61 protein-coding genes, 1 tRNA gene and 1 pseudogene (2 of these 63 only partly in view) are annotated in these 55,778 nt (G+C 53.0%); 18 read left to right on the forward strand and 45 right to left on the reverse strand.

The genetic code is table 11. The features are described from left to right. Together ACN0V1_RS06250 and gloB are read right to left on the reverse strand one after the other, a co-directional pair. Positions 1–726, reverse strand: the 5' portion of a protein-coding gene (locus tag ACN0V1_RS06250) for a LysM peptidoglycan-binding domain-containing protein (protein ID WP_417544182.1). Its footprint begins 984 nt before the window's first position; 726 of the gene's 1,710 nt are visible here — the first part of the coding sequence; it begins with the start codon at positions 724–726; its stop codon lies off the left edge, out of view. 154 nt (positions 727–880) lie between these two features. Beyond that, entirely contained in the window at positions 881–1,675 is a 795-nt protein-coding gene (gloB, locus tag ACN0V1_RS06255) for a hydroxyacylglutathione hydrolase (RefSeq protein ID WP_417544183.1), read from the reverse strand. Between the two features lie 123 nt (positions 1,676–1,798). On the opposite strand from gloB, the gene ACN0V1_RS06260 reads away from it, so the two are divergent. The 4 genes from ACN0V1_RS06260 to ACN0V1_RS06275 all read left to right on the forward strand — a co-directional run bounded on the left by ACN0V1_RS06260 (position 1,799) and on the right by ACN0V1_RS06275 (position 5,755). Continuing rightward, complete coding sequence (locus ACN0V1_RS06260; protein ID WP_417544184.1) at positions 1,799–2,590, forward strand: class I SAM-dependent methyltransferase; 792 nt, start codon at positions 1,799–1,801, stop codon at positions 2,588–2,590. 47 nt (positions 2,591–2,637) lie between these two features. Beyond that, positions 2,638–3,081, forward strand: a complete 444-nt coding sequence (rnhA, locus tag ACN0V1_RS06265; RefSeq protein ID WP_291945773.1) for a ribonuclease HI — start codon at positions 2,638–2,640, stop codon at positions 3,079–3,081. A gap of 32 nt (positions 3,082–3,113) precedes the next feature. Then, complete coding sequence (gene dnaQ, locus ACN0V1_RS06270) at positions 3,114–3,824, forward strand: DNA polymerase III subunit epsilon (protein ID WP_417544185.1); 711 nt, start codon at positions 3,114–3,116, stop codon at positions 3,822–3,824. A gap of 224 nt (positions 3,825–4,048) precedes the next feature. After that, positions 4,049–5,755, forward strand: coding sequence for a chemotaxis protein (locus tag ACN0V1_RS06275; protein ID WP_417544186.1), 1,707 nt, complete (start codon positions 4,049–4,051; stop codon positions 5,753–5,755). 87 nt (positions 5,756–5,842) lie between these two features. Here the strand turns inward: ACN0V1_RS06275 and ACN0V1_RS06280 are convergent, their stop codons facing one another. Beyond that, positions 5,843–6,157 carry an SCP2 sterol-binding domain-containing protein gene (locus tag ACN0V1_RS06280; protein ID WP_417544187.1) on the reverse strand — a complete coding sequence of 105 codons (315 nt, stop codon included), beginning with the start codon at positions 6,155–6,157 and terminating at the stop codon, positions 5,843–5,845. A 228-nt stretch (positions 6,158–6,385) separates the two neighbouring features. Here ACN0V1_RS06280 and sohB point away from each other — a divergent pair, with 228 nt between their 5' ends. Together sohB and ACN0V1_RS06290 are read left to right on the forward strand one after the other, a co-directional pair. Next, positions 6,386–7,450, forward strand: coding sequence for a protease SohB (gene sohB, locus ACN0V1_RS06285; protein WP_417544188.1), 1,065 nt, complete (start codon positions 6,386–6,388; stop codon positions 7,448–7,450). A gap of 22 nt (positions 7,451–7,472) precedes the next feature. Continuing rightward, positions 7,473–8,471 (forward strand): YhdH/YhfP family quinone oxidoreductase, encoded by a 999-nt coding sequence (locus ACN0V1_RS06290; protein WP_417544189.1) that lies wholly within the window; start codon positions 7,473–7,475, stop codon positions 8,469–8,471. A 151-nt stretch (positions 8,472–8,622) separates the two neighbouring features. On the opposite strand, the gene ACN0V1_RS06295 is transcribed toward ACN0V1_RS06290, so the two are convergent. From ACN0V1_RS06295 to metH, 4 genes are all read right to left on the reverse strand, one after another. Next, complete coding sequence (locus ACN0V1_RS06295) at positions 8,623–9,129, reverse strand: DUF934 domain-containing protein (RefSeq protein WP_417544190.1); 507 nt, start codon at positions 9,127–9,129, stop codon at positions 8,623–8,625. After that, positions 9,122–10,774: a nitrite/sulfite reductase gene (locus ACN0V1_RS06300; protein ID WP_417544191.1), complete on the reverse strand. Its 1,653-nt coding sequence runs from the start codon at positions 10,772–10,774 to the stop codon at positions 9,122–9,124. The genes ACN0V1_RS06295 and ACN0V1_RS06300 overlap by 8 nt, the downstream gene beginning before the upstream one ends. A gap of 411 nt (positions 10,775–11,185) precedes the next feature. After that, positions 11,186–11,422, reverse strand: a complete 237-nt coding sequence (locus ACN0V1_RS06305; protein ID WP_417544192.1) for a DUF2970 domain-containing protein — start codon at positions 11,420–11,422, stop codon at positions 11,186–11,188. 33 nt (positions 11,423–11,455) lie between these two features. Beyond that, positions 11,456–15,154, reverse strand: a complete 3,699-nt coding sequence (metH, locus tag ACN0V1_RS06310; protein WP_417544193.1) for a methionine synthase — start codon at positions 15,152–15,154, stop codon at positions 11,456–11,458. A gap of 242 nt (positions 15,155–15,396) precedes the next feature. On the opposite strand from metH, the gene nfuA reads away from it, so the two are divergent. Together nfuA and ACN0V1_RS06320 are read left to right on the forward strand one after the other, a co-directional pair. Beyond that, on the forward strand, positions 15,397–15,984 hold the full coding sequence (gene nfuA / locus ACN0V1_RS06315; RefSeq protein WP_417544194.1) for a Fe-S biogenesis protein NfuA: 588 nt from the start codon (positions 15,397–15,399) through the stop codon (positions 15,982–15,984). Between the two features lie 195 nt (positions 15,985–16,179). Next, on the forward strand, positions 16,180–17,379 hold the full coding sequence (locus ACN0V1_RS06320) for a DUF445 domain-containing protein (protein WP_417544195.1): 1,200 nt from the start codon (positions 16,180–16,182) through the stop codon (positions 17,377–17,379). Positions 17,380–17,398: 19 nt separating this feature from the next. On the opposite strand, the gene ACN0V1_RS06325 is transcribed toward ACN0V1_RS06320, so the two are convergent. The 5 genes from ACN0V1_RS06325 to ACN0V1_RS06345 form a co-directional block, all read right to left on the reverse strand. Next, positions 17,399–17,725 carry a TusE/DsrC/DsvC family sulfur relay protein gene (locus ACN0V1_RS06325; RefSeq protein WP_417544196.1) on the reverse strand — a complete coding sequence of 109 codons (327 nt, stop codon included), beginning with the start codon at positions 17,723–17,725 and terminating at the stop codon, positions 17,399–17,401. A gap of 3 nt (positions 17,726–17,728) precedes the next feature. Next, positions 17,729–18,016 (reverse strand): sulfurtransferase complex subunit TusB, encoded by a 288-nt coding sequence (gene tusB, locus ACN0V1_RS06330; RefSeq protein ID WP_417544197.1) that lies wholly within the window; start codon positions 18,014–18,016, stop codon positions 17,729–17,731. 37 nt (positions 18,017–18,053) lie between these two features. Then, entirely contained in the window at positions 18,054–18,404 is a 351-nt protein-coding gene (locus tag ACN0V1_RS06335) for a DsrE family protein (RefSeq protein WP_417544198.1), read from the reverse strand. Positions 18,405–18,406: 2 nt separating this feature from the next. Further along, positions 18,407–18,823, reverse strand: coding sequence for a sulfurtransferase complex subunit TusD (gene tusD, locus ACN0V1_RS06340; RefSeq protein WP_417544199.1), 417 nt, complete (start codon positions 18,821–18,823; stop codon positions 18,407–18,409). 118 nt (positions 18,824–18,941) lie between these two features. Beyond that, positions 18,942–19,661: a Bax inhibitor-1/YccA family protein gene (locus ACN0V1_RS06345; protein WP_144776749.1), complete on the reverse strand. Its 720-nt coding sequence runs from the start codon at positions 19,659–19,661 to the stop codon at positions 18,942–18,944. A 257-nt stretch (positions 19,662–19,918) separates the two neighbouring features. On the opposite strand from ACN0V1_RS06345, the gene ACN0V1_RS06350 reads away from it, so the two are divergent. Continuing rightward, positions 19,919–20,009, forward strand: a tRNA-Ser gene (locus ACN0V1_RS06350). Positions 20,010–20,104: 95 nt separating this feature from the next. Here the strand turns inward: ACN0V1_RS06350 and ACN0V1_RS06355 are convergent. From ACN0V1_RS06355 to ACN0V1_RS06365, 3 genes are all read right to left on the reverse strand, one after another. Next, positions 20,105–20,518, reverse strand: coding sequence for a tyrosine-type recombinase/integrase (locus ACN0V1_RS06355; RefSeq protein WP_417544200.1), 414 nt, complete (start codon positions 20,516–20,518; stop codon positions 20,105–20,107). Then, positions 20,509–20,931 (reverse strand): hypothetical protein, encoded by a 423-nt coding sequence (locus tag ACN0V1_RS06360; RefSeq protein ID WP_417544201.1) that lies wholly within the window; start codon positions 20,929–20,931, stop codon positions 20,509–20,511. Before ACN0V1_RS06360 ends, ACN0V1_RS06355 begins: the two co-directional genes overlap by 10 nt. Positions 20,932–21,131: 200 nt before the next feature. Then, positions 21,132–21,344, reverse strand: a complete 213-nt coding sequence (locus ACN0V1_RS06365; RefSeq protein ID WP_417544202.1) for a DUF4224 domain-containing protein — start codon at positions 21,342–21,344, stop codon at positions 21,132–21,134. A gap of 300 nt (positions 21,345–21,644) precedes the next feature. On the opposite strand from ACN0V1_RS06365, the gene ACN0V1_RS06370 reads away from it, so the two are divergent. After that, on the forward strand, positions 21,645–21,974 hold the full coding sequence (locus tag ACN0V1_RS06370) for a hypothetical protein (RefSeq protein WP_417544203.1): 330 nt from the start codon (positions 21,645–21,647) through the stop codon (positions 21,972–21,974). Positions 21,975–22,005: 31 nt separating this feature from the next. Here the strand turns inward: ACN0V1_RS06370 and ACN0V1_RS06375 are convergent, their stop codons facing one another. The 5 genes from ACN0V1_RS06375 to ACN0V1_RS06395 all read right to left on the reverse strand — a co-directional run bounded on the left by ACN0V1_RS06375 (position 22,006) and on the right by ACN0V1_RS06395 (position 26,421). Then, positions 22,006–22,752 carry a hypothetical protein gene (locus ACN0V1_RS06375; RefSeq protein ID WP_417544204.1) on the reverse strand — a complete coding sequence of 249 codons (747 nt, stop codon included), beginning with the start codon at positions 22,750–22,752 and terminating at the stop codon, positions 22,006–22,008. After that, complete coding sequence (locus ACN0V1_RS06380) at positions 22,749–23,750, reverse strand: sigma-70 family RNA polymerase sigma factor (protein WP_417544205.1); 1,002 nt, start codon at positions 23,748–23,750, stop codon at positions 22,749–22,751. The genes ACN0V1_RS06375 and ACN0V1_RS06380 overlap by 4 nt, the downstream gene beginning before the upstream one ends. A gap of 77 nt (positions 23,751–23,827) precedes the next feature. Then, positions 23,828–25,018: a hypothetical protein gene (locus ACN0V1_RS06385; protein WP_417544206.1), complete on the reverse strand. Its 1,191-nt coding sequence runs from the start codon at positions 25,016–25,018 to the stop codon at positions 23,828–23,830. Positions 25,019–25,021: 3 nt separating this feature from the next. Then, the gene (locus ACN0V1_RS06390; protein WP_417544207.1) at positions 25,022–25,867 is read right to left on the reverse strand and encodes a hypothetical protein; all 846 of its coding nucleotides are present in this window, start codon (positions 25,865–25,867) and stop codon (positions 25,022–25,024) included. Next, positions 25,867–26,421 carry a hypothetical protein gene (locus tag ACN0V1_RS06395; protein WP_417544208.1) on the reverse strand — a complete coding sequence of 185 codons (555 nt, stop codon included), beginning with the start codon at positions 26,419–26,421 and terminating at the stop codon, positions 25,867–25,869. The genes ACN0V1_RS06390 and ACN0V1_RS06395 overlap by 1 nt, the downstream gene beginning before the upstream one ends. A 468-nt stretch (positions 26,422–26,889) precedes the next feature. Between ACN0V1_RS06395 and ACN0V1_RS06400 the strand changes: the two genes are divergently transcribed. From ACN0V1_RS06400 to ACN0V1_RS06425, 6 genes and pseudogenes are all read left to right on the forward strand, one after another. Continuing rightward, positions 26,890–28,052 (forward strand): IS3 family transposase gene (locus ACN0V1_RS06400; protein ID WP_144776824.1). Its coding sequence is split into 2 segments (ribosomal slippage): positions 26,890–27,145 and positions 27,145–28,052, totalling 1,164 coding nucleotides; the frame shifts between segments, so codons are not numbered across the junction. Continuing rightward, positions 28,049–28,582 carry a hypothetical protein gene (locus tag ACN0V1_RS06405; RefSeq protein WP_417544209.1) on the forward strand — a complete coding sequence of 178 codons (534 nt, stop codon included), beginning with the start codon at positions 28,049–28,051 and terminating at the stop codon, positions 28,580–28,582. Before ACN0V1_RS06400 ends, ACN0V1_RS06405 begins: the two co-directional genes overlap by 4 nt. Before the next feature lie 76 nt (positions 28,583–28,658). Beyond that, positions 28,659–28,880: a hypothetical protein gene (locus ACN0V1_RS06410; protein ID WP_417544210.1), complete on the forward strand. Its 222-nt coding sequence runs from the start codon at positions 28,659–28,661 to the stop codon at positions 28,878–28,880. 196 nt (positions 28,881–29,076) lie between these two features. Continuing rightward, a pseudogene (locus ACN0V1_RS06415) lies at positions 29,077–29,499 on the forward strand (integrase core domain-containing protein); the annotation flags it as partial. 880 nt (positions 29,500–30,379) lie between these two features. Further along, positions 30,380–30,586, forward strand: coding sequence for a hypothetical protein (locus ACN0V1_RS06420; protein WP_417544211.1), 207 nt, complete (start codon positions 30,380–30,382; stop codon positions 30,584–30,586). 257 nt (positions 30,587–30,843) lie between these two features. Beyond that, positions 30,844–31,239, forward strand: coding sequence for a glutaredoxin family protein (locus ACN0V1_RS06425; protein WP_417544212.1), 396 nt, complete (start codon positions 30,844–30,846; stop codon positions 31,237–31,239). Between the two features lies 1 nt (position 31,240). Here ACN0V1_RS06425 and ACN0V1_RS06430 read toward each other — a convergent pair whose 3' ends face one another. Genes ACN0V1_RS06430 through dapA form a run of 5 tightly spaced genes read right to left on the reverse strand, consistent with a single transcriptional unit; the run spans position 31,241 to position 35,892 of the window. Continuing rightward, positions 31,241–32,248, reverse strand: coding sequence for an NAD-dependent epimerase (locus ACN0V1_RS06430; RefSeq protein ID WP_417544213.1), 1,008 nt, complete (start codon positions 32,246–32,248; stop codon positions 31,241–31,243). A gap of 35 nt (positions 32,249–32,283) precedes the next feature. Next, positions 32,284–33,033 (reverse strand): TIGR04219 family outer membrane beta-barrel protein, encoded by a 750-nt coding sequence (locus ACN0V1_RS06435; protein ID WP_417544214.1) that lies wholly within the window; start codon positions 33,031–33,033, stop codon positions 32,284–32,286. A 45-nt stretch (positions 33,034–33,078) separates the two neighbouring features. Next, positions 33,079–33,792 carry a phosphoribosylaminoimidazolesuccinocarboxamide synthase gene (gene purC / locus ACN0V1_RS06440; protein ID WP_417544215.1) on the reverse strand — a complete coding sequence of 238 codons (714 nt, stop codon included), beginning with the start codon at positions 33,790–33,792 and terminating at the stop codon, positions 33,079–33,081. Positions 33,793–33,838: 46 nt separating this feature from the next. Continuing rightward, positions 33,839–34,966: an outer membrane protein assembly factor BamC gene (bamC, locus tag ACN0V1_RS06445; RefSeq protein ID WP_417544216.1), complete on the reverse strand. Its 1,128-nt coding sequence runs from the start codon at positions 34,964–34,966 to the stop codon at positions 33,839–33,841. A gap of 47 nt (positions 34,967–35,013) precedes the next feature. Beyond that, on the reverse strand, positions 35,014–35,892 hold the full coding sequence (gene dapA / locus ACN0V1_RS06450) for a 4-hydroxy-tetrahydrodipicolinate synthase (protein ID WP_417544217.1): 879 nt from the start codon (positions 35,890–35,892) through the stop codon (positions 35,014–35,016). A 74-nt stretch (positions 35,893–35,966) separates the two neighbouring features. Between dapA and ACN0V1_RS06455 the strand changes: the two genes are divergently transcribed. Beyond that, positions 35,967–36,434, forward strand: coding sequence for a peroxiredoxin (locus ACN0V1_RS06455; protein ID WP_417544218.1), 468 nt, complete (start codon positions 35,967–35,969; stop codon positions 36,432–36,434). A gap of 16 nt (positions 36,435–36,450) precedes the next feature. On the opposite strand, the gene ACN0V1_RS06460 is transcribed toward ACN0V1_RS06455, so the two are convergent. Beyond that, positions 36,451–37,524: an AI-2E family transporter gene (locus tag ACN0V1_RS06460; protein WP_417544219.1), complete on the reverse strand. Its 1,074-nt coding sequence runs from the start codon at positions 37,522–37,524 to the stop codon at positions 36,451–36,453. A gap of 16 nt (positions 37,525–37,540) precedes the next feature. Then, a complete protein-coding gene (locus ACN0V1_RS06465; RefSeq protein ID WP_417544220.1) occupies positions 37,541–37,768 on the reverse strand; it encodes a sulfurtransferase TusA family protein in 228 nt (75 codons plus the stop codon). Between the two features lie 171 nt (positions 37,769–37,939). Here ACN0V1_RS06465 and ACN0V1_RS06470 point away from each other — a divergent pair, with 171 nt between their 5' ends. After that, on the forward strand, positions 37,940–39,415 hold the full coding sequence (locus tag ACN0V1_RS06470; RefSeq protein ID WP_417544221.1) for a M48 family metalloprotease: 1,476 nt from the start codon (positions 37,940–37,942) through the stop codon (positions 39,413–39,415). A 2-nt stretch (positions 39,416–39,417) separates the two neighbouring features. On the opposite strand, the gene nadA is transcribed toward ACN0V1_RS06470, so the two are convergent. The 18 genes from nadA to ACN0V1_RS06560 form a co-directional block, all read right to left on the reverse strand. Then, positions 39,418–40,479, reverse strand: a complete 1,062-nt coding sequence (gene nadA, locus ACN0V1_RS06475) for a quinolinate synthase NadA (RefSeq protein WP_417544222.1) — start codon at positions 40,477–40,479, stop codon at positions 39,418–39,420. A gap of 68 nt (positions 40,480–40,547) precedes the next feature. Next, on the reverse strand, positions 40,548–41,102 hold the full coding sequence (locus ACN0V1_RS06480) for a BMC domain-containing protein (RefSeq protein WP_417544223.1): 555 nt from the start codon (positions 41,100–41,102) through the stop codon (positions 40,548–40,550). Between the two features lie 24 nt (positions 41,103–41,126). Next, positions 41,127–42,458 carry a 4Fe-4S dicluster domain-containing protein gene (locus tag ACN0V1_RS06485; RefSeq protein ID WP_417544224.1) on the reverse strand — a complete coding sequence of 444 codons (1,332 nt, stop codon included), beginning with the start codon at positions 42,456–42,458 and terminating at the stop codon, positions 41,127–41,129. A gap of 14 nt (positions 42,459–42,472) precedes the next feature. After that, positions 42,473–43,129 (reverse strand): ethanolamine utilization microcompartment protein EutL, encoded by a 657-nt coding sequence (gene eutL, locus ACN0V1_RS06490; RefSeq protein ID WP_144776587.1) that lies wholly within the window; start codon positions 43,127–43,129, stop codon positions 42,473–42,475. Between the two features lie 73 nt (positions 43,130–43,202). After that, a complete protein-coding gene (gene eutC, locus ACN0V1_RS06495) occupies positions 43,203–44,165 on the reverse strand; it encodes an ethanolamine ammonia-lyase subunit EutC (RefSeq protein ID WP_144776586.1) in 963 nt (320 codons plus the stop codon). Between the two features lie 10 nt (positions 44,166–44,175). Further along, a complete protein-coding gene (locus tag ACN0V1_RS06500) occupies positions 44,176–45,540 on the reverse strand; it encodes an ethanolamine ammonia-lyase subunit EutB (protein WP_417544225.1) in 1,365 nt (454 codons plus the stop codon). Between the two features lie 15 nt (positions 45,541–45,555). After that, the gene (locus tag ACN0V1_RS06505) at positions 45,556–46,989 is read right to left on the reverse strand and encodes an ethanolamine ammonia-lyase reactivating factor EutA (protein WP_417544226.1); all 1,434 of its coding nucleotides are present in this window, start codon (positions 46,987–46,989) and stop codon (positions 45,556–45,558) included. After that, on the reverse strand, positions 46,986–48,284 hold the full coding sequence (gene eutH / locus ACN0V1_RS06510; RefSeq protein WP_417544227.1) for an ethanolamine utilization protein EutH: 1,299 nt from the start codon (positions 48,282–48,284) through the stop codon (positions 46,986–46,988). Before eutH ends, ACN0V1_RS06505 begins: the two co-directional genes overlap by 4 nt. 33 nt (positions 48,285–48,317) lie before the next feature. Continuing rightward, positions 48,318–49,565, reverse strand: coding sequence for an iron-containing alcohol dehydrogenase (locus tag ACN0V1_RS06515; RefSeq protein ID WP_417544228.1), 1,248 nt, complete (start codon positions 49,563–49,565; stop codon positions 48,318–48,320). Position 49,566: 1 nt separating this feature from the next. Continuing rightward, on the reverse strand, positions 49,567–50,412 hold the full coding sequence (gene eutJ / locus ACN0V1_RS06520; protein WP_417544229.1) for an ethanolamine utilization protein EutJ: 846 nt from the start codon (positions 50,410–50,412) through the stop codon (positions 49,567–49,569). Between the two features lie 13 nt (positions 50,413–50,425). Beyond that, complete coding sequence (locus ACN0V1_RS06525; protein ID WP_417544230.1) at positions 50,426–51,817, reverse strand: aldehyde dehydrogenase family protein; 1,392 nt, start codon at positions 51,815–51,817, stop codon at positions 50,426–50,428. A 59-nt stretch (positions 51,818–51,876) separates the two neighbouring features. Beyond that, positions 51,877–52,182: a EutN/CcmL family microcompartment protein gene (locus tag ACN0V1_RS06530; protein WP_144776579.1), complete on the reverse strand. Its 306-nt coding sequence runs from the start codon at positions 52,180–52,182 to the stop codon at positions 51,877–51,879. 31 nt (positions 52,183–52,213) lie between these two features. Then, entirely contained in the window at positions 52,214–52,534 is a 321-nt protein-coding gene (gene eutM / locus ACN0V1_RS06535; RefSeq protein WP_417544388.1) for an ethanolamine utilization microcompartment protein EutM, read from the reverse strand. A 91-nt stretch (positions 52,535–52,625) separates the two neighbouring features. Beyond that, positions 52,626–52,928 carry an ethanolamine utilization microcompartment protein EutM gene (eutM, locus tag ACN0V1_RS06540; protein WP_417544389.1) on the reverse strand — a complete coding sequence of 101 codons (303 nt, stop codon included), beginning with the start codon at positions 52,926–52,928 and terminating at the stop codon, positions 52,626–52,628. A gap of 20 nt (positions 52,929–52,948) precedes the next feature. Next, positions 52,949–53,932, reverse strand: coding sequence for a phosphate acetyltransferase (pta, locus tag ACN0V1_RS06545; RefSeq protein WP_417544231.1), 984 nt, complete (start codon positions 53,930–53,932; stop codon positions 52,949–52,951). Then, the gene (eutT, locus tag ACN0V1_RS06550; protein ID WP_417544232.1) at positions 53,929–54,753 is read right to left on the reverse strand and encodes an ethanolamine utilization cob(I)yrinic acid a,c-diamide adenosyltransferase EutT; all 825 of its coding nucleotides are present in this window, start codon (positions 54,751–54,753) and stop codon (positions 53,929–53,931) included. Before eutT ends, pta begins: the two co-directional genes overlap by 4 nt. Positions 54,754–54,767: 14 nt before the next feature. Then, the gene (eutQ, locus tag ACN0V1_RS06555; protein ID WP_417544233.1) at positions 54,768–55,463 is read right to left on the reverse strand and encodes an ethanolamine utilization acetate kinase EutQ; all 696 of its coding nucleotides are present in this window, start codon (positions 55,461–55,463) and stop codon (positions 54,768–54,770) included. A gap of 24 nt (positions 55,464–55,487) precedes the next feature. After that, positions 55,488–55,778, reverse strand: the 3' portion of a protein-coding gene (locus ACN0V1_RS06560; RefSeq protein WP_417544234.1) for a EutP/PduV family microcompartment system protein. Its footprint extends 264 nt past the window's final position; 291 of the gene's 555 nt are visible here — the last part of the coding sequence; the start codon falls outside the window, past its right edge — the gene reads right to left on this strand; its stop codon occupies positions 55,488–55,490.

Below are 55,778 nucleotides of genomic sequence, written 5' to 3' on the forward strand. Positions count from 1 at the left end.
GCCACTGTTATAGGCGGCCAGCGCCAGCGTGTAATCGCCACCAAAGCGGTTAGACAGCCGATCCAGGTAGGTAAGTGCTGCGTCTGTAGCTGCAATCACATCGCGGCGTTCATCGTGCCACCAGCTTTGGGTGAGACCAAAATACTTGCCGGTTGACGGGATAAACTGCCAAAGGCCTGCAGCACGGCCGTGGGAATAAGCAAAGGGATCGAACGCACTTTCAACGATGGGCAGCAATGCAAACTCTGTGGGCAGCCCACGTTTCTCTGTCTCATTGACAATATAGTGCAGGTAGCGGCTTCCGCGTTCGACTACACGGTTCATATAGCCCGGGTGCTTTGCATACCAGTTCAACTGATCTCTGACACGCTTGCTGTCGACGTTATGATCGAGGACGAAGCCCGCTCGCAGGCGTTCCCATAGATATGTCTGTACGAGCTCTTCGCTCGCGATTTTTTGTTCTGGATTATCGAGCTTTTCGCGGGCTTCGCGCGCGGCCGCCTTGAGTTCAGGAGCTATGGCATCATCTAGTGGTTCATCACGAACAGCATCGCTGTCTTCACCTGTTTCTACCGACTCCTTGAGACCTTCATCACCCGTTGCGAGCGTCACCTCTTCCGAGTCAAGAGGGTTTTTCGGCGCTGCGCCTGCTGCCAAATCAAAAGCGCTGCATCCGCCTGTCAATACACCAATAAAGAGCAGAAGGGGCAATCGTTTAACCAGCATAGGCGATGTCCGACTCTGGGTTGTGGCCGGGATCATGTCTGAAAATCCGGCATATTTAATGAGTTACGAGCAAAAAGTTAAATGATTCTATGGGAGCTCGTTTCCAGCGGTCAAGAAACCTCTCGTTACGGCGGTGAGAGGAATTGTTAACCGTTCAGAAATTATCTTTGCTGTGCCTTATCGCTGCAAAGATGCCGCTGTCTGAATCTGTAGGCAGGCCTTGCCCGGCACCGTACTGTTTTGCGGCACTCACAACGGCAGGGTCATCCCAGCGCAGAAACGGGTTTAACCGTTTTTCATCTTCAAGTATCGAGGGTACCGTTGGTTTGCCGGATTCCCTGAGCGTTTTGCAATGGCGCTCGAAGGCTTCGAGTTCGGTGTCATCCGGCAGCCAGCTTCGGGCGAAGCGAAGGTTGGCCAGAGTGTACTCGTGTGCGCAATAGACAGCAGTATTTCCCGGAAGCGCTCGAATGGATTTAAGCGACTCAAGCATCTGGGCAGCCGTGCCTTCAAACAGGCGGCCGCAGCCGCATACAAAAAGGGTGTCGCCACAAAACAGGGCGGGGCGGCCAGCAATCTCAACATCGGTAAAGAACGCTATGTGATCCAGCGTGTGTCCCGGGACACTCATTACCTGAAACGTGACATGCTCCCATACAACCTCATCGCCGGGGTGAACGTTGTTAGTGCTGCCTTTAAACGGCGATTCGGCCGGCCCGGTTACCCGGCAGTCCGGGAAGTCCTGTACCAGAGCCTTGACTCCGCCAACATGATCCGGGTGGTGATGGGTAACCAGAATGGTATCCAGTGTGAGATCGTTTTTTGCCAGGTGATCCTGTACTGGCCTGGCCTGGCCTGGATCGACAATCAGGGCCTTACCCGTGTCTGTGTCTGCAAGGCACCATATATAGTTATCGCTGAACGCCGGGATGGCAGAGATGGTGAGCATCAGATGTCCCCGTTTATGCTTGGCAAGTGTGGCTGCTATGATAGAGCATTAAGCTCATGGCCCCAACAACCTCTGGACCAGTGGTTTGTGCAGGCTCTTTGTTAAAGCGGGAGTACAGGCGGTGTGAAGAAAAGCAAGATTGTTGATTATCCGTCCCGACACGAGAGCTTTGAAGACTGGTTCCAGACGCCTCTTGGCCGCTCGATGCTGGCTGATCAACGTCGCTTTCTGGATCAAAAGCTTGCCCGTCTGACGGGTGCGAGGCAGCTCCAAGTGAGCGTCAGCCATCGTATACCACTTACCAGCGGCACAGATTTTTCGCAGAAAGTGATGACCACGCCAAGGTGGTTTACGAGCATTCCTGATGGAGTTGTTGTTTGCGACGCGGACGAACTGCCGTTTCCTGGCGACTCCATGGATCTGGTTGTGCTACATCATACTGCCGATTTTTCGCCGTACCCTCACCAGGCGCTCCGTGAGGCCGCACGGGTTTTGAGAGGCGAGGGGACGATCGCTCTTGTTGGTTTTAATCCTGTCAGTGCCTGGGGCCTGAGAAGGCTGATATCAAGACATCACGCCGGGCCATGGGGAGGGCGCTTTCTTATGCGCGGGCGTATGGAGGACTGGCTTCACCTGTTGGGCTTTCAGGTTGACGTTTCGGTAACCCGGTTTTTCCGATTGCCTCTACAGCGTAGCGGTCGTAAAGCCTCGGACCGGCTTGGTGAACGCTTGACCGTTAACGGGCTCCTGCCAGTTGGGGCATATTACTGTATCCTTGCGAAAAAAAGGGTGTCTGCCCGCATTCCCAGACGGGCGGCATGGCGTCAGAATAACGTAATGGGTATATCGGGAACCGGAACCGTAAGCGCATCCAGAGGTTGCCCGCCGCAGAGCCTGAACCATCCCGAAGACTGAACCGGCCATTCCGAGCCGGCTATATCTATGCACATGCAGGAGTTTTAATGTCCGAGAAGGTAATTCTGTATACCGATGGAGCCTGCAAAGGCAATCCGGGGCCTGGCGGATGGGGTGTTGTGCTCCGTTATGGCAATGCCCTTAAAACGATGCACGGCGGCGAGCGCCAAACCACCAACAATCGCATGGAGCTGATGGCTGCCATACAGGGTTTGAAGGCCTTGAAGCGAGGCTGCGAAGTTGAGCTGTATACGGATTCCCAGTACGTGCGTAAAGGCATTACGGAGTGGCTTTCAGGCTGGAAGCGCAACGGTTGGAAAACGTCGGCGAAAAAGCCGGTAAAAAACGATGACCTGTGGCGGGAACTTGATATTGAAACTGCAAACCACAAGGTTAACTGGCACTGGGTAAAAGGCCATGCAGGTGTCCCGGATAACGAGCTCGCCGACGAGCTTGCCAACAAGGGCGTTGACGAACTAACCCGCAGCTGAGCACGATTCAACCCCGAACCGGTGTGGAAATTATGAGACAGATTGTACTGGATACAGAAACAACAGGTATTGATCCGGCAGAAGGGCACCGGATCATCGAGATCGGCTGTGTGGAGATGATGGAGCGTCAGCCTACAGGGCGTAATTATCATGTCTATATCAACCCGGAACGAGAAGTTGAAGCAGAAGCCATTACCATTCACGGGATTACCAACGAATTTCTCGTGGATAAGCCAAAATTTGCAGAGATCGCGGATGAGTTTTTTGAATTTATAAAAGGCGCAGAGCTTGTGATTCACAACGCTGCGTTTGATGTGGGCTTCATGGATTCGGAGTTTGGCCGGATCAAGCCGGTACGAAAAACAGCCGATCATTGTGGCATTGTGGATTCCCTTGCAATTGCCCGGGCGAAGCACCCTGGCCAGAAGAACAACCTGAACGCCTTGTGTAAACGCTATGGCGTTGATAACAGTAACCGGGAGCTGCACGGCGCCCTGCTCGATGCGGAGATTCTGGCGGATGTATACCTGTTGCTCACCGGCGGCCAAACCGCCCTGTCCCTGGATGCCGGTTCTGAAAACGGCGGTGGCGCCAGAGGTATTCGCAGGCTGGGTTCAGACAGGCCAGCGCTAGCGGTTGTCAGGCCTACCGAAGCTGAGAACGATGCGCATGAGGCTTTCATGTCCGCTCTTGAAAAGAAGGCTGGCGAAACCGTATGGGGAAAATTTAACGGCACAGAATGAGAAGTGCGTCTGCCTGTACCAATTGTTACATTCCTGCTTTGTTGAGGTACTTGAGTTTTATGTTATAAGTAATGGTTAGTACGCCAGTTTTTCATCAGATGCGTGCTTTAGTCGGAGGGGTAAAACCGACTCATAATAAAAAGGTCTGGCATGGGTCTTTGGCAGGCTATAGCTCACATGGACGACGTGGTAGTAGTTCTCCGCGGTTTAACAGGAAGCGTTGTATGGTTCAATCGTCTCTGGCGACTAAATCGCAGTCGTTTGATCTGGTCAAAAGTGAAATAGAACAGACCATCAAACAGGCTGAATCCAGTCTCGAACGCTTTCAGGAAAACCGGGAGAGTGGGGAAGACCTGCAAAACTGTCTGGATTTTCTGAACCAACTTCGCGGTATTTTCATTCTGGTAGAGCTTCGTGGCGGCACCCTGCTGTGTCAGGAAGCGGTCACCATGGCCAACGATGTGCCTGTTGGTGCGAATGACGATAAAAATATCCTCCTGACGACATTGAGTAACGCGCTATTTATCCTTCGTCGTTACGTCGAGTATTACCATCAGCAGCGAGAAGATCATCCGGAACTCTTACTGCCGGTTATCAATGAACTGCGTGAAGCTCGCCGTGAGAAACCTTACTCGGAATCCCGTTTTTTTGAAGTTGATGTAAAGGAAAGGCCTGATTTTTGTGGCGGCTTGTCGGTTCCTGCTTTTGAAGGCAATGAAGCAGACTATGAAATTGTTGCCCGGCGTATGCGCATGACCTTTCAGGTTGCGCTGCTGGGTTTGCTTCGGGATCGGAGTCCTGTGGTTAGTCAGAAACTTTTTGGCAGGTCAGCGCGGGGTTTTGTCCGCTTGTGCCAGGGAGCTCCGATGGGGCAGATGTGGTGCCTCGTTGCAATAGCAGCGGATACGATGCTGGACCGTGCCATGACCTTCACCAAAGCCCGCAAGCGATTGTTCATGCGAATCGAAAAATACGCGCGGGAAGTGGTTTATGTCGGCAAGGTGGCAACGACCAAAGATGCGCCAGACTCCCTCATTCGCGATCTGGTTTACCTGCTTTACCGTAGTGGCTCTGCAAACCCGGAAGTTACTGGGGTTCTTTCTGCATTTCATCTGACGCCTGCTGAGTTTCCGGACTCCATTCTGGAAGCTCATTCACGCCGCCTTTATGGCCCGGGCGCAGATGTCTTGAAATCCCTCTCTGAAGCCTTGCAGGACGAGTTGAACCAGCTCAAAGACAAGCTTGATATTATCGAGCGCGGTATTGAGCCGGATCTGGCTGAGCTGTCTTCCATTGCTGATACCCTGGAACGTCTGGGCAATACCCTGGTAATGCTCGACCTCAATCGGTTAGCAACCATCGCCCGCGAAGAAGCTGTAAGACTGCGGGCATGGGAAGCAGAATCCCGTCTGCCCGGTGAAGAAGAGCTGTTCCGCCTTGCGGACTCTGTGTTGGGCATTGAAGACGCGGTCATGCAGATCGTCAGTCGTGGCATCACGTCAGAAACCGATGCGCTGGCGGGCAGTAAACGGAGCCGGGAAGAGTCCATTTATTTCAGGGAAGCGGTTTACGTGGTGGCCGACGAAGCACGGGGTGCTTTAACGCTCGCCAAGCGCGCCATTACAGCGTTTGTGGAATCGGATTATGACAAGCTTCATCTCGCCAATTTGCCCGCAACCTTGCACAGCATTTGGGGCGGGTTGCAGATGGTGAATGATCCTGGTGCAGCACGCGTGCTTGAGCGTGTTGCAGCATCCATACAGGAGCGCTTACTGGATGCACGTGAAGCACCTGAAACCCAGGTTCTGGAAGCATTGGCGGATGCTCTGACATCGCTTGAGTACTATATTGAAAGTATTGGCAAGCGTGAGGAGAGCAACGAAGACCTGCTCAGATTGGCAGAGTCATCGCTGGGTGATGTCGGTCTGTAGTGTGTCGACTTGACGGTAAAGGCCAGATAACAAAAAACCCGCGTATATATTTTAACGCGGGTTTTTTTATGAGCTCGGCGGGGCTAATCAGCCCATGTTGAACAGCTCACCCAGCTTGGTAGCCAGCATCATGTCGCCTTCGGCGCGCAGTTGCCCAGCCATGAAAGCCTGCATACCGTCAGTTTCACCGGAAACAATACCCTGCAGGGTTTCGGAGTTCATGATCAGTGTTACGGAAGGGTCGTTGTGAGGGCCTTCGTGCAGTGTGCATGTTCCGTCTTTGATGACCAAGTGATGGGTCTTGTCATCTTCGATGTCAAATTGGAAAACCAGATCGAGGCCCTGAGCTGCGTCTGCGTTGAAGTTCTGCTCGAGTTTTTGAAAGATTTGATCTACAGACATTATTTTACCCTTTGTGGTGGTTGTCTTGTCATGGTGGCGGCTTTATGCGCCTGGCTTTTAAAGCCTTGGCGGCAGCCGGGTAGAGCCGACTTCGCCTTTCGACTTTATGGTGAGACTGAATCACTGTCAAGCTCGATCGAACGCTTGTTTTAATTTTTTTGCTCCGCTTATCACTAGAGTTTCGGTAAGTTACACTCTCGTGCTTGCTTAACTGGCTGGAGAAGCGATTTGGAGTTTCTGACGGATTACGGTTTGTTTTTGGCTAAAGTGGTCACCTTTGTTATTGCGGCAATTGTGGTCGTGTCTATTATTGTCTCCGCGACTCATAAAGAAAGGGATGACCACGAAGACGACGGAGAGCTGCAAATCCGCAAGCTCAATGAGAAATACCGCAAGCTGCGTGAGTCCATCCAGGCGCGACTCATGTCAGAGCATGAGCAGAAAGCCTGGAACAAAGCAAAAAAGAAGAAAGACAAAGCCGAAAAGAAAGCCGGTAAAGCAAAGAAAACCGATGCGGACGCCCCTGAAGATGCTCCGAAACGCATCTATGTACTGGATTTCGACGGCGACATTAAAGCCAGCGACACAGATCCTCTTCGCCGCGCCATCTCTGCCGTGCTCAGCGTCGCTGAGCCAGGCAAAGATGAGGTCGTGATTCGTCTCGAAAGTGGTGGAGGCCTGGTGCACGCTTATGGCCTGGCCGCTGCACAACTCGACAGGATCCGCAGCAAAGGCATTCACCTTACGGCCTGTGTCGATAAAGTGGCTGCAAGCGGCGGTTATATGATGGCTTGCGTTGCCGACAAAATTATCGCTTCGCCATTCGCTGTACTAGGCTCTATTGGTGTTGTGGCGCAATTGCCCAATTTTCACCGGCTGCTCAAGAAGAACAACGTCGACTTTGAAATACTGACGGCCGGCGAGCACAAGCGCACCATGACCATCTTTGGCGAAAACACTGATAAAGGTCGACAGAAATTTCTCAACGACCTGGAAGACACACATGGCCTGTTCAAGGATTACGTCAGCGAGCGCAGGCCTGATCTCGATATAGCCGCTGTGGCCACCGGAGACATCTGGTTCGGAAAGCGGGCGCTGGAGGTGAAACTGATCGACGAGATCAAAACCTCCGACGAATATCTCATTGAAGCCTGCGACAGGGCAGACGTAGTCTCTGTCTCATTCCAGCGCAAACGGACTCTGCCGGAGAAACTCGGGCTGGCAACCAGTGCAGCGCTCGAGCACACGGTATGGAGAGTCCTGAGTGCGTTTCGCAACCAGAAAATACAGTAACTAACAGCAAGCGGGGGAAATCATGACGAACGATATCCAATATAAAGCCTGGCGCGTTGAAGAACAGGATGGCGACTATAGGGGCGCCGAACAGACCCTTAGCACCAAAGATCTCCCTGAGGGTGAGGTGCTGATAAAAGTCAGCCATTCTTCTCTCAACTATAAAGACGCACTCTCGGCCTCAGGCAACAAAGGCGTAACACGCACGTTCCCGCACACGCCGGGCATTGACGCCGCCGGTGAAGTTGTCGAATCCGCAACCGGAACACCTGCTGTTGGCAGCCCGGTTATTGTGACCGGCTACGACCTGGGGATGGGCACCGCTGGTGGTTTTGGTGAATACATCCGTGTTCCCTCTGCCTGGTGCGTGCCCATGCCAAGCGGCTGGAGCGCCAGCACGGCAATGATCTACGGCACCGCCGGTCTCACCGCAGGATTGTGCGTACAAAAGCTTCTCACCATGGGTGCCAGGCCAGAGCAGGGCAAAGTAGCCGTTTCCGGCGCCTCAGGCGCGGTTGGCAGCGTTGCCGTAGAGCTGCTCGCAAAGCTCGGCTTCGACGTCGTCGCGATCAGTGGCAAAGCCGATCACGAAGCCAGCCTGAAAGAACTCGGTGCTATAGACGTTGTTGGACGCGATGCACTGGATGAAGATAAGAAACCGATGCTGAAACCAGTATTTGCCAACGCTGTAGATACCGTTGGAGGGTCACCTCTGGCAGAACTACTGAAGCAGATCAAGCCTGGCGGTTCAGTTTCCTGCTGCGGCCTGGTTGCGGGCCCCCAGCTTCAGACCACGGTTCTCCCGTTCATCCTGCGCGGTGTGAACCTGTTGGGTGTGGATTCGGTGGAAATTCCGCTGGCAGAAAAAGAAGCCGTATGGAAAAAGTTTGCGGGTGACTGGAAATGCCCGAAGGCCGAAGCTTCCGCGAAGCGGATTGGCCGTGCTGATCTCGATGGCGCGCTGAAAGCGTTCCTGAAAGGTGAGTCAGCGGGAAAAATCGTCCTGGATCACGCGATCTGAAACGCCTAAGCTGAAGCTGCCAGAACGGGGCCAGTAGTCAAAACTGTGCGTAGCCATGGATGGCGGAGCCAAGCGTACACGGACGTATTCACAGCGTGTTTTGACTACTGGCCCCGTTCTGGTAGCAGACTCCGGGTTCCGGGTCAGAAACCTAAGAAGCCCGACGCCGAAACAAAGGCAAATCTGTATCCGTAGCGGCTTGATACCCCTGACTGAAGAAGTTCAGAGATCGCGCCGCCTTGCGGATATCCTTATCGGGCCGCAGCTCATAAGTATCAAAGCCGCAACGCTTCATAAACTGAAGTTGATCCAATAGCACATCTCCAATCGCCCGTAGCTCATTTTTAAACCCGAACCGCTCCCTCAGCAAACGACCAATGCTGTAACCCCGACCATCACTGAACTTCGGGAAATTCACCGCAATCAAGGGTAACTCATTAACATGATCGGCTAAAATCTCCGGCTCATCATGGCTGTCAAACCACACTCCGATATCCTCTCTGCCAACAAAGTGCTCTCGACCCGCAAGCCACAGATCGGCCGGGATCAGTGCGCGCTGATTGTCAGGAATATTCAATGATTCCCCGGCATCAGGGCGAGGAACCACAACCCAATGGTTCTGACGGATGCTGCCATCCCGGAAAATAATATCAGGCATAAACCCGCTCCTTGAAAGGATCGATTCCAACACGGCGATAAGTATCCAGGAAAGATTCCTCATCCGTGCGCTTGTTTACGTACACATCAATGATCTTGGCAATCACATCGGGCATGTCATCCTGAGCAAAGGATGGCCCCAGTATTTTCCCGATAGATGCATCGTGCTGCGAAGAGCCACCGAGGCTGACCTGATAGAATTCCTGGCCTTTCTTGTCGACACCCAAAACGCCGATGTTGCCAACGTGGTGATGGCCACAGGCGTTCATGCAGCCTGAAATGTTCAAATCGATCTCGCCAAGGTCGTACAGGTAATCGAGATTATCGAAACGACGCTGAATCGCGTCAGCCACAGGAATGGACTTGGCATTGGCCAAAGCGCAGAAGTCACCACCCGGGCAGCAAATAATGTCCGTCAGCGTATTCAGGTTAGCTGTGCCGAAACCCATTGGGCCAAGCTGCTGCCAGAGCTCCAGCAGGCGATCCTGTCGCACATCTGCCAGCACCACGTTCTGTTGGTGCGTTACCCGTACTTCACCGAAGCTGTACTCATCCGCCAGATCTGCAATTTGCTCAAGCTGCCGGTCGGTAACGTCTCCCGGTGGCGTACCGGTTTTTTTCATGGTCAGTGAAACAATGGCGTAGCCGGGCTTCTTGTGGGTGTCCACGTTGTGCTGTAGCCACTGATCAAAACCACGGTTTTCGAACCGTTGCTGTGCAAGCACGTCAGTTGCATTATCCAGAGCCGCATAATCAGGCTCAGTGAAGTAGCCCTGAATGCGTTGAATGGCCTCAGGTATCAGCCGGCTCGGCGAATCCTTGATATGCGCCCACTCGGCTTCGACTTTCTCCGCAAACCCTTCCGGTGTCAGAGCCTTTACCAGAATCTTGATACGGGCCTTGAACTTGTTGTCGCGGCGACCGTAGCGGTTGTAGACCCGGAGAACGGCCTCAAGGTAGGTGAGAAGGTCCAGCTCCGGAAGAAACTCACGGATAACAGGGGCCACCATAGGGGTGCGCCCAAGCCCGCCACCGACGTGCACACGGAATCCGAGTTCGCCAGCTTCATTGCGTACTATTTGAAGCCCTATATCGTGCACCCGGATAGCGGCTCTGTCGGTCTGGTCTGAAGCATTTACGGCAACCTTGAACTTTCTGGGCAGAAACGCGAATTCCGGATGAAAGGTCGACCACTGTCGAATGACTTCACAGTAGGGACGGGGGTCCACCAATTCGTCCGACTGAACAGCTGCAAACTGGTCTGTCGTTGTGTTCCTGATGCAGTTTCCGCTGGTCTGGTTTGCGTGCATTTCAACTTCAGCCAATTCTGCCAGAATGTCAGGCACGTCTTCCAGGTCAGGCCAGTTGAGCTGTACGTTCTGGCGTGTTGTGAAGTGAGCGTAGCCTTTGTCGTAATCCCGCGTAATCCGGGCCAGACGGCGCAATTGAACAGAACGCAGCATGCCGTAGGGCACACAGATGCGCAGCATGGGTGCAAGCCGTTGAATGTAAAGACCATTCTGGAGGCGCAAAGGAAGAAACTCGTCCTCTGCCAGCTCTCCGGCCAGTGCCCGCGTGGTCTGGTCCCGGAATTGTGCAACCCGTTCGGCCATCATTTGCCGATCGTGCTCATCGTATACGTACATAAAGGAAAGTCCTGGGTAAAATCGTCGTAGCGGCATGCACCTGAAAGATTCCAGCTCAGGAACGTCAGGTGCGCCCGAAAATCGGGGCCTTATATCTGAAAGGTAGGATAACAGCGGCTTCTTATTCTAGAAACGATTATTTCAAGATATGTTTATCGATTCAGGCGATAAGGCGATGTCATCGGCGCTGGACGAATATCAATTTGATGCTTTAATGAGATGGGAGAAAACACCGATTACGAGTTTCATTCAAATTCGAATAGCAGGCACCGGCAACCCGGGCCTCTGGACAAGGAGCAGGTAATGAAGAAGCTAATGCGATCAGACAGTCAGGTCGATGCCATAGCGTCAGTGCTACTGGTAGCACTCGTAGTCTTATCCGCTGTGGTTTGGATTTCCGGGCAGTAGCGATTACTGCCCGGACAACACTATATTTACAACCAGAACGAGCGTGCCAATAAAGAGCGCCGTGAACAGTAAGCCACCAATAATGTAGGGCAACGGGCTGTGGCTCTCGAAATCCTCTTCGTGGCGCCTGTTGGATTGAACCCCCAAGGCGCCCGCAGCTACGCTCTGCATCACCTTTAAAACGCTTGGGCCTTTGGTTTTTTTGTTTTTAGCCTTCTCCGTATCTGGCGCATTTGCCATATAACCCATCCTCTTTGCGTGTAAGAGTGGCCATTACTCCGCCGGATCATATGCGAGGCTGGGTGCCAGCCATCGCTCTGCTTCCGCTTTGGAAAGACCTTTACGCTCAGCATAGTCTTCAACCTGATCTACGCCAATTTTACCGACTGCGAAAAATTTTGAATCCGGGTGCGAAAAGTACCAGCCTGAAACGGCTGCCGTAGGGAACATGGCAAAGTGTTCAGTGAGTTCAATGCCGGTTTTTGCAGTCGCGTCCAACAGTTGGAACAGTGTTGCTTTCTCGGTATGGTCGGGGCATGCAGGGTAACCGGGAGCAGGGCGGATACCGCGGTAACGTTCCTTGATCAGGTCTTCGCTCTCAAGCTGTTCACCAGTATCATAACTCCAGAATTCCTTGCGTACGCGTTCGTGCATACGCTCTGCAAAGGCTTCGGCCAGGCGATCCGCCAGGGCTTTCACCATGATCGCGTTGTAGTCATCGTTGGCGTTTTTATATTCAAGGGACATTTCTTCCGCACCGATACCGGTGGTAACCGCAAAACCACCTACATAGTCGCAATACTCTGAGCCTTCTTCGGCCACAAAATCAGACAGGGCCATCATTGCTTTACCTGGCGCTTTCTCATCCTGCTGGCGTAAGTGATGCAGGGTGGTCAGCTCTTTGCTGCGGGTATCGTCGGTGTACACCACAATGTCGTCGCCGCGGCGGTTCGCAGGCCAGAAACCTATTATACCTGAAGCGGTTACACGCTTTTCATCAACCATTTTACGAAGAATTATCTGGGCGTCGTCAAACAGGTTTCGGGCGGCTTCACCACGCTTGGGGTCATCGAAAACCTGCGGGTATTTCCCGGCGATATCCCAGGAGATGAAAAACGGTGTCCAGTCTATGTAGGGCACCAGTTCATTGAGATCATACTCTTCAAACACCCGAGTGCCGGTGAAGGCCGGCTTGGGCGGCACATAGTTTTCAAAACTGATTTCCGGGGCTCTTGCCCGTGCCTGTTTAAGGCTGACCAGCTTGGTGCGGTCACCGCGTTGTTTCCGCCGCTCCCGGACTTCATCGTATTCAGTTCTGGCCGCTTCCACGAGCGCTGGCTTGGCCGTTTTACTCAGCAGTTGCGAGGCTACGTTAACGCATCTGGACGCATCCGATACGTAAAGAGCAATGTCGTTCTTGTAGTGAGGCTCAATTTTTACCGCGGTGTGTGCCTTTGAGGTTGTGGCGCCGCCGATCATCAGAGGCAGGTGGAAGTCCAGACGTTGCATCTCCCGGGCGACATGCACCATTTCGTCCAGAGATGGCGTGATAAGTCCGCTCAGGCCGATAATATCCACGTTGTGTTCTTTGGCTGCCGCCAGAATCTTGTCACAGGGCACCATCACGCCCAAATCAATAACCTCGTAGTTATTGCACTGCAACACCACACCAACAATGTTCTTGCCAATGTCGTGCACATCGCCCTTTACCGTAGCCATCAGGATTTTCCCTTTGGCTTGCTGGTCTTCGGATTTTTCCGCCTCGATAAACGGAATCAGGTGGGCCACCGCCTGCTTCATGACGCGGGCGCTTTTAACGACCTGGGGCAGGAACATCTTGCCGTCGCTAAACAGGTCACCGACCACGTTCATGCCGTCCATGAGTGGACCTTCAATGACATGGATAGGGCGTTCGGCCTGTTGCCGGCACTCTTCAGTATCTTCGATAATAAAGTTGGTAATGCCCTTGACCAGAGAATGTTCAAGCCGTTTTGTTACTGGCCACTCACGCCACGCGAGATCCTCTTCCTGGGTTTTCCCGCCTTTGCCTTTAAAGCGTTCGGCGATTTCCAGCAGGCGATCTGTGGAATCATCCCGGCGGTTGAGCACGACGTCTTCAACCAGCTCCTTCAGTTCCGGTTCGATCTCATCGTAAATCACCAGTTGGCCCGGGTTTACAATACCCATGTTCATGCCGGCCTTGATGGCGTGATAGAGAAACACGGAGTGAATGGCTTCACGCACCACGTCGTTACCGCGAAAGGAGAAAGACACGTTGCTCACACCGCCGGAAATCGACGCATGGGGCAGGTTCTTCCGAATCCAGCGTGAGGCGTTGATAAAATCGACGGCGTAGTTGTTGTGTTCTTCAATACCTGTGGCAATGGCGAAAACGTTGGGGTCAAAAATAATGTCGCCGGGATTGAAGCCGATGCTGGTCAGAACATCGTAAGAGCGCTTGCAGATTTCAGTTTTGCGCTCATAGGTATCCGCCTGGCCCTGTTCATCAAAGGCCATAACAACAACAGCAGCGCCATAACGCATGCAGTCACGTGCCCGTTTGATGAACGCTTCTTCGCCTTCTTTCAGGCTGATGGAGTTAACCACCGCCTTGCCCTGAATACAGCGCAGCCCCGCTTCAATCACTTCCCATTTGGAGGAGTCGATCATGATGGGGACTCTTGAGATATCCGGCTCTGAACCAATGAGATTAAGGAAGGTAACCATCACTTCCTTTGAGTCCAGCATGCCCTCGTCCATATTGATGTCGATAATCTGGGCACCATTTTCAACCTGATCCCGCGCCACGCTCAAGGCTTCTTCGTATTGTTCCTCTTTGATCAGCCGCAGAAAGCGCTTGGAGCCAGTTACGTTGGTGCGCTCACCCACATTAATAAACAGGCTGCTCTCGTCGGCGGTGAAGGGCTCAAGGCCGGACAGACGCAGCGCTTTCGGGCGCGTCGGTACTTTCCGCGGGGGGTACTTGGACACAGCTTTGGCAACGGCCTCAATGTGCTCCGGGCGAGAACCACAGCAGCCACCGATAATGTTGAGGAAACCGTCGCGAGCGAAACCTTCGATGATGTCGGCCATTTCTTCGGGCGTTTGATCATATTCGCCCAGTTCGTTCGGCAGACCGGCGTTGGGGTGTGCGCTTACATAGGTGTCAGCTTTGCCGGACAGTTCTTCTACGTAAGGACGCAGGGCATCGGCACCCAAAGCGCAGTTCAATCCAACAGAGATAGGCCGGGAATGGGCGACAGAGTTCCAGAAGGCTTCGGTAGTCTGGCCGGACAGGGTACGGCCTGAGGCGTCGGTGATGGTGCCGGAAATCATGATTGGCAGCTCGATACCGCTATCTTCAAAATACTGTTGAGTCGCGTAAATGGCTGCTTTTGCGTTCAGGGTATCGAAGATGGTTTCGATCAGGATGATGTCGCAGCCGCCCTCGACCAGGCCCTCAACTGACTCGTAATAGTTATCGACCAGGGTCTGGAAATCGACGTTCCGAAACCCCGGGTTGTTTACGTCCGGGGAAAGAGACGCCGTACGGGACGTAGGCCCTACAGCACCCGCCACAAACCGGGGTTTGTCCGGGTTTTTTGCGGTAAACTCGTCCGCGACCCGGCGTGCCAGCTTCGCGGCAGCTACGTTCAGTTCTTTGGCGATCTCTTCGAGGCCATAGTCCGCCTGAGACACACGGGTTGAATTAAATGTATTGGTCTCAATAATATCTGCACCGGCATCCAGATACTCTGCGTGAATGTTTCGCAGCAGGGCAGGTTGGGTCAGGTTCAGCAGGTCATTGTTGCCCTGAACCTCCCGATCATAGTTGGCAAACCGGTCGCCGCGGAACGCTTGCTCATCCAGTTTCTGGTTCTGGATCATGGTTCCCATACCGCCGTCGAGAATCACAATGCGTTCCTGCAGGGCTTTGTGAAGTTGTTCCAGGCGAGTGTTGCGATCGGTCATAGTCTGTATTCCGGATGTCGTTATTAACGGCGTGTTTGGTTCTGTGGCGCGGGATGATAGCAAAATGCCGGTGCCAGTCGTAGTTCCGCGCGCAGTTGTTCTTTACTTACGTCAAGCGTCGAGTGCGGAGGGTATAGTACGTGAAAGTGATTACCCTGATAAAGACCCACCAAATTACTTGGTCTTTCATGTTGCCGCAAACTCCCTTAAAATGAATTTAAACTTACCAACGGGTTTAAAACATGGCTTTGGTTACTGTGACAGATCCCGCACGGGATTATCTTGCACAACTTATCGAAAAGCAGGATGTGGAGGGCATGGGCGTTCGAATTTTTGTAACCCAGCCAGGCACCAAGAACGCTGAAACCTGTCTGGCTTATTGCCCGCCTAACGAGATCGTACCTACGGATGAGCAGGTAGACCTCGAAAAGTTCACGTTGTATCTGGATCACAACTCCGTGCCGTTCCTTGAGGAAGCCTACGTAGACTACTCCAAGGACCAGATGGGTGGACAACTCACGATCAAGGCGCCGAACGCCAAAGTTCCAAGCGTTGATGAAAACGCGCCTTTGCCTGACCGTGTAAATTACGTTCTGGCGTCGGAAATCAATCCGAATCTTGCTTCCCACGGCGGTGATGTTTCATTGGTTGAAATCGTTGACGGATCTGTCGCCGTTCTGAGGTTTGGTGGTGGTTGCCAGGGTTGCTCAGCGGTCAGTCTTACGCTGAAGCAGGGCGTTGAATCGACCCTCAAAGAGCGCGTTCCCGAAATCACGGCTGTTCGTGATGTAACGGATCACACGCAAACCGAGAACGCCTACTACCAGTAACGGATATCATTAAGATACTTTGCCCGATGCGGGCAGCCGCACTTGCCCCTTCGCGATGGCTGCTCGGCCAATGTCACACTGGCCGAGCTTTCGCATAATCTGGCCCCTGAACTCAGGCGGCAGGTCCTTCCCGCCCGACCACAAATAATATGACCTGCAGACTCACCGTCTACACTTGTACAATCGGGGTTCCCTTTGCTTGACGCTGCACTTCTGTCCGTGCCTGTAATAGCCGCCCTGGTAGGCTGGTTTACCAACTGGCTTGCCATACAGATGTCTTTCTACCCGGTTCAGTTTATCGGCGTTGGTCTCGTCGGATGGCAGGGCGTTATTCCGCGCAAGGCGGAGAAAATGGCGCACATCTGCATTGACCGGACGCTGCGGCAGTTTGGCGATCTGAACGCCGTATATCAGAAACTTGAACCTCAACACATTATTGAACAGGTGATCTCCCAGGTAACGCCACGGCTGGATGAGTACATTGATGAAATGATGTACGAAACCCAACCTGTGCTTTGGGATAACTTGCCCCTGTTTTTGCGCCGCCGGATTTATCAGTGGGCACGGGAGCAGTTGCCTGCCCGAATCGAAAACCTCGTTGAGGATTTCGGCGATGACCTTGATGAATTGGTCGATCTCAAAGCATTGCTAAGCCGTGAACTGAAGCAACACCCCGATTTAATGAATCGCATATTCCAGCAGGCAGGCTCGGTTGAGCTCCGATCGGTTATCAATCGCGGGGCGATTATTGGCGGCGTTCTGGGCTGCTTTCTTGCGGCTGCCTGGTCGATCTATCCCGCGCCCTGGCTTTTGCCGGTTGGCGGGTTCGTGATCGGTTTTATCACCAACTGGCTCGCCATTACTTTGCTCTTTGCACCGCTGGCGCCGCGTCGGTTTCTGTTTTGGAAAATCCAGGGCCTGTTATTGCGTCGCCAGCCTGAAATCAGCGACATCTGGGCAAGGCTGGTTGCTGAAGAACTGATAACCGTAGAGAAGGTGGCTGACGCAATGATCAACGGTAATCAGGGCGACCGCACTCGCGCCATTATGCAGAAGCACCTGAGGCCTTTACTGGACAACTCACTGCTGATGAAGCTTGGTGCGCAGGTAACTGTTGGTTTGAGCGGTTATACCGAGCTGAAAAAAGCCATGAACCAGCAGGCATTGCTGGCGACCAGCGACGTGTTTAGTAACCCCGGTTTCAATAAAGAGCGGGCGCCAGTTGTCGCGGGAGTATTGGCCGGGCAAATGAAAGCGTTACGGCCAGCGGAGTTCCAGGACATACTCCGCCCGGCATTCCGCGAGGAAGAGATTCAATTGATGTTTATAGGCGGAGTGTTTGGTGCTCTGGCCGGCGTCGTTCAGTTTATTGTACTGGGGTATTCTGTATGGTGAGGATAAAGGACGGTAATCGCTAAAGGCAGTTTGTCGGCCGGGGCAGGCCGGCAATACGGCATGCCGTTTTCGCAGGCGTGCCCGGGAACAGTTGCATGAGATAAATACTGTTGCCCCTTTCTTCACCCAAGGCCTCTTTCACCGATTTGACGAACAGTCGATTCGAGGGCGGAGACATGTCATGTTCTTTGTAAAATATGCGCAAAAACTCAATGATTTCCCAATGCTTTTCATTGAGCTCAATGCCGTCGTCTGCAGCAATCACAGTCGCAGTTTCAGGTGTCCAATCGTTGGCGTTTTCGAGAAAACCTTCATTGTTCCGGGCGGGCATCACGGAGCCTGTCATGGGTCACCAACTGATTACGTTTTGAGCCTGAGCTGTCAGATCAACCATCGCAGGAAAATCCACCAAAGCAGCAATCCCGCCGGGGCATTGGCCGAGCCCACGAGCCGCGACATCCGGCGCCAGAGCATAAACGCTAATACTTGCCGCAGTATTGTCTTGCAGGGCAAGGGCCAATACAGCGTTCTCAGTGAGAAGTAACGCGTCTCCGGGCCTGAGCGCACCCATACACGCTACCGATCGCGGATGCTCGGGTGACTTGTTCAGAATGTGGAGGGTATGAATGGGTGTCATAACAGGTCCTGGCTCTTTGCTGAAGGGTACGTGGGAATCAGCCGGCAAAGGCAGTATGTGCGTATTGATGAAGCAATTCCGAATTGCTCCCGGACATTGTGACGCCTGCCACCATATCTTCCAGCGTAAGCCCATAGCGAGTACAGGCGTCTGCGTCTGCATACAGTGCTTCAACGCCAAAAATGGGTGCCGCAGAAAGGTTCCTCTCCACGGATTTTTGTTCAATTTCGCTTGTTTGCTGGAGCTTGCGCAACCAGCTAACGCCCGCACCTGTAAACAGCAGCGATACAGGCTGGTCGAATGCGGCGAGGGAAAACGCCATGTCGAGGGCTTCACGTCCCGCCCAGGTTCCGTAAGGGGGCTGGTCAATCACAATCAAGGTGCTCACGCTCAACCTCCTGCATGGAAATAGATAACGCGCGACGACGCCATAGTGCCTTCAACCCACTCGCCAAGCCCGGCTATCACGAAGGGTTCGAGAAGATTGCTGGCCGGCAGTTCATAACGCTTTTGTTCAGGCTCGTTTACGACCCCACGCCTTAAGGCGGATGCGATACAGGCGACACCCGGGATGGCATTATCTTTCAGAAACCCCGCCCACTCATCTGGCCAATGGGTTTCGTCTGAAGGCGGCGCAGAGAGCGCTGAGGCGAGATGAACCCCGTCGCCATAGAGAAATACTCTATCCAGCGTATGTCCTGCCGTGATCGCAGCCCGGGCGAACGATAAGGCTGTTTGCGGAGCCTGGGAAGAGTAGGGCGCTCCGGTAATAACCAGCGTGTAGTTTTGCAGTTGGATAGCCGCCATGGTTTCAGTTCTTGCCTGAGTGCAGTTTCAGCCTTAGATGGGCCAAGTGTACCAATAGCAAAAACCCCGGCAAAGGCCGGGGTTTCCGCAAACTTATTGGCGCAAGCTGCGCCGGATCTTAATCGTTGCCGGAGAAGGCACCGATAAGGTGCAGCAAGCTCACGAACAGGTTGTAGATGTTCAGGTACAGGCCAGTGGTAGCCATGATGTAGTTGGTCTCGCCACCGTTCACAATGCGGCTGGTGTCATACAGGATGAAACCCGACATCAGGAACACGATCGCAGCGCTGATCGCCAGGCTGATTGCTGTGATCTCAACTCCAAACATACCCGCAACGATGGAGCCCAGAGCTGCAACCAGTACAACAACCAGGCCGGCAACCAGCATGCCACGCATGAAGCTGAAGTCTTTTTTCGTGGTCAGCACGTAGCCGGACAGGGCGAAAAACACCAGGCCCGTTCCACCCAGGGCCTGCATGATGATTTGCCCGCCATTAGAGAACTGCAGGTAATACGTCAGAATCGGGCCAAGAGAAAGGCCAAGCAGGCCGGTAAAGGCGAACACAACAGCAATACCGGCAGAGCTATTGGCAGTGCGTGGTAGCACCAGCCAAATCAGAGCAAGTGCGCCCAGACTGCTCACAAGGCTTGCGCCTTGGCTCAGGCCAATGGACATTGAAACGCCCGCCATGACAGCACTGAATATCAGCGTCATTGCAAGCAGCGTGTAAGTGTTTCGCAGAACCTTGGTCGCTGAAGCACTGATCGGTGCGGTAGCGGATCCGCGGGCAATCATGCCTTTGCGGTTCTGCTGAACATTGTACTGTCTGTTTTGCATTCTGATCTCCGGTTTAATCCAGCTTGTTGGGTTGCTGGCGTCAGGCCGCGGAGCCTGATGAACGCCAATCACCTGGAATTACACTCCATAGTAATGTCGAATTCTGAACTTTCAATCATTTACGACACAAAAATCGCCTCCGAATTCCATTAAAAGCAGTTAATGTTGGGATGTGCCATCGGTTTTGTGCAGGGCGTTGACAGCACAGGCAATTCCGGTATCATGCACACCGCTGTCGCTCGACAGCAATGGAAAACGGTGGGCTGGCAGAGTGGCTTAATGCAGCGGTCTTGAAAACCGCCGAAGGTTTGTAGCCTTCCCGGGGTTCGAATCCCTGGCCCACCGCCATTTTCCCTTTGAATCCAAGTGGTTAGAGTTGAGCGTTTAGGCTCCAAGCACTTCCCGAATATTTACGAGTATCCCCTATAATATACAGTTGTATATTATCCTTCCGATTTTCTCCGATTCCACGCCTTAATAGTTACGGCTTTCTTGGCTCTCAAATAACCATCTGTAGTGCGCTTATCATCGTGCAAAAGGTTCGCTGTGGCATCGCCGCCTGCAGCATCTACGTCAGTTGCGTGTTTAGCTCTCAAGTCGTGTTCGGTAAACCGCTCAACCAGATCTGTGTTTTTAAGCGCATCGGTCATCACCGTTCGCCAACGATTTTGAAAAGCGCTGTCGCTCATCGGCTTACCGCTGCGATCACAGACAACCGTCAACCCTTGTTTTTGATTACAAGTCTTCAATGCTGTCACTGCTGCTTTGAGCTCTGGTGTCCAAGGTATGAAGCCCTTGCGCCCAGTTTTTCTGCTTTTAAAATGTATGCCGTCATTCCGCAATGCATTTAGAGGCATGGCCAGCATATCGCCTTGGCTAAACCCGTCATCAGCTTCACTTCTACCCAGGCCCGAATGAAAGGCGTTGCAACTGAAAGGAATTCGTCTAACTCCCAATCTTCGACGTATCTATCTCGTGCAACGATTTTGTGCTTTTCCACGCCCTTAACAGGATTGCGATCAACAATTCCCCATTGCATCGCTTTTCTAAAAATGTGCGAGAGTAGGGCAATTTCGTGATTTGCTTGGGTTTTGGATGAACGACCACGAACATCAAGATACTGCTGGCAATGCATGGTTGAAAGCTCGCTGGGGTGCATTTCACCAAACACGCTTCGTAGTTTTTTCAATTCTTTTGTATTGTCCTTCTGAGTGCGAGGTGCCTTTGAGGGAATCACCTCTGCAGCGTATCGATTAAACAGTTTGCTCATACCGGATTCTGCAGACAGGTTGCCAACCAGTTCTGCATACTTTCTTAGCGCCTCCTTCTTGTCAGAATCTAGGGTGATCCACGTCTTTCGCCCTGGAACGTAGTTTCGTAGGTGCGCGGGTGTTTTGAATCTCCATTTGCCGTTCTTCCAGTGTACATAAGTCGGCATGTCATGATCACGGGATCGCCGCCTCGGGCTCATTAAACACTCCTTAGCGCATTAAAATTCGGACCGGTTTCGATGCCGCGCTGGGTATTATCCGACAAAACGCGTTCAACATGAGTCTTTGAAATCACCAGTTCATCGATGCCATTTTCGATGTATACAATCCCAAGGGCCTCAAGAACCTGTTTTTGTTGAGTTCGCCGGTGCCTTCCGGTTAGCCTCACTACTTCGTTATTGGTCAAGAACATGACAATCTCCCGTACTTCTTAATCGGAACTAGCTGGGCGTTTGGAGACGCCTCGCCGGAGGCCGCAACGACCGAGCCTTTAAACTACTGTAAGACTTTTTTTCTAGGTGCAAGCGCCGAACGACCGCATAAAACTGCCGCCGTTCTGCAGGGGAGTGCAAAACTTAGTTATTGGGAGCACGCAGGCATGGTGGTGTGAATCCATACACGGTAGGAACCAGCAATGCGGCACACAGCGCCTGAAACTCACGTATCAATAACCCTTAGCAACCTGCTTGCAGGCCACGGTAATTGCATTTCGGTGGATAGATTTAAAATTATTCTGGAAATGTTCACTGAGGCGATTGTTCAGGTAGATCATTCTGACGACTGCGCTCCAGGTAATGCACATTTGGTCAATGCCAGGAATATCATCATCGAATTTTACGAGTACCAAGACAGCAATATCACCTCAGTCGCCATTGAAATGTTCAATGACCGGTTGGTAGGGAATCTCCGGAACGACACACACGGGTTGTTACGTCATTCTCAGTACCAGCCCAAAAAGCTGATTCATTACGCCATTGAGGTTATGAGCTGGGGATTGGTCGTCGGACTTGTCTCTATTTCCGAAAATACAGTGCTCCACTAGTGTCGAGGAGAATGCTCGAAAATAGATGCGGCTATCGCAACACGGTCGTCGCTTTGCGGGTGTTTATTTCATAGTTGTACGGTGCTATCGGCAAAATCACCGTTGCGTTACGCAAGGGAGACCTAAAACACCCAGTCCCTTCCATTGAGAATGCACTTGTTGAGCCGCGAGTATTTCGCTCGATGAAAGCAAGGTAATCGGCGGCCATGCCCGACGCGGGCATGCGGCGCAACATCGATGCGATCTTACTGCCAGAATTCTGTCGAGGTGTATCTCCATTGCACACCATTGCTGCAACCATGCCGGCCCGGGCGTCTTGCGTGACAGCGTTAATTTCAGGGTGCATGCCTCCGTTAAGCAATTTGTGCCCAATGGTTGCCGCCATGCTGTAGTAATTGGCAGCCATCCAATAACTCTGACCGGTCAGGGCGAACGACCCCATCAGCGAATAGGCCATCATGCTTTCCTTGGTGACGCTCTGACGACCAAGCATTAGGTTTTCATAGATGCGATCGGGATGGAGGTGTTGGATGTGCCGCCGGCTTTCGTCAGTAACGATGGGCAGGCGAAACTGGTAATTGTCGAAATTAGTCTTAATTCGATCGTCCAAGGCGAAAGCCAGGAGAAGTTGTGCGGTCTGATCGCCGTCGTTGGACGCGCGATCCATGATGTCCGCAGCCCGTGTTCGGTCGAAGTCCCAGGCTGACGCTGAACTGAGGCCTGCAATGGCAAGCAGAAGGCCAAAGAAAATTTGACCAAACATTTGTTTTACATTCATAGGGCTAACCTTTGCCGTAACTTTGAGAAGGCCGTTGCTTTGATCTGATAGACTCTTGCTCTCGTTACTCCAATATCTAGAGATACCTGCTGCGCCGTTGAGGTCAGCTCTTCCTCATTTAATCCATAGAGTCGACGTATGACGAATTGCTCACGCGCGGTGAGCAGGTTGATTGCTGAACAAATCTCCTTCGCTCGATTGAGAGCCACAAACTGTTGATCGGGGTTCGCCAATAAGCCTACAAGATCTTTCTCGTCTCCGTTTAAGATGTGTTTGGCTTCACTGTGCGTGTCCAGTGTGAATGATGTAAGTCTATTGTTTTCATATTCGCGCTCAGACGCCTTCTTTAATTCAAACTTGATCCACCGGTATGCAAAAGTCATGAATTCCGCTTTGGTTGGGTTGTCGTACATCTCTGCGGCCCTGATCAGCGCAAAGAATGCGTGTGATACCCAGTCCCCATCTCCTCCAGTTCTTTGGTGTTGCTGACTAGCTAACTTGAAGGCCAGCCGCTGATACCTGGTCACGAGCTTGTTGACGGCTTTGCGCCACCGGTTGTAAGGCTCGCTGATGGCGTCGCGCTCGGACGCAGGCCAACAGGAGAAAAGTGCATGGGCTAAGGCCGGGGACAATTGGCATTCACTGATCACGTCCTGGAGCCGCTTCCCTTGATCTTCAGTTGCCCAGTCGATAGCGCTCTCAAGCGCGAACATCGTTTGGTCTCGCTGGTCGTCACCCCAAGACATAAATTCCCGGAACGCTCGGCGAGCTTGTGTAGGTCTGTGAGGCGCCATTCGTTTTAGTGCTGCGTTCCAGATGTCTGGCCGCCGTCCAGTGGCCCGAAATAGACTCGTCAGTGACCAACCAATTTCTCTAGCTATTTGATGCTCAACGGGTTGCCCGCCCAATAGGTAGCTGGGTGCCGTCTCTTTAAGGTCTGGCGTGTTTTCCGGCGTTAATAGAGTGGCTCGATTTCCTTCAGAAAAATTTATGCCCACTGATCACTCCAGTAATTTTAGGGTTAGCTAGAGATTCTCATGGGGCATCGAAACTGCAAGCGCGGACCATCCCGCCTTTAGTATCTGCGGTGATTGCCATGGCGGGAGCGAGCACTCTGAATTGCTTCTATTATCAGCTCAGCATCACTCACGTCATGAAATGTTTTCTCTTTGAAAATGTCACAGTCTTTCTCGCAAGCCGAGCCGAATAGATTGAGCTCCGCATTCAACCCTTGATGCATCATCTCAACCACTTCTGACTCGTTTCGAGCGTCAAAGGGGATTTTAATAGTGAACCTTTCGCCGCAATAGACGGCAGATTTGCCACTCACTACCGTCCCGCACGAAAGAGCCGATTTGTAGCGATCTATTTCTGCGGTGCCAGCTGCGACGTTACCCTTCAACATCGATATTTCTCCAAGTCGTGCCTGCTGTTTTTGGTATGCGTTAGTCGCAGTATCCATCGTCATTGGCTGAGCGGAAACGAGTAGGGCATTCTTATACAAAATGAACTGAGAGGTGAGCGCGCCAACTGATAAACGCACGGGTAGCGGGTGAGCCAAGTCATACTGTAGGGATCTATCCACCGGCCCACCTTTCTCATAACTCACCCGGGCAACTTTTTGATAAACATCCAGCTCCCCTTCCTGTAATACTTGGTTGCCTTGCGGTGCCAGTACACTCACAAGGTGATAGTAGGTGTTCCACCAGGATTGATTGACCGTGACATCGATATAGATGTTGCCGCTTATAGAGCCAGAATCAACAGAGCGAACGTCGTAGGATCTCAGGACGAAGGCATACCCTGCATTCAACTGATTTCGTGGGCCAACCAGAAACTCATCAAGCACCCGGCGGTAATCACCAACGGTTCGCTGAGCCATTCCCAAAGAGTGCGTCTCATCGATGCGTTGCTCCCATGTTTTGATTTCTTTCGGGGCAATGCGCGACAAATTCTGATCTGTCAGGTTCACAGATAAGCGCACATGCACGCCGTCGAAAGTCTCGTATTCTTCTAGCACCTCGAAGTCATCAACGCGCCCCGAGGTAACCGATGTAGACATCGACTTGAACGTGTCTCCGGTCTTTGTTGAAACAGAAAACACATGGCTGCCAAGAGCCTCAACCAGGGCGTCGCCCAGGGCCAGCTCGATAGCGGCATCGCGATTGGACGCAGTAGCCCCAACGGTTACCTGCGTGCTCGCTAGTGCTGCCTGGGCCGTCATTGCAGCTAAAGCGAAAGTAATAGTTCGGCACATAGTGTTCATATATTACTCCTTGTTTTTCCAGCCAAGCACATAGCTCTCTGCAACAGCGGTGCTGCCTTCCCACCAGACCCGCTCTGCAATGATCTCAGAGCGCACGGAGCCGGAAGATGTTGTGAAACTCCAATTAGAGCGGCTACCAGATTGAACGGCCGCTGACTTCACACTCAGCCCGTGAATTTGTTCTGTCGCTGAAATCCGAGCAATATGCCGGGCGTTTTCTCGAGCCTTGCGTTCAACTGAAATCATGGACATGCCTGACTGCCGTTCGGAGGATGATTTCTCGACGACAAACGCATAAACGGTGCCGCCCGCATCGCCCTGGCGGGACTCTTTGGCAAGCTTGTACGCCTCCAGCTTCCGCATGATGGCCTGTTCGTGACTCCGCTTAACTTCCTCTCTGGCATTCTCCAAAACATCGACCGGAACACTCATGCGGACATAGGCGGTTACAGGCCCCTCTCCTCGGTAAATCGCATGCTCCGATTGCGTGCTGTGGAGCAGGGCAGAGGAGGTAGAGCCCGTGTACCGTTCGCTAGAAACGGATCTTTGTGAGATCCCGCCCGGGTCAGTCTTTTCGGTCGCCTGTGTTCTTTGGCTGGTTACAACAATTCCACCCACTGCTCGAATGTACTGGGCCTGCGCGTCGCTTCTTGCCCGACGCATAGCCTCAGACTCAGTGGATGCCTCACCAATACCGACAAAGACGTGGCGGGCCACCGTGTTATCAATAAACTGGGTTTTTGTTGTCCAGACTGGTAGCTCACCACGATCGTGAGCTACCGGGCCTGATGCGCAACCTGCTAACGAAAGAAGGGTTGTGACGATTGCCAGTGAGCGCAGAATGAACATCACTCCACCTCCAGAGCGCTCACGATTTCGTTTTCCTGAACGACAAAGGTGCTCTCAGGGACAGACGTACGAACAAAGGCCTGAAAAAAGGTTTTCCCCCTTTTTTTGTCTCCCCATTGCTCGAAGCGCCAATCGACCGGCTTCATCTTGCTTAGTGCGTGGACTGAAACTTGGGTTGTGACACGCTCCAGTTTTTGCATCGGATCTTGAATGTCGCTCTGAAGACTTCCCCCTTTATCCATTCGCGTCACGACATCCTCAACCTCAGTTGTCGCGTAATTGGCGACCTGCCGGCGAGCATCATCCATAGCCGCATCTCGCGCACCTTTCTGGGTACTATGCCGATTGCTCATTCCAACGAATCGAATTACCTGCTCGCCGGCGTCTTCTTCAATCTCGCCGGTCAACGTCCACATGGGGCGCTCTTTCTCTGAGTCGGATGTCCAGATCAGAGTGTCTGCCACTTGAGGTGGTTTGTAAGTCGAAGAGCAGCCGGAGCCGACTGCGCCAACGGCCAAAACTATTGCGATTAATGTCATTCTTTTTTGCTGCATAATGCACCTGGATGTTGTTTGTTTAACTACCAGTGTCCATGCATTCTGCAATCTGCAACCCTAGAAGCCGGAATTTTTAAATCCGCTCAGCCTTGCCGTAGCGATTCTTGAGCGCTTAATGCAGCTCTGGATGCCGGGAAGGATTCAACTTCACAACAATTCTTATGGTTTCATCCTCGGCCATACTCGAAGAACCCCTTAGCGATAGTGGTCACGGGATCACGTACGGTTAGAACCTGGCTACCTTCCATAATCGTTGATGCAGGTTCCTTGTATAAATCGGCACCACCGCCCGAAAGAATGGTGAAATCCACTCCCTTTGCTATAGAGGGGCGAAGCTTTTGCAGGATTTTACTCAAGACAGGTTCAGCAACATTTGTCGCTGCTAATGAGAGGTAGGGTGTAGTGGTTCAATGATTCCGGACACCAACGTAGGTGGTAATATCGCCACCATAAGTGAGGTGTCTGATGACCAGGAAACGACGATCTTTTACGCCAGAATTCAAACAGGAAGCCGCCTGTCTGGTGCTTGACCAGGGCTACAGTGTTGCCGAAGCCAGCCGCTCTTTGAATGTCGGTGAGAACGCCCTAAGGCGATGGGTAAAACAGCTTTCTGAGGAACGTGGTGGTGTTACACCCAAGTCGAAAGCGTTGACGCCGGAGCAGCAGCGGATCCAAGAACTGGAAGCTCGTTGCGAGCGTCTAGAGCGGGAGAAATCGATATTAAAAAAGGCTACCGCTCTCTTGATGTCGGACGAGATGAATCGTACGCGCTGATAGACCAGTTGAGTGAGCAGGAGCCTGTAGAGATGGTCTGTAAAGCGTTTGAAGTCTCGCGGTCCAGTTATTACGACTATCGCCGCAGGCGGTCCGTGGTGGACGCCGAGCGAGTGGTTCTGCGAGCCGATGTAAACCGGATCTTTCGCAAGAGCCGAAGTTCAGCAGGAAGCCGTATGATCACCACCATGCTTAATGAGGAAGGCGTTGTGATCGGACGCTTCAAGGTTCGCCGCCTGATGAGTGAGCTGGGGCTGATCTGCAAACAACCTGGTCCACACGCTTACAAGCAGGCCTCCGTGGAAAGGCCAGACATTCCAAACCGGCTGAATCGTGAGTTCAGCGTCAGTCGCCCAGACCAGGTGTGGTGCGGTGACATCACCTACGTGTGGGCTGGTCAGCGATGGAGCTATCTGGCGGTTGTTCTGGATCTCTATGCCCGCCGGGTCGTTGGCTGGGCGCTATCAGACCGGCCTGATGCCGAGTTGGTGGTGAAGGCATTGGATCATGCGTATGAGCAGCGAGGAAAGCCGACTGGGGTTCTGTTCCACTCCGACCAGGGCAGTCAGTACGCCAGTCGATTATTCCGTCAGAGGCTCTGGCGTTACCGCATGGAGCAAAGCATGAGTCGCCGGGGAAATTGCTGGGACAATTCTCCGATGGAACGGGTCTTTCGCAGCTTGAAGAGCGAATGGATTCCGTCACTCGGTTACCGATCAATTCCGGATGCACGAAAGGATATCGGCGACTACCTGATGGACTACTACAACCGGCAGCGCCCTCATACATTCAATGACGGCATGCCACCTGTGGTCGCGGAAGAAAAACTTAAAATACTGTCCGGGATTAGTTGACCACTACATTCTACAGCGATCGCTTTTACCTCAGTGAGAATAACGATCTGGCTCCGCAGGACTATCAATGTGACGAGCTATGCTTACCGGTGCCTGACTATAAAAGAATCGAATCCGCCAAAAATACTGCGGAGTGGGATGGAAACCTATCGATTCCCGTGGCGCCCTTAGCGTGGGAATGGGGTGAGTACTACGTCGACGACCTAACTGTGCTCACTAAACGTAAGTTTGTGGCTAAGTTTTGTAATATCAACAACACAGTGAAGAGTGAGCTCATCGCAGATTTTAAGAGGCGCTCGGCGAACGGTGTGAAGTCCATGTACGCCTACAGACTGGTGGCTGGCGCGGATCCCGACGATGACACCGAGGGGTTCCCGGTTGCAGTCCTTACCATTCAAGCATCAGAAACTACATCTCTTGACCAAGCGACTCTGGATGCCTATATAAACCATCTGCGACCATTGTTAGAGCTATTGAAGGACATGCTGGCCCTTCGAACGCAGTGGAAAAATAGTCTGAACCAATATTAATTGCAAAGACCATTCTGAACCGGTAAAAATCACGAGCACTGTTCACATGCTATAATAAGGGCCCTAGGAGGCAACTATGAACACGGAAATCTATAGTCCTACTGACCTTTTGTCGCGGTTTGAGCAGGTAGACGAGCAGAGCGCAGAAGCAGCAGAGCGCGCAGCGAAAGGCTTCTTCCAAGTGCTCCGAGACGGGCATGGTGTTGAGGCAGAAACTTCAGAGTCTTCAGCAGTGCGTAAAAACAAGCGATTTATCTTGCGTGCCGACGGCTCGATAGAAACCAGTAGTCCTGCTTAATATTCGGAGTCGAGTTGAAGGTGTTTTATACACCTTCAACTTTCTCCCATATGTCATTACATACAGTCATTCTTCCTTTTTCGCATCACTGATTAGAGTTTTCCGCCCGTTGGCGTTGAGCCATATGTTTTCATTGACCTGCTCCTCTCTGGCTTATCGTTATGCCCTTATCTCATGGCTCGGAAAACGCGGTCCAGCACCGATGAAGGCCCAGACCATGAAGGCGAAAATGGAATAGCTCGGCGTAATACCCTCGTATAGCCGGCCAAGGGTCAGCAACGACAACGCCTTCTCAGAGTCGCTATTCAAGACGCTGAAATACCGTCCAGAATGGCCTTCATACGGCTTTAAAAGCCTCAGTGATGCGCGGCGCTGGGTAGGTCACTTCGTGACTTTGTACAACACCGAGCACAAGCACAGCAAGCTGCGCTTCGTCACACCCCAAGAGCGGCATACTGGCGAGGATGTTGCCATTCTGGCTCAGCGTCAGCGTGTGCTGGAGCAAGCCAAACAGCGGACACCGAGCCGCTGGGGAAGTCGCCAGATCAGAAATTGCGAGCCCGTTGGGCCAACGACACTGAATCCGGAAAAATGCGTTGTAGAAAAAGACGCGGCTTAAACACAGAAACAGTGCCAACTATCTTGAAATACACCGCTGCCCCGGTAAGCATAACACCCCCGAGCTTGAGGCCTTGGAAAAGCTGAAATTCCGTCAAGAAATTAGAGCGGCCGTAGACCCCGCTGCTGTCCCAGAAGACTGGGATGCATGGTTCGACTGAGAACTCACAGTCCGGGAATACAGCTTTCGGTACATCAAGAGCCCCGTACATAGAGAGGTAGGCACATGACCAACCACGCACCCACGCTAGACCAATTACGTTCAGAGGCAGTTGCTGCAACGCAGAGGCTATTTGAGAGTGACGAAATACCTTTGGATCCCATGGATTCTGCAGAAAAAATCGTATCGTCCGCGATATCATTGACAGACTCGAACACGGTGTTTGGACATAACCACAGTTTATGGAAGTCATGGAAGAGCGCTTGAGGCTTCTAAATATACAGTTTCTAAGTGCTTGATTTCGCGTAGCGACAAGCCATTCGTTAAATTCGTGACAATTACGCGATTTTACCAACACTTTTGCGCAATTACGCATCCAAAACCACAATTTTGACATGGTAGAGGTCCCCAGTTCGAATCTGGGTGGTCCTACCAATTCTGCAGAGAAAGTCAGTTACTTGCGCAAGCCGTAAGAACTGGCTTTTTTTATGCCCACGCAATGCTCGAAAATGAATTATTGAAATAACCCGCCCGCCACTCCCTTCTCAAAACCGATTTCATCAAGAGCTTTTTTCGATGCGGAGATAGTGTGTACTCAAGACCTGATTCCACAGGTTTACGCGAACTTTACGGTTCGCCGGTGTTAACCCGGCGGTATTTATCGAACCATTCTCCTGAAAGGATAACCTTGATTATGTCCATAGTTCAGAGAGGAATAACCATGCGTAGATCGGGATTTTTTGTGGCCTTGGCATTAAGCGCTGCTGTAGCGACACCTGTTATGGCTCAGATGGACGTCGAGGATCAGATCAACACTCGCCAGAGCGCGTTTACCTTTGCTGGATGGAATATGGGCAAAATCATGGACAAGAACGACAACACGAAGCTTAAGCCCGAGTTTTTCGATAAGCAGGAAACCGAAAACTGATCAGGCCAACGACGGCAAGCCCAAAACGTTTATGCCATAGCATCCAGGTACCACCCAGATTTACCGTTGCCAGTGAACCTGTAACAGTATGTACCAGTAACCAGTGAAACAACCGTGCGGGTATATCCCACAGGGAAATCGATTTCATTTTCAGTTCCTTGAAAACCCCTTATAAACGCGAGCAGATTACCCGAACGATACCGGTTTTGCTTTATACTGCCCACCGGAATTCATGTACCAAATTAAAGGTTTATTCAATGCGAGTGGTTATCCGTTATTTTTTCCGGACGTTACGTCTTATTCTGACGCCCTTTGTGCTGTTGAGCGAAAAGCTTGGTGGGGGCAAACCTTTGGAACGCAGTGGCGAGGAACAACAAAAGGTGAACTCGGCCTGCGAGAACCTCGCGCTGTATCAGTTCAAAACCTGCCCTTTCTGCGTCAAAGTACGCAAACAGATCGCGCGGCTAAACCTGAATATTGAAAAGCGGGATGCCCAACATAATGCGACCCACCGGGCCGAGCTGGAGCAAGGCGGCGGAAATGTGAAAGTGCCTTGCTTGTGGATTAAAAACGAGGATGGCAGCGTACAATGGATGTACGAATCCAGCCATATCAATGCCTGGCTGGACCAGCGATTTGGGAAAGTTGGCTAAATCAGACTTGGTAAAATTCGCGGTACCAGTCCACAAAGTTGCCTATACCCTCTTCCACGCCCGTGGCCGGTTTGTACCCTACGTCGCTGATCAGGTCATCGACATCGGCGTAGGTGGCTACTACATCACCTGGTTGCATAGGTAGCAGGTTCTTCTGAGCTTTTTTACCCGTTCGCTCTTCAATTATTTCGATGAAGCGAGACAGCTCGACCGGGTTGTTACTGCCAATGTTGTAGATGCGGTACGGGGCCTTGCTGGTACCAGAATCAGGGGCATGCCCGCTCCAGTCGTTGTTGGGCTGGGCAACTTGGTCAAGCGTGCGAACAACGCCCTCCACAATATCGTCGATGTAGGTGAAATCACGCTTGTGGTGGCCATGGTTGAACACATCGATTGGCTCACCCGCAAGAATCTTTTTGGTAAAGATAAACGGTGCCATGTCCGGGCGGCCCCAAGGGCCATATACCGTAAAGAACCGCAGGCCAGTGGTAGGCAAGCCATACAGGTGGCTGTATGAGTGGGCCATCAGCTCGTTGGCTTTTTTAGAGGCAGCGTACAAGCTCAGGGGATGGTCCACGTTATCATGGACAGAAAACGGCATGGCCTCGTTCGCCCCATAAACAGAACTGCTTGAAGCGAAAACCAGATGCTTCACATCGTTATGGCGGCAACCTTCCAGTATGTTCATAAAGCCAACAAGGTTCGCATCCACATACGCGTTAGGGTTTTCCAGTGAGTATCGCACACCCGCCTGAGCGGCAAGGTGTACGACTCGTTCAGGGCGATGCATTGCGAAAATATCTGCCATCACAGAACGATCTGCGATGTCCTGGCGCACTTCGGCGAAACCGGGGTAACCGGTCAGGCGTGCTAAACGGGCTTCCTTGAGACTGACATCGTAATAATCGTTGACGTTGTCAACGCCGATGACTTCGTTTCCCCGCTCCAGTAACCGATGCGCAAGTTGCGCGCCGATGAACCCGGCGGTGCCCGTTACCAGAATCTTCAAGTCTTTCGCTCCCTTTTAAACCGCGTTTACCAGCTTTAGAACGTGACGCCGGCACTGATGAAAGGTCCGTCGATTTTCACATCGAAAACGTCGTCACCGTCTTCATAATCTATCGCGATCTGGCGGTAGCCTGCACGCAGTTGCAGCAATGAAATGCTGTACTGGCCGTATACGTTGAAGTCGCGCATTGAGTCGCCATCAAAGCTGATGAAGTTGCCTTCAGCACCAACGGCTGCACCGGTCAGCGGCAGATCGAAGCGGGCTGAGAGATAGCCCATGGGCAACACACCGTCGGCCTCGGTGCGGCTTACCTGGGCGGTGTTCGCAATGTTCTGTACCAGCAGCTCACCCGAGAAGTCCCGCACGGTCAAGCCCAGATCAAGATTTACCCAGTTGTCGAGAATCTCGTAGTACAAAGTGAGATCCAGTTGCTCCAGATCCAGATCTGACCGCACTGATGCACCCGCACCAATGTTAATATAGGAATTGGTAAGCGTCCCTCTACCGCTTTGTTGAACCAGCGTATAAGCCAGGCGTACATTAGGCAACACAGGTACCGGGTGCTCCAGGTAGATGCTGGCATTTGCGTTGCCGTCTTCTTTCATTTGCAGTTCATTGTCTACATCAACCAGGCTGTTGCCAGACGATACAGTCCCGGATAAATCAGAATCCCAGTAGCTCACGCTGGCACCCAAGCCCACCACGTCGGCTTGCGCCAGAGGTACTACCAGAAAAGGGGCGGCCAGAACAAGAGAACTGCCTACCGCAAGTGTCAGTTTACGCATAGTGCACCTGTATCGTTATTGTCTGTTTGGATTTATCGTCAGGAATCAGTCGAAGTTGATACCAAGGCGGCGGCCAACTTCCTCGTAGGTTTCGATAACGTCGCCCAGTCCTTGGCGGAAGCGATCCTTGTCCATCTTTTTGCGGGTCTCTTTATCCCATATACGGCAGCCGTCCGGGCTGAATTCATCGCCCAGCACAATATCCGTGCCGCTGCGACCGAACTCCAGTTTGTAATCCACCAGCAACATTCCGGCGTCATCAAACAGGTTTTTCAGTACACCATTGACTGTGTAAGTGAGCTCTTTCATCTGCGCAAGCTCGGTCTCGCTTGCCCAATTAAAAGTAACGGCCAGAGACTCATTCACCATTGGGTCGTGCAGAGCATCGTTTTTCAGAAACAGCTCATAGGTTGGCGGAGTCAGCTCCTGCCCCTCTTCCACACCAAGGCGGCGGCAGAGGCTGCCCGCAGAGACATTTCGCACCACGCACTCTACGGGAATCATATCCAGCTTTTTCACCAAGGTTTCAGTGTCGGACAGCAAGCCTTCAAAATGTGTTGGCACACCGGCGGCTTCAAGCTTCTCCATGATGAATGCGTTAAAGCGATTGTTAACCATGCCCTTGCGGCTGAGTTGCTCTTTCTTTTCACCATCAAACGCTGAGGTATCGTCCCGGAAGACCAGAACAAAGCGATCCGGATCGTCGGTACGGAACACGGATTTGGCCTTGCCTGCGTAGAGTTCTTCGCGTTTTTCCATTATAAGTCTCCGAAACGGAGGCCCGCACCGCGGGCACCCCGTTAAATCAGTATAGGTAATCGAACAGCTGTGCCAGCAGGTCTCCAGCACTCTGTGTGCCGTTGTAATCCTGAACCGTATCAGCAGTGACACTTACGTAGCCATCATGCCTGGTAAGATTAACCGTGTGAGTGTGGCGAGCTGCTTCTTTATCGCTGAACCAGCTAAACCAGCCAGGGTCGCGCTCATCGGCGGTGCGGAAATCAACGAAGAGCCAGCCTTCACTACGGTTGAGATCAACGATGGCAATATCCGACTCGGTAAACGCCCGATTAACCTCAGCCCAGGAACGGCCATAATCAAGTTCCATGCGGATGGCTTTTGCCGTGTCATCCTCGGACACAAGTTTAACCAGCGGCTTGGAAACCATCCCTGACGCCGCCCGGGAGAACGATTTGCTTTCTTCTCGGGCTTTCAGAAATTCGCCAAGATCGGCAAGCACGCGCTTTTGCAGCGAAAGCTCTTCTGCTGAAGGATCAGTGATTCCTCGCCAGGAAATAAGCTCCGAAGGCCAGGACGCACCTTCTTCTGAGAGATTGTCCGAGGAGAGTTTGCGTACCTGGATTTCGGTGGTTTTCCGACGCACGCCTGGGGCTACACGAACCTGCAATACGACTTTGGGCTCTGCAGTGGTTACTTCGGAGGGCGCACTCGATAGCTCCAGAAGCTCGCGGGCCCGCATGCTGAAGTTTGCCAACTCACTTTGCAGCAGGCCCAATTGCGGGTTGTCGTGGGCGACGCCCAGGCCCTGCTCATTCATGTACGCTGTTACCGCTGGCCAAATACGGCCTGGAACATCGTTTACCAACAGCCAGGCGCGGCCATCCAGCTCTTCAACCACATAGTTTTCTTCGAGAATTTCCGAAGTCATATCCGGGGGCCGGGGGATATCAGACGGATACATTTCGCTGGCATCCGCCGGATCTATTTCACGAACGGGCATGACCTGGTTGAAGCGTGAGGAATCTGCCGTTTCGGGCAGAGACAGCGCATCACCTTCCTTTGCATTTACATAATGTGTGGAGCGATCTTCAACAAAGCTGCAACCGGACGTCGCGACGGCCAGTAACAGCGCGGATGCAATCGCTATGGGTCGGAATGCATCAAACTTACGGGTTCCTGAAAGAACCGGCATCGGCCTACTCTCTGTGGGGGACTGTTTCCGGGGAGGCATCTGCAAACTCAGAGCACACCCGATGCTTTCATCGCCTCTTCAAGCTCGGCGTGGAATTTCTCGCTAAACGGGGTCAGCGGCAGTCGGATACCCTCGCCAATCATGCCCATACGCTGCAGAGCCCACTTCACCGGTATGGGATTCGCCTCAAGGAACAGCTTTCGGTTCAGTGGCATCAGAAGCTCGTTCAGACGCTCCGTCTCTTCGCGATTGCCGGCGATGGCTGCTGCACATAGCTCAGACATACCTTTGGGCGCTACGTTCGCAGTGACAGAAACGTTACCTTTCGCACCCGCCAACATCAGTTCGGCCGCAGTTGCGTCGTCACCTGAGTAAACCGCCAGGCGCCCGTCAAGAGCTGCAATCAATTCTGCGCCACGGGGAATATTGCCAGTGGCGTCCTTGATGGCAACGATATTCGGGATATCAGCCAGTCGCAGAACGGTCTCATTAAGCATATCGCAGGCGGTACGTCCGGGGACGTTGTAGAGCATCTGACTGATACCCGGCACCGCTTCAGAAATGGCTTTAAAGTGCTGATACAAGCCCTCCTGAGTAGGCTTGTTGTAGTAAGGCACAACGAGCAGGCAAGCGTCGGCACCGAGCTTGTGGGCTTCGGACGTAAGATAAATGGCTTCCCGCGTGCTGTTGCCACCGGAACCGGCTATAACAGGGATTCGACCATTTACACGTTTGATGACGTGACCAATTACCCGGCAGTGCTCTTTCTGATCGAGCGTTGCGGATTCCCCGGTGGTCCCCACAGCCACGATACCGTCTGTACCGTTCTCCAGATGAAAGTCTACCAGCTTATCCAGATCCTCCCAGTGAATGTCACCGTTTGGATGCATGGGCGTGACCAGTGCGACAAGGCTACCCGTAATCATAAAAACTCCGTCCGAATAAAACGGTTATGTTAATGTTGGGCACGAACTGACACAAGGGAATTAAAGGAGATGTCATGTCATCTGTTGAACTGAACAAGCCGGTACCGGACTTTGAAGCGGCAGCCACGGGCGACCAGACCGTTCGTCTGGCGGATTTGCGCGGCAAGAATGTGGTTATTTATTTCTACCCGAAAGACAATACGCCGGGCTGTACAACCGAAGGGCAAGACTTCCGGGATCAGATGAAAACGTTTGCTGAGCTGGATACAGAGATTTTCGGGGTCTCACGAGACGGGCTAAAGGCCCACGAGAATTTCCGAAAAAAGTTCGAATTTCCATTTCACCTGATTTCCGATAAAGACGAAGCGCTGTGCAAGCTGTTCGACGTCATCAAGCTTAAGAAGTTATACGGCAAAGAGTATATGGGCATTGATCGCAGCACGTTCCTGATTGATCAGGATGGCGTGCTGCGTAAAGAATGGCGTGGAGTGAAGGTTCCGGGGCACGTGGATGAAGTGCTCGCGGCCGTAAAAGCGCTCTGAGGCCCGGCAGCTACATCTATTCTGGCGCGGTTGAGGAGAACGGTTCCTTGACCGGCCAGGCCGAAAATACAGCTTTCAGCATGGTTGCCAGCGGAATGGCAAAGAAAACGCCCCACAACCCCCAAATACCGCCAAAAAACAGCACTGAAATAATGATGACAACCGGGTGCAGGTTATTTACTTCCGAAAACAGCACCGGCACCAATACGTTTCCGTCCAGGGCCTGAATGATTCCGTATATCACCATTACCCAGATAAAATGGGTGCCCCAGCCGAAGGCGAACAGCGCAATCACCGCAACCGGAATGGTCACAACGGCAGCGCCGATGTAGGGAATCACAACACTCAGGCCTACCAGAAGTGAAAGCAGCGCCGCATAAGGCACACCCAGGAATTTGAACGCGATGTAGGTTGCGCTGCCAACGATCAGAATTTCAAGAGCTTTCCCCCGAACGTAATTAGCACACTGAAGGTTCACTTCGTGCCAGATTTGCAACATCATCGGTCGCTGGGGCGGGAGCAACCGGGAAATGGAGCCAAGCAGGACTTCACGATCTTTCAGGAAGAAAAACACCAGGATAGGCACCAACACCATGTAAATCAGGAGTGCCACCAAATCCGGGATACTTGATAACGAGAAGGACACCAGCCACTGAGTCATGTGCCCTACTTCGGTGCTCACCTGCTGGTAAAGACTGCGCACCGCCTCGGCCGAAATCATGTGAGGGTATTCTTCCGGCAGCACCTCAAGATAGGACTGAAGCTCGCCGATGATTCGGGGCGCCTCGCCGGCCAGATTACTGAGCTGAGTCCATATAAGTGGCAGCAGGCCAAAAATGAAGCCCACCAGTACGCCGAGAAACACCAGGAATACGCTCAGTATTGCTATACCCTCGGGAACGCCGAGAGTGTTCAGCCGGGTAACAAGGCCCTGCAAAATGAACGCGACAATGAGGGATCCGATCACTGGTGCAAGCATGGCACCAAACCAGATAATGAAAACTGTGCCTGTCACCAGAATCAGGAAAAGAATGACAGCTTCTTCATCTGAAAAGTATTTGTGCGCAAGACCGCGTAAAATTCTGAACATCAAGGACTCCGGAAAATTAACCGCCGCACTCTATCACAAACCGGTAATGGCCTTCAGTTTCTGATGAGTCGACCAAGCGGTGGCGGGACAACTCCAGAAAGGCCGGGATATCGCGAGCGGAGCCCGCATCTGTGGCAATGACCTCAAGCTTTTCGCCGGGCGCCATGCCGTTGAGTTCCAGCTTTGTTTTCAGCAGAGGCATCGGGCAGCGCAGCCCGGACGTATCCAGTGTACGATCGACCATAAAGAGGGTGCACCATCACAAGACATGGAATTCGCAAGCCGGCATTATGCCCCCAGTGATACTGTATTGCATCACAATACCTGTTAATCAGCGGATCCGGACTTTATGCCGGAATCTCAGCAGTATTGTGCTGTCACAGGTGCAGGTCGAACCAGGAGCTCGCAGCATTACATGAATAACGTCCTTATAAAGTGCCGCTATTATCGAAAGCTTTTAGTCGCCGTGGCTTGCGCTTATGCGCTGGTATCCGGTTCCGCGGCTAGCGCACAGGAAACCCGGCTGCCGAATATCGGAGGAACCGGTGGCGGACTTATTTCCGGACAACAGGAAAGCGAAATCGGGCAGCAGGTTATGGTATCAATCCGCCGCTCGGCACCACGCATAACAGACCCTCTGGTTTACGATTATCTGAGTGCCATTATTTATAAACTCGTGCCTTCAGCGCCACTGGATAACCGCAACCTTACCTTTGCACTCATTGATAGCCCAGCCATAAACGCCTTCGCGGTACCCGGCGGTATTGTCGGCGTAAACGGAGGCTTGTTCCTCAACGCAGCCACGGAGCAACAGTTTGCATCGGTGCTCGCACACGAGCTTGCCCACCTCAGCCAGCGACACTTTGCCCGCCGGTTGGAGCAGCAGGAAACCAGTACACCCCTTACCATTGCAGGGATGATCGCCGGTATTGTGCTGTCTGCGGTCACGCAATCCGATATAGGGATTGCCGCCATTGTCGGCACTCAGGCTTTGGCCATCCAGAACATGCTGGCGTATAGCCGGTCACACGAACAGGAAGCCGACCGGGTGGGGCTGGATATCCTGGCAACCGCAGGAATGGACCCCCGCGGCATGCCGGAAATGTTCGAGATCATGATGCGACAGAACCGGCTACAGGGGAACAACATGCCGGAGTATCTCTCAACGCACCCGCTGACCCAGAACCGGGTGGCGGATACCCGCAACCGTGCGGAACAATTTCCGGAAAGACCCATCAGTGACGGCCAGGAGTACCATCTGGTGCGCAGCCGCCTGCAGGTGCATTATGCGCAGTCGCCCGAATTGGCCGTAGAGACCTTCGAAAACCACCTGAATAAACCTGGCACTCAAAGCAATGACGCAATCCGTTACGGGCTGGCTGTTGCTTACCTGAGCAACGACCAGTTCGAGAAGGCCGCCAAGGGTATTAAGGAGTTACTGGTCAGCAATCCGGGCCGGATAACCTTTCAGGTGACGCTTGCAGAAATCTTGATGCAACAGAACAAACTGGACGAGGCGAGAGCTCTGCTCAAAGACGCTCTGAGTAGAAACCCCGGCAACTATCCGATCACATCCACTCTTGCCGATGTGGAAATTGCAACGGGGAACGGTACTCAGGCAGCCGAATATCTGAAACAGCTGACGCGCAGGATGCCCCAGCAGGAGTATCTGTGGCTGAGACTGGCAGAAGCCGAAGGCATGGCCAGGAACATTGTTGGCGTGCACCGCGCCCGGGCGGAATACGATGCCCTCATGGGAGATTTGGAGTCTGCCCAGAGGCAACTCAGGCAGGCTCAGGAGAAGTTGCCCGCAGGCTCTGCCCAGAGACAGGTGGTGAGTGAGCGGCTGAGTGAGATCACCAGCCGCCTTCAGGCGCACAGAAACAGCTAAGCTCAGGCGTTACCAGCCGCTTTCAGGTTCATCCCTGCGGTGAAATCCAGCATGCGGCGCAGGGGCCTTAGGGCGTCCTCCCGGGTTTCCTCCTCCACCAGCACTTCCTGATCACCGTTCTCAATCACATGGAGAAGGTTTTCCAAGCCGTTCATCGCCATCCAGGGGCATTGGGCACAGCTGCGGCACGTGGCACCGTTGCCGGCCGTAGGCGCTTCAATAAGCGTTTTATTGGGTGCCAGTTGCTGCATTTTGTAGAAAATGCCATTGTCTGTCGCGACAATGAATTCCTGATTCGGCAAGGTCTGTACCGCGTGGATCAGTTGCGAGGTTGAGCCAACGACATCCGCCATCTCCACAACGGCATCGGGAGACTCCGGGTGAACCAGAACAGCAGCGTCGGGATACAGCGCCTTAAGATCTTCCAGCCCGCGATGTTTGAATTCCTCATGCACAATGCACGAGCCATCCCACAGCAGCATGTCAGCCCCAGTGGTTTTCTGTACATAGTGGCCAAGGTGCTTATCGGGAGCCCAGAGTATCTTCTCCCCCCGGGCATCCAGGTCTTCCACAATTGCCTGGGCACAGCTGGACGTTACAACCCAGTCGGCGCGGGCTTTAACAGCAGCAGACGTATTGGCATACACCACTACAGTGCGATCACTGTGCTGATTGCAGAAGGCTTCAAACTCATCCGCCGGGCACCCGACATCCAGGGAGCAGGTCGCTTCCAGCGTAGGCATTAACACGCGCTTTTCAGGGTTCAGTATCTTGGCCGTTTCACCCATGAAGCGAACGCCCGCAACAACCACCGTCGAGGCCGAATGCTGATTCCCGAAACGGGCCATTTCCAATGAATCTGCCACACAGCCGCCGCTTTCCTCAGCAAGGCGCTGGATGTCGGGATCTGTGTAATAGTGAGCCACAAGTACGGCGTCCTTTTCCTTGAGGACAGCCTTGATACGGGCTTCAAGCCGCGCCTTCTCATCAGCGCTGAGCGGCTTCGGCTCCGCAGCGTGGGCCAAGTGTTCCTGAACAAGGATTCGGTCTTCCGCTTTAGTCATGAGCAGCTTCCCTCAGTTACTTTCTATGCCTGAGTATATCATTTCAGACAGCAGTAGCACTGTACGGACTATAACTTGTCTCGCAAGATCTCTTTCCGGGGCTGTGGGATGACGACTTTATCAACCAGAAGCCCTTTTGCCTTGATGTAGTCTGTCCCCGCATCCACGGCAGCAGTCACAGCAGCTACGTCGCCGGTCAGGGTCAGAAAACCCTTGCCACCGATTGCCATGGCCAGATGGATATCGATCAACTCGACGTTCGCTGCTTTTACTGCAGCGTCTGCTGCTTCGATGATGGTGGCAACCGAGAAGGTCTCAATAATACCCAGGGCCGACGTTTCCTCGATTACGCGTGTACCGCTAATGGCGGAGAAGACAGACGGATGAACATTGGGGATGATCAGTTCGTCCACAATAGTTTCGCTGCCCATATCCAGCCCCGCCGACATGGCGGACTCAACGGCGGCCACATCGCCGGCTACCATGACCATGAATTTGCCCGGGCAGATGGTCCGGTTAAACACAATTTCGACGTTCGCCGCCTTCAACATGGCGTCGCCTACCGCGTAGCCTTTTGCGATTGAATTCATTTCAATCATTCCGATCGCGCTTTTGTTGCTCATGATCAATTCCTGTCAGAACCCGGGTCAGTTAACGGCGTTAATTTCGATAAATCCGTCTATCAATGTAACCTTGCCGCTGATGCTGGCATGAAGTGGAATGCCCATCCCATCGCCCGGCGTTGTTGCGATAACCGCACCTTCATCCACTATGCCTCCGGTTTTCACGACCGGCTCAGGCTGCTGGCCCATGCGCTGATGCAATGGAATAATGACCCGGGAAGGCACCGTATCAATATCTTTCCAGCGCGCCGTTTTACTGTCGTATTTTGCCAGTCCCAGTTTTCGGGCCAACCGTTGTGATGGCACACCCCGGTATTCGCGCATGCTGTGCACCTCACGAGTCTGGCCCTGCAACTGTTCGGGTGTCAGCCACAGATCATTGGCTTTGAGATCACGCTTGGTTGAAACACAGATATCTCGCGGGTTCAGTTGCTCCGGGCACGCCCACAGCGTGCAGATATTACATTCGCAACAGGCCTGGGCATGTACCGACAAGGTTTCGCTGACCTCACCGGTCGTGAGCAGTGATCGCATAACCAGATGCGGCTGTATCGGATAGCCTAGCAGGTATCTGGGGCACATCTCGGTGCACAGAGTGCACTGGTCACAACCAGATTTTCCGATGCGTTTGTATTGCTGCTCGGTTTCCGAGCGTCGCTTCACGAGATTGGCATCCCTTGGCAGCACCAGCAATCCGCTGCTCACAGCGGAAATCGGCGTATCCAGGTTGTCGACCACCTGCCCCATCATGGCGCCGCCATCAATTACTACCGGGTCATCACAAGTGATGGCGCCGGCCAGGCTGATAACTTCCACAAAGCGCATACCTATGGGCAACCAGGCAGTGAACGGGTGCTCGACCTCTCCGTGCACAGTAATCATGGTTCGGGTCACAGGTCTGCCCTCTGCCGCCCGGGCAATGTTTACCAGCGTCTCGACATTCTGAACCAGTACGCCGATGTCCTTGGGCAACCCGCCTGCAGGAATGCGATTCCCGGTTATCTCATAGACCAATTCGTATTCATCGCCCGCCGGATAGACGTTGGGCATACGTTTGAGTTCAATGTTCCCGGGCAAGAGTGGTTCGATGTGCGATATCGAGTCCTGGTGTTTTTCCTTGATGGCGATTACACCCCGGCTGGCGCCGGTTTGTTCCATCAGAAGCGCCATGCCTTGAAGCAGCTCGGCTGAGAACCTCTGAATAATCGTCTGATCCTTGTACAGCAAGGGCTCACATTCGGCGCCGTTAGCAATCAAAACGTCCGCCGATACCTGGATCTTCACATACGACGGAAAACCCGCCCCTCCGGCACCCACAACACCCGCGCTTCTGACTTTTTCAACAAGGGAGTTCATGTCACCTGCGCCGCTCATATATCAATAGGATTTCTGGCAACGGCCAGAACTGCCTCCTCAAAGGCTTCGCACGCAGCTTTACACGCTGCCTGAGTGCCAGTGAGATACCCACCACCGTAGTTCGTTTCAGAAGGTGGAGCAAAGAAGTTGGAAACCTTCACGCTGGCCGCTTTAAGTGCTGCGTCCATACCGAACATGGCTTCCAGTGGCGGTGCAATCAGATACGCCATTGAGTCGCCTCGTTTTAACCCGCCTTCTTTCGACAAATAGCTCCCCGTGGCGGATACCAGATGGGCAAAATAAGCAATGCTGCCCTCTTCATTAGCCGAGTAAAAGCAGGCCTCATTTTCGATCACTTCCTGCGCTCTCTGAAGCCCGGCAATCACATCAGCCGGCCCCGGCCCGGCGATAATACCGATCACCTCACCGGATAACAGGCCGGATGAATGCGCAGCTCCGGCATAGAATGATCGGGCGTATACCACATCAACCTGTGCGGCTTTTGTTGCCTCATCCAGGGCTACGTAGGTAACGTCATCACTGTCGGCGGTAATCATGCCGATGCAACGCTGCTCCTTCTTCAGGTTAAATTGTTTCATCATCCCGTCATCGACCGACGCGATAACACGGGTTGCAAGTACCGATGCTCTGATTTCGTCCCGAATTGCCATGATGGTGCTCCTTCAATATCTTGCCGGGAGCCTCTTTTCGAGGACTCCGAACCATGAGTCTGAGCCCTTGGCTTCAGCGTTTAAGGTTTAGCCCACTCGCTTTTTGCTCAAGCATTTTGCGCGTCAGATCGACGATAACAGCCGCTGCCTCTATGGGTGGTGTACCGCCTTTATGGATATTGGAAATAACCATACGGTCGGATTCCACCGTCTTCTCCGTGGGTTTGTAGACACAATAACAACTCAGGCTTTCAGACTGCCCCAACCCGGGCCTTTCGCCAATGAGCAGAAGATTGGCGTCGGCCTGCAACAAGTTGCCGATTTCGTCCTGGGCCTTCACGCGCCCGTAACGCAGGAAGAAAGGGGTGCCAACAGTAAAGCCAGCGCTTTCCAGGCCCTTCATAAGAGGTGGTATTATTTCGTCCAGATTATTGGTAACCGCGTCTGTACTCAGGCCGTCAGAAATAACCACTTGCACCTGAGGCGATTTCTTACAGCGCTCACTGATGGTTTTCTTTGCCTCATCGGAGAGCTTACGACCAAGGTCCGGGCGCCGGAGGTACTCGCTTTTATCATTAACACACGTCTGCACTTCCCAGAGGTTCTTTTTTTCCAACCATTCCGGAGACACTTCCTTGACTACGGTGTCCTTGGAGCGGGAATGGTCTGCAAGAAAACGCAGAAGTGAGCGGGTGCGAGGCCTTGGTCCCGCGCGGCCCTGGCAGACGCGGGCCGCAGTTTGTTTGACCATATCGCTGTTTACTGAATCGTTATGCGCATTTTCAATGCCGTTCCAGTGAATAAACTTATCCAGACTCAGATCTTCAAGGCCGTCACCTTTATCGACCGACTCTGCCTGCCTTTGCCCACTGCCTTGCCTGCCCGCCGTCTCCGATGGCTTGTAGGCCGGAGGATTATTTTGCTGTGTACTTTTACCTTCGGGCTGAACACGAGTCACCTGGCCGGCGGGAAGGTCCTTTTCTCCCAGCTCACGCAACACCGAATTGACGATACTCTGAATTGTTTGCTCGTCCATGGTTGTCACCTCAATCAAAGAAGATGGATGGGTCGCCCGCACGGGCGGTGAGCTTGCCGTTTTCCATCAAACCCATGGTTTCCATCCAGGCCTCAAACTCGGGAGCGGGACGGTAACTCAGGAGCTGCCGGGCAGTGACAACGTCATGAAAACCAGTGGTCTGGTAATTCAGCATAATGTCGTCCCCCAGTGGCAGGGACATCACATAGTTACAGCCAGCCGCTGCGAGCAACGTGGTCAGGTTTTCATTTGAGTTCTGATCAGTATCGGCGTGGTTCGTATAGCAGGCATCACACCCCATGGAGATGCCGGTCAGCTTGCCCATAAAATGGTCTTCCAATGCAGCACGCGTGATCTGCTGATGGTTGAACAGATATTCCGGGCCAATGAATCCGACAACCGTGTTCAGCAGATGCGGTTTATAGCGTTTTGCCAAGCCGTAGTTCCGGGCTTCGATGGTCACCTGATCCGCACCGTGGTGGGCATTGGCAGAAAGCGCCGTGCCCTGGCCGGTTTCAAAGTACATCATGTTCGAACCCGCTAGCTTGCAGTAATGCTTACCCATCTCATAGGCTTCATCCAACAGCTCTACGGTGACGCCAAACTCATTGAGACCTTTTTCTGTGCCCGACAGGCTCTGGAACAGCAAGCCACCGGGTGCACCTTTCTCAAGCGCCGCCATCTGGTTGGATATGTGAGCAAGCACACAACCCTGGGTCGGAATATTCCACTTATCAGTGACTTCCTTGACCGCACTCAGTATGCGAATGGTGTTTTCAACTGATTCAGTAACCGGATTGATACCAATAACCGCGTCACCACAGCCATAACTTAGCCCTTCGTAGACCTGAACCATGATGCTATCGATATCATCTCGGGTATCATTGGGCTGCAAACGGGAAGAAAACCGGCCAGGAATACCCACGGTGCAGTTGGCCTTGGAAATCACGTATAACTTCTTGGCACCCACCATGAGGTCGCCGTTCGAACATATCTTGCATACTGCGGCAACCATTTCAGACGTAAGGCCTCTGCGCATCCGCTCATAGTCTTCACGGGTGGGTACATCCGACAGGATGTATTCCCTCAACTCACTGACGGTCCAATGCCGGATATCTTCATAAACCGCTTTGTTTACCGCGTCCTGAATAACCCGGGTTATCGCATCCTCTTCGTACGGGACTATAGGATTTTCCCGCAAGGTTTCGAGACGCATTTCGCCCAATACCTGTTTGGCAGCTACTCGCTCCTGGGCCGACTCTGCCGCTACTCCTGCCAGCACGTCCCCCGAACGGAGTTCGTTCGCCTTTGCGAGCACGTCCTTTACATCACGAAACTGATAAACCTTTCCGAACAATGTTGTCTTCAAGTTCATGAAAAACCTCCCCCTCTAGGCAGGAAATGCCAGAGATTTGATGGTTAATGGCACAACTTCCCCGCCAAAAAAACTTTCACCAATATCGATGTAATCACCGGTAACGGCGCGCACTTCGTCAATCACCAGCAGTTTCTGTGGGTCGATTCGGGGCTGCAGCTCCATCCCCAGCACCTTACCCAGATCATTTTCAGTAACGATGATTGCAGGTGACTGGCGGTTACCATGCTGTTGGTAATAGTCTGCAATCTCTTTTGCTGTGTGGCTCACAGCCTGATAACTCATGGGCATTTCCCTGCCCAGCGCGATGGCGTAGTTATCCTCTCGCAGGCGCAGATCCATGCGCTCCGCGGCTTCGACAATCTGTTGGCAAACCGGTGGCTGATCGCCCTCCTCCCAGTCGATCTGAGGCTCCACCACCGGTATATTGCGAATAGGCAGTGAATCCACATTCATCCATATCGAACTTCCAGAGAGGGACATGGAGTAGGCGCCAGCGCCGATAACGGTTGCCTGCTGGGTCTGGGCTGGCTCTTTGACATTCATAGCCCCTAGCGTCGGGTGCCTTAATAAAGCACCGCCAAGCAGTACGCCGACATCTTTCCACTTGAACGGGTCAAGATCGTCTGTTTTCAGGCGGTAGTAACTGGTGCCGACGCCGCCGCTTATGAAGACAGCGTCGAATTGGCCAGGCTCTTTCAGATACGGCGTCATCATCAGCTTTTGAGCCAGTTCGGAGCGGTTGCCGACGATCACATCAACAACCAGCTGCGCCATGCAATCCACGATCTTTTTAAGCTTATCCGCGTTTAATCGGTTCTCAGTTAACGCCTCTCCAAACAGCGACTCGATAACCAGCCTAGCGGGTTCCCGGATTTTGGTGACAGATCCCGATGGGTCGGTTTTAACAAGGTTCCCGCCGATATTCAGACAGGCGGTGTCCTCTACCCGACCGCTATTGAAGACCACGTAATTACTGGTACCACCACCAATATCAATGTTCAGAACCCTGGCGTGGTTGCGCTTGGAGAAGTCTCCGGCGCCACTGCCTCTTCCTGCAATCACAGACTCCAGGTTCGGACCTGCAGTGGCCACGACAAAATCGCCCAAACGCTCAGCAAGCCCCATAACCGTGTCTTTGGCATTCTTCACTTTTGAGGTTTCACCGGTGATGATAATGGCACCGGTTTCGATATCACTGAGAGCGAGCCCCGCCGCCGCAAACTGTTCATCGATAAACTGCTGCAGCATGGGCACATTAACCGTTCCGTCTTCCTGCAAAGGGGTGGCGCTGACAGGGCTCTGGAAAAAGATCTCCCGTTCCACAAACTCATACCGGGGCACCTGGGTTACAGGTGCCCGGTTAACCATGGTGAGCCGCGAAAAGATCACCTGGGTTGTGGTGGTGCCGATATCAATACCGACACTGTGCACGGTCTTTCTGTTCACAGTTTTCCTTCCGCTTCCTCTGAGCTGGCCAAGTCCGGACCCGGCTTACCATTCTTCTCGATAGACGCGATCATCTTGTCGGCAAGCAGCATGGCGAACAGAACTGCGGTGATACCCCCGACAAGCTTGCCGATGATGACGGCCATGATCATGTCCGGCTTGTTAGCGGCGGTGAAACCAAGGTGGTCGCCAAAGGTAAAGGCAGCGCTGACGGCAAAGGCCGAGCAAAGAATCTTGCCGCGGCTGTCCATGTCCTTCATTACCTGGAACATCGGAATATTGTTGGCCAGGGTGGCAATCAGGCCGGTGGCGGCTGTGGGGTTTACGTTCAGCACACCGCCCATCTTCAGCAATGGCTTTTCAAACCAGCGGGTGAGCAACAGCACCATGGGGTAGGCGCCCAACAGGATGATGGCAATGGAACCGATGACTTCGATGGCTCGCATATCGACACCCGGCTCGTCGCCCGGCACCATGAATATCGGGTCCATTCCGGGAATCAGGGTGATGCCCAAGGTGTGCTTCAGCACTGCAGCCGCAAGACCGATGGTGATAAACGCAACCAGGAACTTTGAAAAGACTGAAAAACCGCCGATCATCTTTTCTGGCATAAACCACAGACCAGCCGCAATCAGTGCAGACACAATAATCACCGGGATCAGGTTCATGAAAATCAGTGGCAGATTGAACTGTATCGCCTCATCTGTGCCGGGTATCAAAACCGTTGAAGCCATGGCTGCAAGTCCACCGGCAATACAGCCCAGAGGAATGGTAACAATGCCCGCCAGTACCCCGGAGGCCAGGTAGGGGCGATCCTGTTCTTTGATGATGCCAACGGCAACCGGAATGGTGAATACGATGGTAGGCCCCATCATGGCGCCAAGAATCAGGCCCGCATACATCCAGGCACCATAGTTAATTGTGCCATCCACGGCCGTGGCCATTTCTTTCGCCAGGAAGTATCCGCCCATGTCGTTGGCAAGCAATGTGGTGGCGAACATGGCGGGATCAGCACCCAGAAATGTGTATATAGGTACAACGACCGGCGACAGTATTTTGGCCAGCACCGGCGCCATGGCGATAATACCGACCATAGCCAGCGCAAGTGCTCCCATGGCCTGAAAACCTTCTTCAAACTGACTGCCTGCGCCAGAAATCGAACGACCCATGCCTCCGAATCCGAGCTTTCCAAGAACCGGTTCAGAGCCTCCGAATTGCATGAATACCCGATCCAGCGCGCCGATGACCATAAAGGTCATCATGATATAAAGGATTATTTGATTTAACATTTCCATAATCAACTCCCCGCTTTCTAGCAAACATTCGAATCACAGATTCTTTTTGGTACCGCAGGCCTCTTCGAGCAATTTCACGATATCTACTTCGGTAACGTCTCTCGGGTTGGCCCTGATGCAAACGTCCGTCAGAGCTTCAATCGCAATCGCGCTAAAGTCGTCTCGACGAATATTGGTTCCCGCAAGATCTTCGGGTAACCCTATGTCGGAGAGCAGTTGTCTGACCGCGTCGATTGACGCCATACACCGCTCCCGCTCTGTCATTCCGGCATGGGTAACGCCCAGCATATGAGCGATGGCGGCATACTCCCGCTGGCAAACCAGAGCATTGAATTTCATTACGTAAGGAAGAAGAATTCCGTTGGCGACGCCATGAGCCAGATTACAGCGGGGGCCAATCTGATGGGATATGGCATGAACCAGACCGAGCCCGGAATTACTGAACGCAAGCCCTGCTTTATAGGATGCGGTTGACATGGTAAGCCGGGCTGCCTTCTCTCCCCCGTTGCCCACCACAATAGGCAACGCCTCAGCAATGCTCTGTATTGCGCAGATAGCCAACGCCTTTGCGAGCGGATGGGAATTGCGCGCACCATAGGCCTCAATGGCATGTGTGAGTGCATCAATACCGGTTGCCGCAGTCACCATTGGTGGCAAATTGAGCATAAGACCTGGGTCGACGATTGCCAGATCGGGCATAAGATCGACATTCTTGATAACGAACTTGTGCCGCCGGTCAGCACGCATGATTACACTGATATCAGTGACTTCCGATCCGGTACCGGCTGTCGTTGGAACCGCACCCAACCCGACGCTTCGGCGACCACTGAACCCCGGCTCTGCCAGTTGGTGCAAGCTGCTCTGACTACTTCCTGCCAGGGCAATGGCCTTGGCTGCATCCAGTGCAGATCCACCGCCAAAACCCAGTACAAAGTCTGCCTTGTTGCGAGTCAGCAGTTCGGTGGCAGAAGCGACTACGGTTTCATCAGGTTCCTGAGTAATAGCAGGATAAATTGTGAACTCAATGCCTACGCGTTCGAGGCTGCGCTCCATGCTTTTCATCAGACCTTTTTCATGTACCACACGGTCTGCGACTACCAGCACATGAGTTACATCCAGCTTGCCGAGCATCTCACCAATTCTGAGAATTGCGCCCTCGCCCATCAATGTCTGGCGCGGTGCATTAAAATTGAACAGACCATAAGGTGTCAGCTCATCTACTGTGCGGGTGACGATGTCCTCAATCAACGCGTTGTCCAGTGACGGTTCTAGCGAATGCATATCATCCGGCCCTCACTTCTCTTGCCTGGAGTACGTCCGAATAGCTGGCGATCGCCAGTGGCGTCAGATAGAGCGGGTGTGAGGGAAGCAGAACCTCAACATCCGGAAACTCCGCGGCAAATACCTCGAGAAATCCCGGCAACGCACAGGAGCCTCCGGTCAGATAGATTGCTGGCACCTTCTTACCCGCAATATGGCCATGAACAATATCTGCCATTTTCACAATTACCGGTGTCGCCAGCCGGCACAGAGCAAGATCCTTGCTGGTGCGCTTCATCTCTTCGGCTTCTTCATAGGGAATACCGAAGTGGCCAGCCAGAGCCAGCGTTATATGACGGCCACCGGTAGCATCATCCCTGGAACAGACAACCTGGCCCTGTTCGATAATTGCGGTTCCCGTGGTGCCACCACCGATATCGACCACCGCCGCATGATCAAGCTGCAACAGCTTCGCCACACTGCTTGGCTCATCAATAACGCCAGCCACTTTAAGACCGGCAGCTTCAATAACGTTGGTTGAAATACGTGAGTCGGTACCTGGAGGAAAAGACGTGCTGACATGTTCAATATGAATACCCAGCTTGGCGCTCGCACGCTGGACCTGTTCCCGGACAATCTGGCTGGCGCCAAAGAAATCAACGACCACACCATCCCGGACGACATTGGCCCAATCCATATAACCGGCCAACGGATTACCATCGGCGTCCAGCACAATTGTCTGAATATCTGCTGTGCCCAGATCGACACCTACGCTGAACTCGCCCTGAAATGGCCGGGCAGTGTCATCGTTGATCAGGCCGGCAGTTTTCTTCAGCAACCGGTTAACCTCGGCCATCGTCCTGCTCATTACTATCTCCTTGTCAGACGATCCGGAACGAATCCACCATGGTGCAACGCCGCTTGCGCACAAAAGTGCTGGCATTAGTAACGCCTTCACCGGTGGGGGTTGATATCGTCATGGATGTCCACCCTTCGCCGCCCGCGCCCAGCCCGGCAATGCAAGGCCCATTTTTCACAAACAGGCTGCAGTTAATTTCCAGAGCCATACGGGAGAGATTGTCGATATTCCGGGAATGCATGGCTGCGGTATGGAGGTTTCCGGCTTCAAGTTCCACTGCCCAGTCGATAGCCTCGTCTGCATCCTGGGCGCGTATCAGTGCAATAACCGGAAGCATCATTTCGGTTGTAGCAAAAGCATGGTCCCGTGCGGTTTCTGCAACGAGCAAGCGAGTGCCCGCCGGGACGCTGAAGCCCGCTGCTGCTGCGATTTTTTCTGCATCGCGCCCTACCCATTCCGGTTTCGGACGCGGACTGGGGCCGGGATAGCCTGCCAGAACCAGCCTTGCCACAGCATCTGCCTGATCCGCATTGATCTCAGCGGCACCGTGCCGGCACATGGCCTCTTTCAACTCAGTCGCAATCGAATCGACCGCAACGATTTCCTTCTCATCTACGCAGATAATGTTGTTATCAAACGACGCGCCCTGCACGATACTAATCGCAGCCCGCTCTATATCCGCCGTTTCATCCACCACGACCGGAGGATTGCCCGGTCCGGCGGCTATCAGGCGCTTGTCGGTGACTTTGCGCGCGGCATTCACCACTGCATCACCGCCGGTAATGGTAAGCAGGCGAATGCCGGGGAAGCGGAACAACCGGGTGGCTACCTCAATCGTGGGGTCTTGCACACAAGTCACGATATTTGACGGCCCTCCAGCACTTACGGAGGCACGGTTAATTAGCTGAATAGCACGCAGGGAGACCGCTTTTGCTGCGGGGTGCGGGGAGAACACAACGGAATTTCCGGCTGCGATCATGCTGATCGCATTATTCAGAACAGTCACAGAGGGGTTGGTTGAAGGGGTAACCGATGCAATTACACCCCAAGGTGCGTTTTCGACAAGTGACAATCCATGATCACCCGTAAGCGCCATCGGCACAATGGCTTCTACCCCGGGCGTTTTATCGAGCACCAGATTGTGTTTGCGTATTTTATCCTCTACCCGGCCATACCCGGTCTCCTGAACTGCAAGCTGTGACAACTCCTGTACATGCTCGCGCCCGACGCGCCGTATCGCCGCGATGATCGCCTCTCGCTGTGCCACCGACTTCAACTGTTTATGGGCACTCTGAGCTGCCACTACGGCATCATCAAGCGTTCCGAATATGCCGTAGCTTTCACCGTCGCGCTGTGGCGAGTTCAGCTGCTCGATAACGCGGCGAACGATGGACTCAATCTGCTGTGCATCCATCTGAATGTTCCCTCTCTCCGACGCTGCCTGACGATTTATGACAGCCTGATAAAAGTGGCCTAGTAACGTCGCTGGGACTTCTGAAACCAGGTTTCCGAGCCACCGGTAACTTCATCGATAATACCAACGATACTAAGATCGACAGGTGTATGGCCGCTGCTATCTATGGACATGCGAGCAGAACTGCCACCCACCACCAGCACCCATTCACCTTCCCCTGCGCCCAGTCGGTCAGCTGCCACCATGACTGGGCTCTCTTCCTTCCCGTCCTGATCGATAAACTTGACCAAGGCCAGCTTATCCATCCCCAAACGCTCGCTGCGGACAGTAGCAACGACTTGACCGATAACCTTTGCAAGTCTCATGGGATTTCTTCCAGATCAGTTAGCCTTAGCCCTATGCTTTTTTCCCCGGGTTCGGTTTTCCCGCCTCTGCCGCTTTTCTCGGCACGATCGGAAAAATAGCTTCCAGATCTGCGTGTGGCCTTGGAATAACGTGGACGGCGATCAGTTCACCAAGCCGCTGTGCTGCCGCCGCTCCTGCGTCTGTCGCAGCTTTACAGGCAGCAACATCACCTCTGACCAGAGCAGTGACGTAACCATGACCGATTTGCTCATAGCCCACCAATTCAACCCTGGCAGCTTTAACCATGGCGTCAGAGGCTTCTATAAGAGCCGTCAGACCTTTCGTTTCAATAATGCCTAATGCTTCCATCATGCTAATACCCTCATGCCTTTCGGCTTGTTCTGAAGCCTGCTTCCAGACTGCGTTCATCTGAATAAACCTTTTTCATTGTTGCCTGATTGCCTCAGGCATCGGATGAAGGCTGTCCAGAAGGAGTAATAGGGAATATCAATTCCAGATCTCCATGCGGACGCGGAATCACGTGCACAGCCACCAGCTCCCCCAGCCTCTGCGCTGCGGCGGCTCCGGCATCCGTAGCTGCCTTGCAGGCCGCTACATCGCCCCGAACCATCGCAGTTACAAGACCACTACCAATCTGTTTGTAGCCAACAAGCTGAACTCTGGCTGCCTTAACCATTGCGTCAGAGGCCTCAATCAGGGCGGTCAGGCCCTTTGTTTCAATAATTCCAAGTGCTTCGTTCATGATTTGTTCTCCTCAGGGTGTCACTACTCTTTGTTAACCATGCATGACGCCACAATAGCGACGTCGACGATATCGTCGGCCGTGCAGCCCCGCGACAAGTCATGCATAGGTTTCGCCAAACCTTCCAGCATCGGCCCCAGTGCCATGTAATTACACATGCGCTGGGCGACCTTATAAGCGATATTTCCAGCTTCAAGTGACGGAAATATCAAAACATTCGCGTTACCTTTCAACGGGCTATCAGGTGCCTTTTTCAGAGCAACCGAGGGCACCACAGCTGCATCAAACTGCAATTCACCATCAATAATCAGCGATGGAGCCCGGGAGCGCGTCAGCTCAAACGCTTCCATGACCCGCTTGGCTGCCGGATGCTGTGAACTGCCTTTGGTAGAAAATGACAGCAACGCGACCCGCGCCTGCTCTCCTGTAAGCCTCTCGAAACTGCGAGCTGAGTCGATGGCGATATCAGAAAGCTGTTCCACTGTGGGCTCCGGAATAACCCCTGCATCAGCAAACAATCGTCTGTTGCTACCATCGGCGGCGGACATGAGAAAAAATGAGGACACAGTTTTATGCCCCTCGGCCGCACCGATAACCCTTATGGCCGCCCGGATGACATTGCCACTGGTCGAAATATTGCCGGCAATACAGATATCAGCCTGCTCGCGCTTTACCATCATGGCTCCAAAAAACAGCGGATCACGCATGAGGTCCCGGGCTTCATTCTTGCCCACCCCCTCATTTTTATCCTGGTAAGCACTGATAAACGAGTCCATCCATGGTGAGCGAGATGGATCCACAATTGAAAAACACTGCATAGCTATTCCCGTTTTCTGGGCGTAATCCCGAAGCTCAAACGGGTTACCAAGCAAAATGGGTTGAGCCAGACCGCGCTGCTGCAGTTCATTTGCCGCATGCAGAACCCTTTCATCGAGCGCGTCAGGGAAAACGATGCGCCTGGGAGCTTCGCGGCAAGCGTTTCGGCACTGCTCCATCACCTTGATCATGAAACCACCCCGAGTTCGGGAAGTGATCCGGTTGTTTCAACAACAAGAACCATGAGCATCAACACATAAAGCGCACTGCTCAGGCGATTGAGCCCCTGCACGATATCCGGCCGTGTGAGATTAAAACTGTCCGTCTGAAACGCTTTGCAGGCCTCAATTTCCGCTTCCCGCGCCATGGCTCTGAGAACGTTCAGCAAGGATACGTTTGGGCCGTGGGACAATTCCGGAACTATGTGGTCGTGGCCAAGGTATTTAAGAGGGTGATGAGAGATCCGGTGAATGGTTTCATCGTCCAGATCACCCATGCTGATCTCCGGCTGAACCTCGCCGGTGACTTCGCTACGCAGAAGGTTGCCCATAAATGAGCGCAGGTCTGCAAGGGAGTGGCACAGCAGCGGGTATTTTTCAAAGCTGACGGCAAACTGAGTCTGTACCCATACGGTCTGGGAAATCAGTGTATCGAGCTTGCCTCGCAATGCGATTCTGGGGTGCGTCTTGGGAACCAACTGCTCGCTGTCCAGCAAAGTCAGCAACTCGGTTTTCTTTTCAACGTGGCTATTGCACACGGCACAACGGTTGCCAGGCCGTGCATTCGCACTGGTGAGTGGGTGCACCGGAGTTTTCTGGCTTGCACCTGCATCCGCATCATCGGGAAGAAAAACCCGGCCGTCATCGGCTATATATTTGATACGGATCTTGCGCTCGGCCAAAAGCTGACTTGCAGACGGGGTAAGTCTGGCGCCTTCAGGCAGGTGAACCTCGCTGCCATGGGCGAGGCCATGCTCGGCTCGCAAACTGGCTTCTGTTATCCAGGATGGCATCGATACAACCCCTTTTATTGCGCTGACCAGTCCGCCGGGTAAGTCACATACACAAAACGCACTTTCCCGGGAGATCCAAACTCAATTGCCGCTCCCTTGGGTATAAAAAACACATCACCCGGCTTGCCAATATGAGTCTTATCGCCACAGGTAATGTGCAACTCACCTTCCAGAACCACATCAATCTCATCGTAGGTCAGGGTCCACGGGAAACTGCAGTTCTCCCACTGCATATAGCCAGCAGCAATGGAGCTGTTATCGGCGGAACCAATCACATCAGTCAGACCTATGGGTTTGCCGCCTGCACCCTCGAACTTACCAGGTTTAACAGAACTGCCACGCACAAGAACAACGCCATTTGGCGCTTTCTCGCGTGCACATGAAGGGCCTGCCGCATCCTGGTGCTGCAACTCCTTCAGGGCCTTTTCGATCAGTTGGTCAAGCAAGGCGGAATTCTGGTGCCCAGCTGGCAACTTCGCCCTTACCGCCTTTTTGATATCCTGAAGATTGTCAGGGAGGCTGCCCGCATGAGATCTGCTGCTTTTCCGAGGCTCGATGCTGGCCGTAACATCAATAATCTTCACACCGAGCTTTTTGGCAACATCACGCGCTTCCGGCGTAATGATTGTGCTCTGGGGAGAGATCTCTACGGAGGTTTCCCCGCTCTTGTGAAGCTCCTTTATTTTTTCAGCCGTAAACAGAGATTTCATAATCCGGCCCCTATCAGGTTTGTATCAATATTCATTTCCGCCGACGACCGCCTGCTCAGCACGTTCTTCGCAGGCACCCATACCGGCATCCGATGTTTGTAAACTGATCAGAAAAGACCTCAAATCGGCAACACCCTCGCCGGTTGCTGTAGAGGTCAGAAAATATGGTGGAGAAATATTGTGATCCGCCATTACTCGACAGGCAGATTCAGTATCGGCGTCGGGCAAATCCGTTTTACTGACCACTCCGATAACCCGCTTGTCGGGATAGACATGCAAAAGGCCCGGAGGCAAAGAAAAGGCTCTGCTGTTGGC

The organism is Marinobacter sp., assembly GCF_048266785.1.
In the GTDB taxonomy this organism is placed as follows: domain Bacteria; phylum Pseudomonadota; class Gammaproteobacteria; order Pseudomonadales; family Oleiphilaceae; genus Marinobacter.

Coding starts and splice junctions, on each gene's coding strand:
- ACN0V1_RS06390 (WP_417544207.1), bottom strand. CDS start 25,867: ATGTTCATTCTGCGCTCACTGGCAATCGTCACAACCCTTCTTTCGTTA.
- dapA (WP_417544217.1), bottom strand. CDS start 35,892: ATGATTACGGGTAGCCTTGTCGCACTGGTCACGCCCATGCATCCAAAC.
- ACN0V1_RS06365 (WP_417544202.1), bottom strand. CDS start 21,344: ATGTTCTTGACCAATAACGAAGTAGTGAGGCTAACCGGAAGGCACCGG.
- eutM (WP_417544388.1), bottom strand. CDS start 52,534: ATGATGGAAGCATTAGGCATTATTGAAACGAAAGGTCTGACGGCTCTT.
- ACN0V1_RS06465 (WP_417544220.1), bottom strand. CDS start 37,768: ATGGTCGATCGTACACTGGATACGTCCGGGCTGCGCTGCCCGATGCCT.
- eutH (WP_417544227.1), bottom strand. CDS start 48,284: ATGGAAATGTTAAATCAAATAATCCTTTATATCATGATGACCTTTATG.
- ACN0V1_RS06325 (WP_417544196.1), bottom strand. CDS start 17,725: ATGACAGGCTCCGTGATGCCCGCCCGGAACAATGAAGGTTTTCTCGAA.
- ACN0V1_RS06525 (WP_417544230.1), bottom strand. CDS start 51,817: ATGGATGCACAGCAGATTGAGTCCATCGTTCGCCGCGTTATCGAGCAG.
- ACN0V1_RS06290 (WP_417544189.1), top strand. CDS start 7,473: ATGACGAACGATATCCAATATAAAGCCTGGCGCGTTGAAGAACAGGAT.
- ACN0V1_RS06485 (WP_417544224.1), bottom strand. CDS start 42,458: ATGAACTCCCTTGTTGAAAAAGTCAGAAGCGCGGGTGTTGTGGGTGCC.
- ACN0V1_RS06435 (WP_417544214.1), bottom strand. CDS start 33,033: ATGCGTAAACTGACACTTGCGGTAGGCAGTTCTCTTGTTCTGGCCGCC.
- eutT (WP_417544232.1), bottom strand. CDS start 54,753: ATGCCATCCTGGATAACAGAAGCCAGTTTGCGAGCCGAGCATGGCCTC.
- ACN0V1_RS06530 (WP_144776579.1), bottom strand. CDS start 52,182: ATGAGACTTGCAAAGGTTATCGGTCAAGTCGTTGCTACTGTCCGCAGC.
- tusB (WP_417544197.1), bottom strand. CDS start 18,016: ATGACACCCATTCATACCCTCCACATTCTGAACAAGTCACCCGAGCAT.
- eutC (WP_144776586.1), bottom strand. CDS start 44,165: ATGGACGAGCAAACAATTCAGAGTATCGTCAATTCGGTGTTGCGTGAG.
- eutL (WP_144776587.1), bottom strand. CDS start 43,129: ATGGCAATTCGGGACGAAATCAGAGCATCGGTACTTGCAACCCGTGTT.
- ACN0V1_RS06295 (WP_417544190.1), bottom strand. CDS start 9,129: ATGCCTGATATTATTTTCCGGGATGGCAGCATCCGTCAGAACCATTGG.
- ACN0V1_RS06345 (WP_144776749.1), bottom strand. CDS start 19,661: ATGCAAAACAGACAGTACAATGTTCAGCAGAACCGCAAAGGCATGATT.
- ACN0V1_RS06420 (WP_417544211.1), top strand. CDS start 30,380: ATGCGTAGATCGGGATTTTTTGTGGCCTTGGCATTAAGCGCTGCTGTA.
- rnhA (WP_291945773.1), top strand. CDS start 2,638: ATGTCCGAGAAGGTAATTCTGTATACCGATGGAGCCTGCAAAGGCAAT.
- ACN0V1_RS06300 (WP_417544191.1), bottom strand. CDS start 10,774: ATGTACGTATACGATGAGCACGATCGGCAAATGATGGCCGAACGGGTT.
- pta (WP_417544231.1), bottom strand. CDS start 53,932: ATGATCAAGGTGATGGAGCAGTGCCGAAACGCTTGCCGCGAAGCTCCC.
- ACN0V1_RS06375 (WP_417544204.1), bottom strand. CDS start 22,752: ATGAATGTAAAACAAATGTTTGGTCAAATTTTCTTTGGCCTTCTGCTT.
- ACN0V1_RS06280 (WP_417544187.1), bottom strand. CDS start 6,157: ATGTCTGTAGATCAAATCTTTCAAAAACTCGAGCAGAACTTCAACGCA.
- ACN0V1_RS06360 (WP_417544201.1), bottom strand. CDS start 20,931: ATGAGCAAACTGTTTAATCGATACGCTGCAGAGGTGATTCCCTCAAAG.
- bamC (WP_417544216.1), bottom strand. CDS start 34,966: ATGCCGGTTCTTTCAGGAACCCGTAAGTTTGATGCATTCCGACCCATA.
- ACN0V1_RS06515 (WP_417544228.1), bottom strand. CDS start 49,565: ATGCATTCGCTAGAACCGTCACTGGACAACGCGTTGATTGAGGACATC.
- purC (WP_417544215.1), bottom strand. CDS start 33,792: ATGGAAAAACGCGAAGAACTCTACGCAGGCAAGGCCAAATCCGTGTTC.
- dnaQ (WP_417544185.1), top strand. CDS start 3,114: ATGAGACAGATTGTACTGGATACAGAAACAACAGGTATTGATCCGGCA.
- eutQ (WP_417544233.1), bottom strand. CDS start 55,463: ATGAAATCTCTGTTTACGGCTGAAAAAATAAAGGAGCTTCACAAGAGC.
- ACN0V1_RS06355 (WP_417544200.1), bottom strand. CDS start 20,518: ATGCCTCTAAATGCATTGCGGAATGACGGCATACATTTTAAAAGCAGA.
- metH (WP_417544193.1), bottom strand. CDS start 15,154: ATGACCGATCGCAACACTCGCCTGGAACAACTTCACAAAGCCCTGCAG.
- ACN0V1_RS06305 (WP_417544192.1), bottom strand. CDS start 11,422: ATGGCAAATGCGCCAGATACGGAGAAGGCTAAAAACAAAAAAACCAAA.
- ACN0V1_RS06410 (WP_417544210.1), top strand. CDS start 28,659: ATGAACACGGAAATCTATAGTCCTACTGACCTTTTGTCGCGGTTTGAG.
- ACN0V1_RS06395 (WP_417544208.1), bottom strand. CDS start 26,421: ATGCAGCAAAAAAGAATGACATTAATCGCAATAGTTTTGGCCGTTGGC.
- ACN0V1_RS06500 (WP_417544225.1), bottom strand. CDS start 45,540: ATGAACTTGAAGACAACATTGTTCGGAAAGGTTTATCAGTTTCGTGAT.
- ACN0V1_RS06470 (WP_417544221.1), top strand. CDS start 37,940: ATGAATAACGTCCTTATAAAGTGCCGCTATTATCGAAAGCTTTTAGTC.
- nfuA (WP_417544194.1), top strand. CDS start 15,397: ATGGCTTTGGTTACTGTGACAGATCCCGCACGGGATTATCTTGCACAA.
- gloB (WP_417544183.1), bottom strand. CDS start 1,675: ATGCTCACCATCTCTGCCATCCCGGCGTTCAGCGATAACTATATATGG.
- nadA (WP_417544222.1), bottom strand. CDS start 40,479: ATGACTAAAGCGGAAGACCGAATCCTTGTTCAGGAACACTTGGCCCAC.
- ACN0V1_RS06460 (WP_417544219.1), bottom strand. CDS start 37,524: ATGTTCAGAATTTTACGCGGTCTTGCGCACAAATACTTTTCAGATGAA.
- ACN0V1_RS06480 (WP_417544223.1), bottom strand. CDS start 41,102: ATGAGCAACAAAAGCGCGATCGGAATGATTGAAATGAATTCAATCGCA.
- ACN0V1_RS06455 (WP_417544218.1), top strand. CDS start 35,967: ATGTCATCTGTTGAACTGAACAAGCCGGTACCGGACTTTGAAGCGGCA.
- ACN0V1_RS06275 (WP_417544186.1), top strand. CDS start 4,049: ATGGTTCAATCGTCTCTGGCGACTAAATCGCAGTCGTTTGATCTGGTC.
- eutJ (WP_417544229.1), bottom strand. CDS start 50,412: ATGAGCAGGACGATGGCCGAGGTTAACCGGTTGCTGAAGAAAACTGCC.
- tusD (WP_417544199.1), bottom strand. CDS start 18,823: ATGGCGGCTATCCAACTGCAAAACTACACGCTGGTTATTACCGGAGCG.
- ACN0V1_RS06385 (WP_417544206.1), bottom strand. CDS start 25,018: ATGAACACTATGTGCCGAACTATTACTTTCGCTTTAGCTGCAATGACG.
- ACN0V1_RS06425 (WP_417544212.1), top strand. CDS start 30,844: ATGCGAGTGGTTATCCGTTATTTTTTCCGGACGTTACGTCTTATTCTG.